This is a genomic window from Salmonella sp. A1325 (genome assembly GCF_056991255.1).
On sequence record NZ_JAMLWO010000001.1, the window covers coordinates 654,502 to 712,172 of the forward strand.

Here is a 57,671-nt window from a genome sequence, read left to right on the forward strand (position 1 = left end):
GCGGATGTAAACGGCAAAAGCCGGTTGTTGCGCGGGCTCGACGGTAACAAAGACCAGAGCTACTTCCTCTATACGCTTGGCCATGAGCAGATTGCGCAAAGTCTGTTCCCGGTTGGCGAGCTGGAAAAACCGCAGGTGCGTAAAATCGCCGAAGATCTGGGGCTGGTAACCGCAAAGAAAAAAGATTCTACCGGTATCTGCTTTATCGGCGAGCGCAAATTCCGCGACTTTTTAGGGCGCTATCTGCCTGCGCAGCCGGGGAAAATCATTACCGTTGACGGCGATGAAATCGGCGAGCATCAGGGTCTGATGTATCATACGCTCGGTCAGCGTAAAGGGCTGGGAATCGGCGGCACCAAAGACGGTAGCGAAGACCCCTGGTATGTGGTGGATAAAGACGTTGAAAACAATGTGTTAATTGTCGCCCAGGGGCATGAGCACCCACGTCTGATGTCGGTAGGCCTCATCGCCCAGCAGCTACATTGGGTCGATCGCGAACCGTTCACCGGCACCCTGCGCTGTACGGTAAAAACCCGCTACCGCCAGACCGATATTCCGTGCACGATTAACGCGCTGGATGACGATCGTATCGAGGTCATTTTTGACGAGCCGGTTGCCGCCGTTACGCCGGGCCAGTCCGCTGTCTTTTACAGCGGCGAAGTCTGCCTGGGCGGCGGCATTATCGAGCAGCGACTGCCGCTGACGGTCTGATTATTCAATACACAACACCATTCAAGTCGCCTCAAAGCGGCTTAAAAGATGAAGTGTATTTTATTTGATACAAGGAAGCAGTGATTGTGGCAAAGAATTATTATGACATCACCCTCGCGCTGTCTGGCATTTGCCAGTCGGCACGCCTGGTGCAACAACTGGCGCACCAGGGGCACTGTGATGCCGATGCGTTGCACGTTTCACTCAACAGTGTCATTGATATGAATCCCAGTTCTACTCTGGGTGTGTTCGGCGGCAGCGAAGCTAACCTGCGTCTTGGTCTGGAAACACTGCTCGGCGTGCTGAATGCCAGCAGCCGACAAGGACTTAACGCCGAACTGACGCGTTATACGCTTAGCCTGATGGTGCTGGAGCGCAAGCTGTCATCCGCCAAAGGCGCATTGAATACGTTAGGCGATCGCATTAACGGCCTGCAGCGCCAGCTTGACCATTTTGATTTACAGTCAGACACGTTAATGAGCGCCATGGCGGGCATCTACGTGGATGTGATTAGCCCATTGGGCCCACGCATTCAGGTGACGGGCTCCCCGGCCGTTCTGCAAAGTCCGCAGGTTCAGGCCAAAGTCCGCGCTTCGCTACTGGCAGGCATCCGTGCAGCCGTGCTCTGGCATCAGGTAGGCGGTGGTCGCCTACAGCTTATGTTTTCTCGTCATCGCCTGACGACTCAGGCAAAACAAATTCTTGCTCATTTAACCCCGGAGTTATGATCTATGGAATTATCCTCACTGACCGCCGTTTCCCCTGTCGATGGACGCTACGGCGATAAAGTCAGCGCGCTGCGCGGAATTTTTAGCGAATACGGTTTGCTGAAATTTCGTGTACAAGTCGAAGTACGTTGGCTGCAGAAATTAGCCGCGCACGCAGCGATCAAGGAAGTTCCTGCTTTTGCTGCCGACGCAAACGGTTACCTGGATACGCTTGTTGCAAACTTCAATGAAGAAGATGCCGCGCGCATTAAAACCATTGAGCGTACGACTAACCATGATGTGAAGGCAGTTGAGTATTTCCTGAAAGAAAAAGTGGCTGATATCCCGGAACTGCATGCCGTTTCCGAGTTTATCCACTTCGCGTGTACGTCAGAAGACATCAACAACCTGTCTCACGCGCTGATGTTGAAAACCGCTCGCGACGAAGTAGTCCTGCCATACTGGCGTAAGCTTATCGATGCAGTGAAAGATCTGTCCGTACAGTATCGCGATATCCCTCTGCTCTCCCGTACCCACGGTCAACCTGCCACCCCGTCTACGCTGGGCAAAGAAATGGCTAACGTGGCTTACCGTATGGAGCGTCAGTTCCGCCAGCTCAACCAGGTGGAGATCCTCGGTAAAATCAACGGCGCCGTAGGCAACTATAACGCGCATATCGCCGCCTATCCGGAAGTTGACTGGCATCAGTTCAGCGAAGAGTTCGTCACCTCGCTGGGCATCCAGTGGAACCCTTACACCACCCAGATTGAACCACATGATTATATTGCGGAACTGTTTGACTGTATCGCGCGCTTTAACACCATCCTGATCGATTTCGATCGCGATGTCTGGGGCTATATTGCGTTGAACCATTTCAAACAGAAAACCATCGCCGGGGAGATCGGTTCTTCTACTATGCCGCATAAAGTTAACCCCATTGACTTTGAAAACTCAGAAGGCAACCTCGGTCTGTCTAATGCAGTGTTGCACCATCTGGCAAACAAACTGCCGGTTTCCCGCTGGCAGCGCGATCTGACCGACTCAACCGTCCTGCGTAACCTGGGTGTCGGCATCGGCTATGCGCTTATCGCTTATCAGTCCACCCTGAAGGGCGTCAGCAAGCTGGAAGTAAACCGCGATCATCTGCTTGACGAACTGGATCACAACTGGGAAGTATTAGCCGAACCGATCCAGACCGTCATGCGCCGCTATGGTATTGAAAAACCATATGAAAAACTGAAAGAGTTGACCCGTGGCAAGCGTGTTGATGCCGAAGGAATGAAACAGTTTATTGATAGTCTGGCCCTGCCGGAAGCAGAAAAAACGCGCCTTAAAGCCATGACGCCGGCAAATTATATCGGTCGCGCTGTGACTCTGGTCGACGAACTTAAATAATGTCTGCCTCACCCTCTTTTCTTCAGAAAGAGGGTGACTATTTGTCTGGTTTATTAACTGTTTATCCCCAAAGCACCATAATCAACGCTAGACTGTTCTTATTGTTAACACAAGGGAGAAGAGATGATGCGCGTACTGGTTGTAGAGGATAATGCATTATTACGCCACCACCTGAAGGTCCAGCTCCAGGATTCAGGTCACCAGGTCGATGCCGCAGAAGATGCCAGGGAAGCTGATTACTACCTTAATGAACACCTTCCGGATATCGCTATTGTCGATTTAGGTCTGCCGGATGAAGACGGCCTTTCCTTGATACGCCGCTGGCGCAGCAGTGATGTTTCACTGCCGGTTCTGGTGTTAACCGCGCGCGAAGGCTGGCAGGATAAAGTCGAGGTTCTCAGCTCCGGGGCCGATGACTACGTAACGAAGCCATTCCACATCGAAGAGGTAATGGCTCGTATGCAGGCGTTAATGCGCCGTAATAGCGGTCTGGCCTCCCAGGTGATCAACATCCCGCCTTTCCAGGTGGATCTCTCACGTCGGGAATTATCCGTCAATGAAGAGGTCATCAAACTCACGGCGTTCGAATACACCATTATGGAAACGCTTATCCGTAACAACGGTAAAGTGGTCAGCAAAGATTCGCTGATGCTTCAACTGTATCCGGATGCGGAACTGCGGGAAAGTCATACCATTGATGTTCTCATGGGGCGTCTGCGGAAAAAAATACAGGCCCAGTATCCGCACGATGTCATTACCACCGTACGCGGACAAGGATATCTTTTTGAATTGCGCTAATGAATAAATTTGCTCGCCATTTTCTGCCGCTGTCGCTGCGGGTTCGTTTTTTGCTGGCGACAGCCGGCGTCGTGCTGGTGCTTTCTCTGGCATATGGCATAGTGGCGCTGGTCGGCTATAGCGTAAGTTTTGATAAAACCACCTTTCGTCTGCTGCGCGGCGAAAGCAACCTGTTTTATACCCTCGCCAAATGGGAAAATAATAAAATCAGCGTTGAGTTGCCTGAAAATCTGGACATGCAAAGTCCGACCATGACCCTGATTTACGATGAAACGGGCAAATTATTATGGACGCAGCGCAACATCCCCTGGTTGATTAAAAGCATTCAACCGGAATGGTTAAAAACGAACGGCTTCCATGAAATTGAAACCAACGTAGACGCCACCAGCACGCTGTTGAGCGAAGACCATTCCGCGCAGGAAAAACTCAAAGAAGTACGTGAAGATGACGATGATGCCGAGATGACCCACTCGGTAGCGGTAAATATTTATCCTGCCACGGCGCGGATGCCGCAGTTAACCATCGTGGTGGTCGATACCATTCCGATAGAACTAAAACGCTCCTATATGGTGTGGAGCTGGTTCGTATACGTGCTGGCCGCCAATTTACTGTTAGTCATTCCTTTACTGTGGATCGCCGCCTGGTGGAGCTTACGCCCTATCGAGGCGCTGGCGCGGGAAGTCCGCGAGCTTGAAGATCATCACCGCGAAATGCTCAATCCGGAGACGACGCGTGAGCTGACCAGCCTTGTGCGCAACCTTAATCAACTGCTCAAAAGCGAGCGTGAACGTTATAACAAATACCGCACGACCCTGACCGACCTGACGCACAGTTTAAAAACGCCGCTCGCGGTTTTGCAGAGTACGTTACGCTCTTTACGCAACGAAAAGATGAGCGTCAGCAAAGCTGAACCGGTGATGCTGGAACAGATCAGCCGGATTTCCCAGCAGATCGGCTATTATCTGCATCGCGCCAGTATGCGCGGTAGCGGCGTATTGTTAAGCCGCGAACTGCATCCCGTCGCGCCGTTGTTAGATAACCTGATCTCCGCGCTCAATAAAGTTTATCAGCGTAAAGGGGTGAATATCAGTATGGATATTTCACCAGAGATCAGTTTTGTTGGCGAGCAAAACGACTTTGTCGAAGTGATGGGCAACGTACTGGACAACGCTTGTAAATATTGCCTGGAGTTTGTCGAGATTTCGGCTCGCCAGACCGACGATCATTTGCATATTTTCGTCGAAGATGACGGCCCAGGCATTCCCCACAGCAAACGTTCCCTGGTGTTTGATCGCGGTCAGCGCGCCGATACCCTACGACCAGGACAAGGCGTGGGGCTGGCTGTCGCGCGCGAGATTACGGAACAATACGCCGGGCAGATCATTGCCAGCGACAGTCTGCTCGGCGGTGCCCGTATGGAGGTCGTTTTTGGCCGACAGCATCCCACTCAGAAAGAGGAATAAACATTTCTGTGCGTTCTTCCACGCATCTCGTTAAGCATCCGTTATAATCGGTGTCAGATACCAGCCTGCGGATACTTAACATGGAATACCAATTAACTCTTAACTGGCCCGACTTTCTTGAACGCCACTGGCAAAAACGCCCGGTGGTCTTAAAACGTGGGTTTACTAACTTTATCGATCCGCTCTCGCCGGATGAGCTGGCGGGGCTGGCGATGGAAAGCGAAATCGACAGTCGTCTCGTTAGCCATCAGGATGGCAAATGGCAGGTCAGCCATGGCCCTTTCGAAAGCTACGATCATCTGGGTGAGAGCAACTGGTCGCTGCTGGTACAGGCGGTAAACCACTGGCATGAACCCACCGCCGCCTTGATGCGCCCGTTCCGCGCTCTGCCGGACTGGCGTATCGACGATCTGATGATCTCCTTTTCCGTCCCCGGCGGCGGCGTTGGCCCGCATCTGGATCAGTATGATGTGTTTATTATCCAGGGAACCGGTCGCCGTCGCTGGCGCGTGGGCGAAAAGCTGCAAATGCGTCAGCACTGCCCGCATCCCGACCTGTTACAAGTCGATCCGTTCGAGGCCATTATTGATGAAGAGCTGGAGCCGGGCGACATTCTGTATATTCCGCCAGGATTCCCGCATGAAGGCTATGCGCTGGAAAACGCCATGAACTATTCGGTCGGTTTTCGCGCGCCCAATAGCCGTGAGCTGATCAGCGGTTTTGCCGATTACGTCCTGCAACGGGAGTTGGGCAATACATACTACAGCGATCCGGATATGCCGTCCCGCAAGCATCCGGCGGATATCCTGCCGCAGGAGATGGATAAACTGCGTAATATGATGCTCGATTTGATCAATCAACCCGCGCATTTCCAACAGTGGCTTGGCGAGTTTCTCTCTCAGTCACGCCACGAACTGGATATTGCGCCGCCGGAGCCGCCGTATCAGCCTGATGAGATTTACGATGCCTTAAAGCAAGGCGAGGTATTAGTACGTCTCGGCGGGCTTCGCGTATTGCGTATCGGCGATGAGGTCTATGCGAATGGCGAAAAAATAGACTCTCCGCATCGCCCCGCTCTGGAGGCGCTCGCCAGTCATATTGCACTGACCGCTGAAAACTTCGGCGATGCGCTGGAAGACCCGTCCTTCCTCGCGATGCTGGCGGCGCTGGTGAATAGCGGGTACTGGTTCTTCGAAGGATAAGAACATCGCAATGCCCGGCGACCGCCGGGCTGACGCAAACTATCCACAACGATCGCCGCCAGGTTTGGCGAAATCGTTATATTGCGGATCGCTTGGGTAAAGTGTGTCAGCAGAGCGATAGCGAAATGACATTTGCCGATAGCGCCGCGCCTGCGCGTTATCGCCACGGCCTTCGGCAATATCAGCCAGTTGCTGTAACTGTTCATACTGTATTCGTTCAGGGCCAATAGCGACATTAAGCTCATAGGCGCGTTCAGCAAATACTTTCGCCTGATCAAGCTGGTGAGTATCTTGATATAAAAGCGCCAGGTTATACGATACCATTGATAAATCAGACTGCAGGTCATTATATACTTCCAGAAATGGTATGTGTAAAGAAGCATTATCCACACCAGCAGCAACGATATTTTCAGGCAAATAAGCACGTAACCACGCTATTGTCGGCGATATTTGCCCTAAACGGCTCTGGTAATAAGTGAGCAGTTTAAGATAGAGGTTAGCTGCTTCCTGATAACAATGGTTGCGCGCATAATAGTTGCCGAGATTGTTGAGGTCACTTACTGACGCGTCGCTAATTTCTGCTCCATAAAGCGTTTGCCCAATTTTTAGCGACTGGTTCAGTGTATTTATAGCCTCGGCACTATGTCCTTCGTTATCATTAATACGGGCCTTTTGTCGCAAAAAAGAGGCGTAGCGCTCACGATTATCCCCGGTTTTATCTCGTAAAATAACGCCCAGCCACTGCCGCTCCGTTGCGTCTATCTTCGCCAAATAATAGGCTTTACGCGCACTATCACATTCGACATCCCACTCTTCCAGCGCCTCAGAATAAGCGTCGCGCATCCTGTTTAAGGTATAAACCAATGCCTCCGTCGATGCCTTTTTGTCTTTAAGACGCCACGTTAATGCCTGCTCTTGCCAGGCTATCCGCTGACGGTAATCAACCTTGATCTCGTATCGCCATTGCTCTGTAGATGAATACTCTATATGGCGATCGTCACTGTAAACATTAAAGGCCGCAAGGTGTTCAAACATATCGGCCCGATCGCCCGGATAAGTGCCCGCCGGAAATGTTTTCATGATTGCCCGCGCTCGCAGCAGCATTTGCGGCGTTAATTCAGGTTTACCCAGCCATTGATAAATATCGCTTTGTAATAGCAGGCTACGAACAAGCTGTATTGAGCGTTTGCCATATTGCCGCGAGGCCAGCCTCACCGCATCATCAATAAACGTCATGCAGGTTTCATCGCCGGTCATAAAACATGCTGCAGATTGTTGCTGGCGCTGGGACCAGGAAGGCGTATATTCGGCGCTCCAGGCAGAAAAATTGATGGCGGAAAATATCCCGCCATAAATAATAAAACGCTTCACCACAATGCGTAACATTCGCTACTGGCCGCGCTTCGCCGTCAGCTCCGCGATACGTACAATCACCTGTACCGCTTTTTCCATCCCCTCCAGCGTCACAAACTCATGTTTACCATGATAGTTATATCCGCCGGTAAAGAGATTAGGACACGGCAAGCCCATAAACGACAGTTGCGCCCCGTCTGTACCGCCGCGAATCGGTTTCATCTCCGGCGTAATATGACAGTCGCGCATGGCCTGCTGGGCGATATCGAGAATATGCGGATGCTCAACCACTTTTTCGCGCATATTGTAATAACTGTCTTCAATCACCAGTTCGATATAGCAGTCCGGATGCAGCCCCTTACCGACTTTTTTGGCAATCTCCATCATTTTGCGTTTACGCGCTTCAAACTGCTTACGGTCGAAATCGCGAATGATGTAGTGCATTTCGGCCCGGTCAACGGTGCCTTTCATGCTGGCCAGATGATAAAACCCTTCGTAACCTTCGGTGGTTTCAGGCGCTTCATCCGCCGGCACTTCCGCGTGAATCCTCGCCGCCAACGACAGCGCATTGACCATCACGCCTTTCGCCGTACCGGGATGCACGTTATTGCCGACGATTTTGATATTCACCGAGGCGGCATTGAAGTTTTCAAACTCCAGTTCGCCCACGCCGCCGCCGTCGACCGTATAGGCCCACTGCGCGCCAAACTCCTCAACATCGAAGTGCTTCGCGCCTTTCCCTACCTCTTCGTCAGGCGTAAACGCCACTTTAATGTCGCCGTGGGGAATAGGATTACCTTTCAGCACCGCCAGCGCGGTCATGATCTCCGCAACACCGGCTTTATCGTCCGCGCCCAGCAATGTCTTACCATCGGTAGTAATCAGCGTCTGTCCCAGTAATTGATGCAGTACCGGGAACATCACGGGTGACAACACCTCATCGCCAATCCCTAATGCTATATCGCCGCCGCGATAATTCTCGACAATCTGCGGGTTAACGTTTTTACCGCTGAAATCCGGAGAGGTATCCACATGGGAGATAAAACCAATGGCGGGAATATCCCCCTCAACATTGGCCGGGAGCGTCGCCATCAACGTCCCTTTTTCGCTTAATGTAATGTTAACCAGCCCCATCTCTTCGAGCTGCTGTTTGAGCAAACGTAGTAACTTCCACTGCCCCTCAGTGCTGGGAACCTGCCGAACACCCGACTTTGATTGGGTATCCAGCGATACGTAGTGTAAAAAACGCTCAAGTAGTTTATCCATGCAGTCACCCTCACTTTTCGTGACAACATTATTAATAAGCAAGAAAAGACAAATATTGCGTCAGGTCACTTTTATCCCTGCAAACAAGAATATTTCACTTTGACACGCTTTCTGACTATAAAGCTAAGTCAGTAATTCGCAACAAGGATTGGCGATCACAGTGGTTTGCCGTAGAATGACCGCCCTCATTAAGAGTGATTAAGGTGGTTAACCACAAACCCCGCAGCGGTCAGCCATCCGTTGCGTTTACATGGGACAGAGTAAGAAATTGAATAAACAACCGCGTTCGCTTTCACCGCTGGTGCTTTTGTCGGGAATTAGCAAAAGTTTCGATGGCAAAGAGGTCATTTCACAACTGGATTTGACCATTAACAATGGCGAATTCCTCACGCTGCTTGGCCCTTCCGGCTGCGGTAAAACAACCGTTCTTCGCCTGATTGCCGGCCTGGAAACCGTTGATGCCGGGCATATCATGTTGGATAACCAGGATATCACCCACGTTCCCGCCGAAAATCGTTATGTGAACACCGTATTTCAAAGCTACGCTTTATTTCCGCATATGACGGTGTTTGAAAATGTCGCGTTTGGCTTACGAATGCAAAAAACGCCAGCCGCCGAGATTGCGCCCCGCGTGACCGATGCGCTGCGTATGGTGCAGCTTGAAGAGTTTGCACAACGTAAACCGCACCAGCTTTCCGGCGGACAGCAGCAGCGTGTGGCTATCGCTCGCGCGGTGGTGAATAAACCTCGCCTGTTATTACTGGATGAATCGCTCTCTGCGCTGGACTATAAATTGCGCAAACAAATGCAGAACGAGCTTAAAGCATTACAGCGTAAACTCGGTATCACGTTTGTTTTTGTCACTCACGATCAGGAAGAAGCGCTCACCATGTCCGATCGTATCGTGGTAATGCGTAATGGCGTGATTGAGCAAGACGGCACGCCGCGTGAAATCTATGAAGAGCCAAAAAACCTGTTTGTCGCCGGTTTTATCGGCGAAATTAACCGCTTTGACGCGACAGTCATTGAACGGCTTGATGAACAGCGCGTCCGCGCCAGCGTAGAAGGTCGGGAGTGCAATATATACGTCAATTTCGCTGTCGAACCAGGCCAAAAACTGAACGTCCTGCTGCGACCGGAAGATCTACGCGTCGAAGAGATCAACGATGATAACCACATCGAAGGGCTTATCGGCTACGTGCGCGAGCGCAATTATAAAGGTATGACGCTGGAGTCGGTGGTTGAACTGGAAAATGGCAAAATGGTGATGGTCAGCGAATTCTTCAACGAAGACGATCCTGACTTCGACCATTCACTTGACCAAAAAATGGCCATTAGTTGGGTAGAAAGCTGGGAGGTCGTACTGGCTGATGAAGAACACAAGTAAATTCCAGAATGTAGTGATTGTCACTATCGTCGGTTGGCTTGTGTTGTTTGTTTTTCTGCCCAACCTGATGATCATTGGCACCAGCTTTCTGACCCGTGACGACGCCAGTTTCGTCAAGATGGTCTTTACGCTGGATAACTACGCACGCCTGCTCGATCCGCTCTATTTTGAAGTGCTCCTGCACTCTCTGAATATGGCGCTGATCGCCACCCTCTCCTGCCTGGTGCTGGGCTATCCTTTTGCCTGGTTTCTGGCGAAGTTACCGGAAAAGATACGTCCGTTATTGCTGTTTTTGCTGATTGTTCCTTTCTGGACCAACTCACTGATCCGCATCTATGGGTTGAAAATATTCCTGAGCACTAAAGGTTATCTCAATGAATTCCTGCTGTGGCTGGGCGTGATTGATACGCCGATTCGCATCATGTTCACCCCGAGCGCCGTTATTATCGGCCTGGTTTACATTTTGCTGCCGTTTATGGTCATGCCGCTCTACTCCAGCATTGAGAAGCTCGACAAACCGCTACTGGAGGCCGCACGCGATCTCGGCGCCAGTAAAATGCAAACGTTCATCCGCATCATTATTCCATTAACCATGCCGGGCATTGTCGCCGGTTGCCTGCTCGTGATGCTACCGGCAATGGGCCTGTTCTACGTCTCCGATTTAATGGGGGGCGCGAAAAACCTGCTGATTGGTAACGTCATTAAGGTACAGTTCCTGAATATTCGCGACTGGCCGTTTGGCGCGGCGACCAGCATTACGCTGACCATTGTGATGGGACTCATGCTGTTGATTTACTGGCGGGCTTCCCGCTTATTGAATAAGAAGGTGAGTGATATAAGCGATTAATTGCGCAACGCTAACAAATCCACACGCATCCAGGCATGAAGTTTATTCAAGGGTAAACTTCATGCCTCCGGCATAAAAAACGCATGAAAGAAGTTGCCGCCAGTATTGCAAATCTACAACATCATCCGCGCCAGGCCTTCTTTTACTTTTACCTGTACCGACGCTGGCACAGACAGTAATGCGTTTATACGCGAAGCTCTCAGGTTTTATACTGATTGCCAGTCTCTTTTAAAAATTATATTACATCCGATGCGCCCGCAGTTGAGATAAAAAGGGTCGATTTAATCAATTATGTAGTCATTTTTACTCCAGTATAAGTGAGATTAATATGCCGATTACTATAGGGAATGGTTTTTTAAAAAGTGAAATCCTTACCAACTCCCCAAGGAATACGAAAGAAGCATGGTGGAAAGTTTTATGGGAAAAAATTAAAGACTTCTTTTTTTCTACTGGCAAAGCAAAAGCGGACAGTTGTCTACATGAGATGTTGTTTGCCGATCGCACCCCCACACGAGAGCGGCTTACAGAGATTTTTTTTGAGTTAAAAGAGTTAGCCTGCGCATCACAAAGAGATAGATTTCAGGTTTATAATCCTAATGAAAATGATGACACTATTATTCTTCGCATCATGGATCAAAACGAAGAGAACGAATTGTTACGTATCACTCAAAATACCGATACCTTTAGCTGTAAAGTCATGGGGAATCTTTATTTTTTAATGAAAGATCGCCCGGATATTTTAAAATCGCATCCACAAATGACGGCCATGATTAATACAAGATATAGCGACATCGTAGATTACCCCCTCCCTTCGACATTATGTCTCAATCCTGCTGGCGCGCCGACATTATCGGTTCCATTAGACAACATAGAGGGGTATTTATATTCTGAATGGAGAAAAGGAAATTTAGATGAGTGGAAAACGCAAGAAAAGGTAACCTACCTGGCAGCGAAAATTCAGTCTGGGATTGAAAAGACAACGCGCATTTTACAGCATGCGAATATATCCGAAAGTACTCAGCAAAACGCATTTTTAGATACAATGACGATGTGTGGCTTAAAACAGCTTGAAATACCACCACCGCATACCCACATACCTATTGAAAAAATGGTAGAAGAGGTTTTACTGGCGGATAAGACGTTTCAGGCGTTCCTCGTAACGGATCCCAGTGCCAGCCTAAGCATGTTAGCTGAGATAATCGAAGCCATCTCTGATCAGTTTTTTCACGCCATTTTTAGAATAGACCCCCAGGCTATACAAAAAATGGCGGAAGAACAGTTAACCACGCTACACGTTCGCTCAGAACAACAAAGCGGCTGTTTATGTTGTTTTTTATAAAATCAGACGACGCTTTCTCAGACGTCACGTTCAGGGTTTACTCACGTACTTCATGTTTGCCTACAGAGTAACCTCTTGCCTGGCGCAATAATGCCGCATCTGACCGGATCGGATGAGAATAGTCATTTAAATGGCCTTTTTTTCCCGCTCGTCTGGCAATTTGTTGTAAAATTCGCGGCTTCAAGCGGCAGCTTGCTTCTTCCTGGCTGCTGATAACCGCGAGACGTTTTGGAGAGATTTTGGAGAAGAGAAAAAATTGATCATTTTCAATACTCTAAAAGCACCCCATCCTCTGAATAAGAAGGTGGAACTTGAATGATCGGTCGGCTGCTCCGTGGCGGTTTCATGACTGCCATCTATGCGTATCTGTATATTCCTATCATTATTCTGATTGTGAACTCCTTCAACAGTTCGCGGTTCGGCATTAACTGGCAGGGCTTTACCACTAAATGGTACGAACTACTGGTCAATAACGACAGTCTGTTGCAGGCCGCTCAACATTCACTGACGATGGCGATTTTCTCAGCGACCTTCGCTACGTTGATTGGCTCGTTAACCGCGGTGGCGCTTTATCGCTACCGCTTTCGCGGGAAGCCATTCGTCAGCGGGATGCTGTTTGTAGTAATGATGTCGCCGGATATTGTGATGGCGATCTCCCTGCTGGTGCTGTTTATGTTACTCGGCATTCAATTGGGCTTTTGGTCGTTGCTGTTCTCGCATATCACCTTTAGCCTGCCGTTTGTGGTCGTCACGGTCTATTCGCGCCTGAAAGGCTTTGATGTCAGAATGCTGGAAGCCGCAAAAGACCTGGGGGCCAGTGAGGTAACGATTTTACGCAAAATCATTCTGCCGCTGGCGATGCCGGCGGTGGCGGCGGGCTGGTTGCTGAGCTTTACGTTGTCAATGGACGATGTCGTGGTCTCGTCGTTTGTCACCGGGCCGGGCTATGAAATTTTACCCTTAAAGATTTATTCCATGGTAAAAGTCGGCGTTTCACCAGAAGTGAACGCGCTGGCGACCGTTTTATTGGTGCTGTCTCTGGTAATGGTCATTGCCAGCCAGCTTATTGCTCGTGATAAAACCAAGGGCCGATAAGGCCCATAATTCAGGGGACGTTAAATGAAAAAATGGTCACGCCACCTGCTCGCGGCGGGCGCCCTGGCGCTGGGTATGAGTGCCGCTCATGCCTCCGACAACGACACGCTCTATTTCTATAACTGGACTGAGTATGTGCCGCCGGGCCTGCTGGAACAGTTCACTAAAGAGACAGGCATTAAGGTGATTTATTCGACCTACGAGTCGAACGAAACCATGTATGCCAAACTCAAAACCTATAAAGATGGCGCGTATGACCTGGTTGTTCCTTCTACATACTATGTCGACAAAATGCGCAAAGAAGGCATGATCCAGAAGATCGATAAGTCGAAATTAACCAATTTCCACAACCTCGATCCGGAAATGCTCAACAAACCGTTTGACCCCAACAACGATTATTCTGTCCCGTATATCTGGGGCGCAACGGCGATTGGCGTGAACAGCGATGCTATCGATCCAAAAACCATTACCAGCTGGGCTGACTTGTGGAAACCGGAATATAAAAACAGCCTGCTTTTAACCGACGATGCGCGAGAAGTCTTCCAGATGGCGCTGCGCAAGCTAGGTTATTCCGGTAACACTACCGATCCGAAAGAGATCGAAGCGGCATATGAAGAGTTGAAAAAACTGATGCCGAACGTAGCGGCCTTCAACTCCGATAATCCGGCGAATCCGTATATGGAAGGAGAAGTCAATCTGGGGATGGTGTGGAACGGTTCGGCCTTCGTTGCTCGTCAGGCTGGCACGCCGCTGGAGGTCGTCTGGCCGAAGGAAGGCGGTATTTTCTGGATGGATAGCCTGGCTATTCCGGCGAACGCGAAAAATAAAGAGGGCGCGCTGAAGCTAATCAACTTCCTGCTGCGTCCTGACGTCGCGAAAGAGGTGGCAGAAACCATAGGCTACCCTACCCCCAACCTGGCGGCGCGTAAGCTGTTAAGCCCGGAGGTCGCCAATGATAAGTCGCTCTATCCGGATGCGCAAACCATCAGCAAAGGCGAGTGGCAAAACGATGTCGGCGACGCCAGCGCCATTTATGAAGAGTATTATCAGAAGCTAAAAGCAGGACGCTAATTCAGCCAAAGCACCTGTCGGGCCTACAGATGAACGTAACGTGAAATGTAGGCCGGATAAGGCGTTACCGGGCAAACAGCACTACAGCCCTTTCAGGAATTTATCAACAAATTCCGGCACAACCTGGCTTGCCGGGCCGTAGTGCTTCTCTTCAAACTCGCTGCCGACCTGGCTTGGCTCAAGATTCAGTTCCACCGTATGTGCGCCGTGCAGTTTTGCTTCATGCACAAAACCCGCAGCCGGATAGACATGACCGGATGTGCCAATGGCGATAAAAATATCCGCCATCGACAGCGCCATATAAATTTCATCCATGCCAAGCGGCATCTCGCCAAACCACACCACGTGCGGACGTAGCGGCGCCGGGAACTGACAGCAGTGACATTTATCTTCCGGCATCACATCGCCGTTCCATTCCAGAATCTGGCCACTTTGCGAACAGCGCACCTTCAACAGCTCGCCATGCATATGAATGATGTTGCGATTGCCCGCGCGTTCATGCAAATTGTCGATGTTTTGCGTCACCAGCAAAAAGCGATCGCCAAGCGCTTCTTCAAGCTTCGCTAACGCCAGATGCGCCGCATTAGGTTGTATTTCCGGCTGTTGAAGCTGCTGACGGCGGGCATTATAAAATGTCTGCACCAGCCCCGGATTACGGGCAAATCCTTCCGGCGTCGCCACATCTTCAACCCGATGCTCTTCCCAAAGGCCATCCGCCGCGCGAAACGTACGAATACCAGACTCTGCAGAAATTCCTGCACCTGTAAGGACTAATACTCTTGGGTTTTCCATCATTTCCGGCACCACTCTGTCTCTGAAAAAGATCCGCTGGCGCAGACGTTCACGCAACAGACGTTTATTTTTACGAAAGCGGCTTAATCGATGAAACCGACGCGACTGCATAACAACCTCTTTTTTTGATTAGTCGGTAAGATGTAAAAAAGCAGCACCGCGCATCCCACCTGCATCCCCATGCCGCGCACGCTCAATGCGCGGCGCGCGGGCAACAGGGAGTAGATGGCGCGGCAGTCTTTCCGCCAGTTGCGTTGTTATTGCCGTAAAGTTCGATAGTCCGCCGCCGATCACCAATAAATCGGGATCGACAATCGTCAGTATATTCCCCAGACAAACCGCCAGTAAATCCAGATAGCGCTCAACATGCGCGTGCGCGTGCTCATCGCCCTGCTCCCACAACCCGATAATCTCCGGCGCCTGCAGCGATTGATCATAATAATGCTGATATAGCCACGCAAACCCGCGCCCGGACAGATAATTCTCAATACAACCCATCTGACCGCATCCACAACGGCGGAGAGGAAAATCAAATCCCATCAACGTTAGCGCGTCAACCGGCAAACGCATATGACCAAACTCGCCGGTGATATAGCTCTGACCGGTAATCGGCTTCCCGTTTAGCACCAGGCCACCGCCGACGCCGGTGCCGAGGATAAGCCCCATAACCAAAGGATATTGCGTGAATTCATCATCCCAGGCTTCGGACAAGGCAAAACAGTTAGCGTCATTGTCCAGACGCACATCGCGATCCAGTCGGGCGCTGAGATCGGCGCGCAACGGCTTACCGCTGGCTGCCGGGACATTCGCGGCGTACAGCGTGCCGTCTTCGGTTTCCGGCATACCGGGTATGCCAATCCCTACCGACCCTTTTACGCCAAATCGCTGGTCGGCTTCCGCGACCAGTTCGCACACGGCGTCTAAAAAGGCGCTATAACTGGTATGGGGCGTGGGAACCCGTTTTTCCCACTGCAGCCGCCGCGTTGAGTCAAATACGCCTAACGCAATCTTTGTTCCGCCAATGTCAAACCCGTAATACATCACCGCTCCTTGTTTTTATATCCCGCGATTACTGGCCGCTCAATACTCGCGCAGGGTCAATGTTGCTCGCCCGCCGCGCCGGATACCAGCTCGCCAGTAAGCTTAATAACAACGCCGTGACCAGTACGTAAACAACGTCCAGCCAATGTAATTCGGATGGCAGGAAGTCGATAAAATAGATATCGCCGGACAAAAACTGATGCCCGATCTCCTTTTCAATCCCATTAATAATGGCGGTAAGCTGAAGCGAAACGACAACGCCGATCGCCACGCCAATTAAGCTGCCCAGCAAGCCCGCCAGTAGTCCGTACCAGACGAAAATGGCACGAATCAAACCATCTTTCGCCCCCAGCGTTCTTAATACCGCAATGTCGCCGCTTTTGTCTTTTACCGCCATCACTAAGGTGGAAACGATATTAAAACAGGCCACGCCGATCACCAGAATCATCGCCAGATACATAATGGCGCGAATCATCTGGATATCGCGATACATATAGCCGTAGGTGCCGATCCAGCTCTTAATGTAGACATAGCTGTTAGTCACCTCACCCGCGTCACGCACCAGTTTGTTCGCATTAAACACGTCATGGACTTTAAGCGCGATACCGGAAACGCTGGCCCCCATATCCAGATACTGCTGCGCATCCTCAAGCGGGATCATGGCGAAGCTGTGATCGAGCTGGCCGCTCAGTTGCAGAATCCCGATGACATGCAAACGCACGCGTTTGGGCTGGAGCAGCTTATGGTCGGCATTCGCATTGGGGATCATGATGGACACCCAGTCGCCCTGTTTCACGTTCAGCGCATCGGCGACGCCTTTACCGATAATGATCTGCTGCTCGCCCGCTTTGAAATGATCCCAGGCGTGATTTTGCACAAATGACGGTAACGCGCTAAGCTGCTGCTCTTGCTTAGGGTCGACGCCTTTAACCTGAATGGCGCGCAAATTCGCCCCGCTCTCTACCAGGCCGGTAAAATTGATATACGGCGCGGCGGCGGCAATGCCCGGCACCTTCTGCACTTTTGCCAGCGCTTCACGCCAGTTGGTCCACGGCTGATTGACCGCTTCAATCTCCCCGTGCGGAACCACCGCCAGAATACGGTTATTCAACTCGCGTTCGAAACCGTTCATCGCGCTTAAACCGACAATCAATACCGCCACGCCCAGCGCGATACCGATGGTAGAAATGACGGAAATGAGCGAAACCATACCGCCGCGCCGCCGTCCACGGCTGAAACGCAAGCCAATTAACAATGATAAAGGCGACGCCATTACTCCGCCCCCATCAGGCTCAGTTCCGCCGTCAGGCGGCCATCGCGCATCTCAAGCTGGCGGCTCATACGTTTCGCCAGTTGCAAATCGTGAGTCACCACCAGAAACGCGGTTCCCTGCAGACGATTTAACTCGCCCAGAAGCTCAAAAATACTGTCGGCATTACGCGCATCCAGATTACCGGTCGGCTCATCCGCCAGTACCAGACGCGGATTATTCACCAACGCGCGCGCTATCGCGACACGCTGGCGCTCACCGCCGGAAAGTTCCGAAGGTCGATGGGTTGCGCGATGCTCCAGCCCTACAGCATGCAACATTTCTCGCGCCCGAGCGTCAATCTCCGCCGGTTTCTTTTTGCCAATCAATAATGGCATCGCCACGTTTTCCAGCGCCGTAAAATCCGGCAGGAGATGATGAAACTGATAGATAAACCCCAGTTTCTGGTTACGTAATTCCGCTTTTGCCGCAGAAGAGAGTTTGCTCATCGGCTGGCCGCTAAAAATCACATCGCCAGAGGTAGGCGTATCCAGCCCGCCTAACAGATGCAGCAACGTACTTTTACCCGAACCGGAACTGCCGACGATCGCCATCATTTCGCCTTCGCCGATACTGAAGCTGACATCGTGCAACACGTCGGTTTGTACGGTGCCTTCCTGATAGCGTTTGCACAGGTTGTCGCATTGCAACAGGATCTTATTCATAACGTAAAGCCTCAGCGGGTTGAGTGGCGGCAGCGCGCCAGGAAGGATAAAGCGTAGAAAGCAGCGCGATGGCCATTGCCACCAGAGCGATAACGATCACCTGTAACGGCTCTATCGCCACGGGCAACGCAGCGCCATCCAGAAACGCGCCGATGATCGGCATCAGGTTATTCAGTTGGCTGGCAAGCAATGCGCCCAGCGCGGCGCCCAACAGCGCGCCGATAATCCCGGCGCTGGCGCCCTGCACCATAAAGACCATCATAATTTGTCGCGGCGTCAGCCCTTGAGTTTGTAAAATCGCCACTTCGCCCTGCTTCTCCATGACCATCAGACCCAACGAAGTAATAATGTTAAAAGCCGCGACCGCCACGATGAGGCTCAGCAACAATCCCATCATGTTCTTTTCCATGCGCACAGCCTGGAACAACTCGCCTTTACGTTCGCGCCAGTCCTGCCACTTAGTGCCTTGCGGCAGCGGCTGTTGGCTGAGGGTATCGACTTGCAGCGGTTCATCCAGCCACAAACGCCAGCCGGTAATATTGCCTGCCGGATAGCGCATTAAACGCGATGCGTCCTGAATATTGACCAGCATTTCATAGCCATCGACCTCGCTATTGGCGGCAAATGTGCCAATCACCGTAAACAGACGCTGGCTGGGCAGGCGTCCCATTGGCGTAAACTGGCTGGCAGATGGCACCATTAGCCGAATCTGATCGCCGCGGTTGACCCCTAACTGTCCGGCTAGCTGCTCGCCGAGGATGACATTATACTTACCCGGCTGTAATTCGCTTTGCTTCACATTGACCAGATACGGCGTTAACGGATCTTTTTGCGCCGGATCGATACCCAACATCACGCCAACCGCAACGCTACGCGCGCTTTGCAGTACGACATCGCCCGTCGTCAGCGGCGCAATACGGTTAACGCCTTGCAGATTCACCGCTTTTTCCGGCATCTGATTCGGGTTAAGAGAACCATGTTCAGCAGAGAGGATGGCCTGAGGCATCAAACCAAGAATGTTATTTTGCAGTTCGCGCTCAAAACCGTTCATCACCGACAATACCGTGACCAGCGCCATCACCCCCAGGGTAATGCCGATAGTGGAAAGCCAGGAAACGAAGCGACCGAAGCGATCTGCTGCACGCCCGCGCATGTAACGCAGGCCGATGAATAGAGCGACAGGTTGATACATGTAATCCGTCTGGTTGCTGTTAGCAAAGTCCCGAGTATATAAGCGAAAGCGGAATGCGTAAATGTCTGAACCGTAAGAGTTCGTCAGCGTTATTCTGAAAAAGGCCGACAAATCAAGTCACTTACATGTTCATACTTTACCTGTTCGGCGTGTTATCCGGCGGATTCAATTTGCTAATAAACAACGATCGCGGATAATAAAGAACATTGCTTATCAGTCATATGCCCCTGAATACCTGAGTCCTTCATGCTGTCCTGGCGTGCAGCCAACCATGAAGCAGCCTGAAGGGTGACGCGTAGAGTGCGGCGTAAAACAAAAAGAGATACTGACAACCGTTATGCCTGAAAAACAACGTTACACGCTGCCGACAAAAGCGGGCGATCAGCGCCAGTTGGGCGAACTTACCGGTGCCGCCTGCGCTACGCTGGTGGCGGAGATAGCTGAACGCCATGCCGGTCCGGTGGTACTCATAGCGCCTGACATGCAAAATGCTCTGCGATTGCATGATGAAATCCGCCAGTTTACCGATCAGATGGTGATGAACCTGGCGGACTGGGAAACGCTACCGTATGACAGCTTCTCCCCGCATCAGGAAATTATCTCTTCGCGCCTGTCCACGCTCTACCAGTTGCCGTCAATGCAGCGCGGCGTCTTGATTGTACCGGTAAACACCCTGATGCAGCGCGTTTGTCCGCATAGCTATCTGCATGGTCATGCGCTGGTGATGAAAAAAGGCCAGCGGCTGTCCCGCGACGCTCTGCGCGCGCAGCTTGACAGCGCCGGTTATCGGCATGTCGATCAGGTGATGGAGCATGGCGAATACGCGACGCGCGGCGCGCTGTTGGATCTCTTTCCGATGGGCAGCGAACAGCCTTATCGCCTCGACTTTTTTGATGATGAAATTGACAGCCTGCGTCTGTTTGACGCGGATACCCAGCGTACGCTGGAGGAGGTTGAGGCCATCAATTTGTTGCCCGCGCACGAATTTCCTACCGACAAAGCCGCTATTGAGCTTTTCCGTAGCCAGTGGCGCGATACCTTTGAGGTAAAACGCGACGCCGAGCACATCTATCAGCAGGTTAGCAAAGGCACTCTGCCCGCCGGGATCGAATACTGGCAGCCGCTCTTTTTCAGCGAGCCGTTACCGCCATTATTTAGCTACTTCCCCGCCAATACTCTGGTGGTGAATACCGGCTCGCTGGAAACCAGCGCCGAACGTTTTCAGGCCGATACGCTGGCGCGTTTTGAAAATCGCGGCGTCGATCCTATGCGCCCGCTTTTGCCGCCGGAAGCCCTCTGGCTACGGGTAGATGAGCTCTTTTCCGAGCTTAAACGCTGGCCTCGCCTCCAGCTTAAAACCGACCATCTGCCGGAAAAAGCCGCCAATACCAATCTCGGTTTCCAGAAATTACCGGATTTGGCTATCCAGGCACAGCAGAAAGCGCCGCTGGACGCGCTGCGTAAGTTCCTCGAATCTTTCAGCGGTCCGGTGATTTTTTCGGTGGAAAGCGAAGGACGCCGCGAAGCGCTGGGAGAACTCCTGGCCCGCATAAAAATCGCGCCGAAGCGGATATTACGCCTGGACGAGGCGCAGGATGCGGGACGCTATCTGATGATTGGCGCCGCAGAACATGGCTTTATCGACACCCAACGCAATCTGGCGCTGATTTGTGAAAGCGATCTCCTGGGTGAACGGGTCGCGCGTCGCCGCCTGGATTCCCGTCGTACGATCAACCCGGATACGTTGATTCGTAACCTGGCGGAGCTCCACGTCGGTCAACCGGTAGTGCATCTGGAGCACGGCGTCGGGCGTTATGCCGGCATGACCACTCTGGAGGCTGGCGGCATCAAGGGTGAGTATCTGATGCTCACCTACGCCAATGACGCCAAACTGTATGTGCCGGTTTCCTCATTGCATCTGATTAGCCGCTATGCCGGCGGCGCGGAAGAAAGTGCGCCGCTGCATAAACTGGGCGGCGACGCCTGGTCGCGCGCCCGGCAGAAAGCGGCGGAAAAAGTGCGCGATGTCGCAGCGGAACTGTTGGATATTTATGCGCAACGGGCGGCAAAAGAGGGTTTTGCCTTTAAGCATGATCGTGAGCAGTATCAGTTATTCTGCGACAGCTTCCCGTTTGAAACGACGCCCGATCAGGCACAGGCGATTAACGCCGTATTGAGCGATATGTGCCAACCGCTGGCGATGGACAGGCTGGTGTGCGGCGACGTCGGCTTCGGCAAAACCGAAGTGGCGATGCGCGCCGCGTTCCTGGCGGTGGAAAACCATAAACAGGTGGCGGTACTGGTGCCGACTACGCTGCTGGCGCAGCAACACTATGACAACTTCCGCGACCGTTTCGCCAACTGGCCGGTACGCATTGAGATGCTGTCTCGCTTTCGCAGTGCCAAAGAGCAGACGCAAATCCTGGCGGAAGCCGCCGAGGGTAAGATCGATATTCTGATCGGTACGCATAAACTGCTACAAAGCGATGTGAAGCTGCGCGACCTCGGCCTGCTGATTGTCGATGAAGAGCACCGTTTCGGCGTGCGCCACAAAGAGCGAATTAAGGCGATGCGCGCCGATGTCGATATTCTGACGCTCACGGCGACGCCGATCCCGCGGACGCTGAATATGGCGATGAGCGGTATGCGCGATCTCTCCATTATCGCCACCCCCCCTGCCCGTCGTCTGGCGGTAAAAACCTTTGTCCGCGAGTATGATAGCCTGGTGGTAAGGGAAGCGATTCTGCGTGAAATCCTGCGCGGCGGTCAGGTTTACTATTTGTACAATGACGTCGAAAATATTCAGAAAGCCGCAGAGCGGCTGGCGGAACTGGTGCCGGAAGCGCGAATCGCTATAGGCCACGGGCAGATGCGCGAACGTGAGCTGGAACGGGTCATGAACGATTTCCACCATCAACGTTTTAACGTGCTGGTGTGTACTACCATTATCGAAACGGGGATCGACATTCCCACCGCTAATACGATCATCATTGAACGCGCGGATCATTTCGGCCTCGCGCAGTTGCACCAGCTGCGTGGCCGCGTAGGGCGCTCGCACCACCAGGCCTACGCCTGGCTATTGACGCCACATCCTAAGGCCATGACCACCGATGCGCAAAAACGGCTGGAGGCGATTGCGTCGCTGGAGGATTTAGGCGCCGGGTTTGCGCTGGCGACCCACGATCTGGAGATCCGCGGCGCGGGCGAACTGCTTGGCGAAGAGCAAAGCGGCTCAATGGAAACCATTGGCTTCTCACTCTACATGGAACTGTTGGAAAACGCCGTTGATGCGCTGAAAGCAGGCCGCGAACCCTCGCTGGAAGATCTCACCAGTCAGCAAACGGAAGTCGAGCTGCGAATGCCGTCGTTACTGCCGGATGATTTTATTCCGGATGTTAATACCCGGCTGTCATTCTATAAACGCATTGCCAGCGCGAAGAACGAAAACGAGCTGGAGGAGATCAAAGTGGAATTGATCGACCGCTTCGGCCTGCTGCCCGATCCGGCGCGTAATCTGCTGGATATCGCCCGCCTGCGCCAACAGGCGCAAAAGCTCGGCATCCGAAAACTGGAGGGTAACGAGAAAGGCGGAACGATTGAGTTCGCCGAGAAAAACCACGTTGACCCCGCCTGGCTTATCGGGTTGCTGCAAAAACAGCCGCAGCATTTCCGTCTGGATGGTCCGACGCGCCTCAAGTTTATTCAGGATTTAAGCGAACGTAAAACGCGTATAGACTGGGTACGCCAGTTCATGCAGCAACTGGAAGAAAACGCTATTGCATAAGCGTCAGGCCGGGCGTCATTACTCTGCGTCCGGCCTAATCTTTACAAATTCTTTGCACTTCCCTGCAGTTCCAGACACAGCCAGCCGCCATAATCTTATTTCCTCTTTTATAAAAATAACCACATAATAATCATGGGTTTATTATAATGTTCAACAATACGCGACTCTCTCGCTGGTGGGCGTTGCTTGCGCTTACCGCGACCATCATGCTTGCCCTTCCCGCGCAGGCGAATACGTGGCCTCTTCCGCCCCCCGGCAGTCGACTGGTGGGAGAGAATAAATTCCATGTCGTTGAAGACGACGGCGGCTCGCTGGAGGCGATCGCCAAAAAATATAACGTGGGCTTTTTAGCCCTGTTACAGGCCAACCCCGGCATTGATCCTTACGTGCCACGCGCAGGCAGCGTGCTAACGATTCCGCTGCAAACGCTGCTACCGGACGCGCCACGTGAAGGTATCGTCATTAACCTCGCGGAATTACGGCTTTACTATTATCAACCGGGGAAAAATACGGTCACGGTCTACCCTATCGGGATTGGCCAACTGGGCGGCGATACCCTGACGCCAACGATGGTGACGACCATTTCGGATAAACGCGCCAATCCAACCTGGACGCCGACCGCCAATATTCGCGCCCGTTATAAAGCGCAAGGCATCGATCTCCCCGCCGTGGTGCCTGCTGGTCCCGATAACCCAATGGGGCATCACGCGATTCGTTTAGCGGCCTACGGCGGCGTCTATCTGTTACATGGCACGAATGCCGATTTTGGCATTGGTATGCGCGTCAGTTCCGGCTGTATCCGTCTGCGCGACGGTGATATAGAGACATTGTTCCGTCAGGTCACGCCGGGAACCAAAGTGAATATTATCAATACGCCGATTAAAGCCTCGGTGGAGCCAGGCGGCGTGCGACTGGTGGAAGTTCATCAGCCGCTGTCTAAAAATATAGGCGACGATCCGCAGGTGCTGCCGATTGTGCTGAATGGCCCGATGCAGACCTTTAAGGACGCGCCGCAGACCGACGCCGCGGTGATGGAACATGTTATGGAAGTGCGCTCCGGAATGCCGGTGGATGTAACCCGTCAATCAGAGGCGAAACCGCAGTCGCTGTAAGCGTGAATAGCTGACCGATAAAAAAGCCTCGCGATGCATCGCGAGGCTTTCTCTTTTTATTGTGGCAATCGCAGCGGCATTAATGAGGGTTAATGCTTACTTATAGATTACCGCCGTACCGTGAAGGGTATTCGGGCCGGTAACAGAGGTAATACGGAAAGACTTCGCCCCCATCTCCTGCGCTTTTTGCGCCAGCTGATCTTCCAGCGAGCCCAGATTCGTGCCGCCATTCGCGGAAATGGTGCCGAACTTCTGTTGACCTTCTGGCGTTGCCTGAACTTCAACGGCGGCGAAGCTGGCGAATGAGAGCGAACTCAGTACCACAGCAGCGATGAGGTTTTTTACGTTTTTCATAGTGATGACCTTTAGCAGATGAATGGGTGTCGTAAGCATTAACTTAACGATCGATAAGTTAATCATAGATGTGATCTACATCACACGTCAACTTCTTTTTATAATGATCGTTATATAATTTATAAAGATGTTATTTTTCATGTGAATAGAATTGATTTATTTTTCTAATGAATACTCTGGAGCCAGAAGTGGTTTGTTTTTATAATAGAGAGACCGCTCTTTAAACAGGTACAACGGCATCATGACAACGGATACCACGAGTTGCGCGAAGAAAAGCCGTGGCCGACCAAAAGTGTTCGACAGGGAAGCTGCGCTTGATAAGGCCATGACTCTCTTCTGGCAGCACGGCTATGAAGCAACTTCGCTTGCCGATCTCGTAGAGGCTACCGGGGCGAAAGCGCCTACTCTCTATGCGGAATTCACTAACAAAGAAGGATTATTTCGCGCTGTCCTGGATCGCTACATCACTCGCTTTGCCTCAAAGCACGAAGCCCAGCTCTTTTGTGAAGAGAAAAGCGTGGAATCGGCGCTGGAAGATTACTTCACAGAAATTGCCGCCTGCTTTACCAGTACGGACACGCCGGCTGGCTGCTTTATGATTAATACGTCCGCCACCCTCGCCGCCTCCTCGCGCGATATCGCTCGCACGGTAAAATCACGCCACGCCATGCAGGAACAGACGCTCATCCAGTTTTTGCGCCAACGTCAGGAGCGCGGTGAAATTCCGGCGCACTGTAACCCGCAGGCGCTCGCGGAATATATCAACTGTATTTTACAGGGAATGTCGATCAGCGCCCGCGAGGGAGCCACCTTCGAACAACTGATGCAAATTACGCGTACGACCCTGCGCATCTGGCCTGAACTGCTCAAGTCCTGAACGACGCGGCTTCGGATAAAAAAAGCCCCTCAGCCTGAGCGAATGAGGGGCTAACTTGCAGAGTACAGCTTTTTTATGCTTTGTTATTCAGAACCAGTTGACCATTGCCGTCGAGGGGAATTTGCGTTCCGGGGTCTTTATCCATGCGGATTTTGCCCTGCTGATCGCCAATTTTGTAGGTCACGTCGTAGCCAAGCATCTTTTCAGATTTGTCATACACCGTCTTACAGCGTTGCTGCGTGGTAGTGTAAGTATCACTTTCCTGCATTGACCCCTGGATTTGATTGCCAGCATAACCGCCGCCCAGCGCCCCGACGACCGTCGCCACATCTTTACCACGACCACCGCCAAATTGATGTCCAATCACGCCGCCTGCTACTGCGCCAAGCACCGAGCCGGCAATACGGTTTTCGTCCTGAACCGGTCTGCGATGCGTGACCGTGACATTACGGCACTCCTGACGCGGCGTTTTTACCGTCTCTTTAATCGGTTTAGCCGATATCACCTGCGCATATTGCGGACCACGATCAAATACGTTGAGACTGGCCACTGCCGCCACACCCAGCGCAGCCGCTACGCCAATCCCTATACCCGCCAACATTGATTTATTCACGGGAGTTCCTCCTTCGTTGCTATTGGTAACAATTTTGCAACCAGTATGCGAACAAAGCCAATCGGAATGAGGATGAAAAATGCGGGATGAGGCGGTAAAGCTGAAGGATTCGGACAACTCCGAAGCGAGTGATGGAGAAGCGCTCACCGGCGCGAGCAGCCGGTGAGGCGCAGAGAAATTAATGCAGTTTCAGGCGCGGACGAATGACGCGGTTAATACTGCCCACCAGCATCATCAGGCCGGTTTTAAAATATCCATGCAGCGCTATCTGGTGCATACGGTATAGCGAGATATACACGAAGCGGGCGATACGTCCTTCAATCATCATTGAACCGCGGGTCAGGTTCCCCATCAGACTACCCACGGTAGAGAAGTTGGACAGAGAGACCAGCGATCCATGATCTTTATACTGGTAAGCTTTCAGCGGTTTGCCATTCATCTGCGCCAGAATGTTATTCATCGCGCAGGTAGCCATCTGATGCGCCGCCTGAGCGCGAGGCGGCACAAAACCTCCCTCCGGACGTGCGCAGGAAGCGCAGTCGCCAATCGCATAAATATCAGGATCGCGCGTGGTTTGCAGCGTCGGTTCCACCACCAGTTGGTTAATGCGGTTCGTTTCCAGACCACCAATTTCTTTCATAAAATCCGGCGCTTTGATACCCGCCGCCCACACCATCAGATCGGCCTGAATATATTCACCTTCTTTCGTATGCAGACCGCCTTCGTCGGCGCTGGTGACCATAGTTTGCGTCAGCACGCGAACGCCCAGTTTGGTCAGTTCATTATGCGCGGCGCTGGAGATACGCGGCGGCAACGCAGGCAGAATACGCTCGCCAGCCTCAACCAACGTCACGTTCAGCGCGTCGTTGGTCAGCCCCTTATAACCATAGCTATGCAGCTGTTTTACCGCATTATGCAGTTCAGCCGACAGCTCAACCCCCGTCGCACCGCCGCCAACGATGGCGATATTGACCTTACCGTTCGCGCCCAGATTAGCCGAATACTTGAGGAACAGGTTCAGCATCTCCTGGTGAAAACGGCGCGCCTGATGCGGGTTATCGAGGAAGATACAGTGCTCTTTCACGCCCGGCGTGTTGAAATCATTAGAGGTGCTGCCCAGCGCCATCACCAGCGTGTCATACGCGATTTTGCGCTCCGGCACCAGCAGTTCGCCCTTTTCATCACGCAACTCGGCAATGGTGATGGTTTTCGCTTCGCGATCGATATCCATCACCGACCCCAGTTGGAACTGGAAACCATGATTACGCGCATGAGCCAGATAGCTCAACGCATCCACGCCTTCGTCCAGAGATCCAGTCGCCACTTCGTGCAGCAATGGTTTCCACAGATGGCTGTGATTTCTGTCTACCAGCGTGATTTTCGCTTTTTTCTTGCGCCCCAGTTTATGGCCTAACTGCGTCGCCATTTCCAGCCCGCCAGCGCCGCCGCCGACAATCACGATCTTTTTTAATGGTGTAGTCAACGTGACCCCCTTAAATTTATTAACCAATTGTTAATTAAAAGTTATTGGTATAGCCTTTAATTAACAACAAGTTACGTTAATGAGAATAAGCTTCTGATATGAGAATAGCATGAACGGTGCATTGGTCATACCAAAATTGATGTGCATCAAGTTTTCATGCTGAAAAGATAGACAGTTTGCGAGAATTGAGCATAAAAAAACCAGCCGCAAGGCTGGTTATCCGGTCACTGATAACGCCATATTGCCGGGGGCGTTACCCCAGCGTTTTAAACGCTTTGATACGTTGCAAGTGCGGCGAAATATTTTTGAATTTGTGAGTCTGTTCCTCATCCCACACAATTTCATAATACGGGTGAAGCGCTTGCGCTGAGCGTTGGCTGTCCAGCGCTTCGTCATGACGCGAGAGGATCACCAGACAACGATCGCGATTTTTTTCGCGAAAGTTGGTCACGCACTTTGTAGCGATGTCCGCATATTCTTCCGGGCGATCGATTTTCCCCTCCATGTTTTCATAGGGGAACAGGTTCGGGTTAAAAACCACCTGACGGATATCGCACAAAAAGCCAATCCGCTCCGCCCAGTAACCGCCCAGCCCCACGCCACAGATTAAAGGGCGCTCGTCCACATTCAACTGCAACATTTTGTCCACTTCTTTCAGCAGATGCTGCATATCGTGCTTAGGATGCCGCGTACTGTAGCTTACCAGCCGAACATCCGGGTCGATAAACTGTAATTGCAACACTTTTTCATGGTTGCCCGGACTATTTGAATCAAAACCGTGTAAATAAATAATCATCTGGCACCCTCACGAAAACTCGAGTTAATGACCTGCTTTTTCTTCCTGCCAGCGTTCATGTAACTGGTTGAGCTGGGCGCTGGCTGTTTTCCAGCGTGCTGAGTCCATGAGCTCCCGGCGTGAAAATGAACCTTTATGATACAAACGTGTAACACGTTCTGCTTTGATCGGCGACAGATTATCCAACACGCTGACTGCGCCTTTACGATTATTGCAGACCAGAATCATATCGCAACCCGCATCCAGCGACGCCTGAGCGCGCTCAGCATAGCTGCCCATAATCGCCGCGCCCTCCATAGACAGATCGTCGGAGAAAATGACGCCGTCAAAGCCTAACTCCTGACGCAGCACCGTTTTCAGCCAGTACGGCGAACCGCTTGCCGGACGCGGATCGATAGCGCGGTAGATCACGTGGGCAGGCATAATCGCATCCAGTTTATTCTCGCTAATCAGCGTGCGAAACACCGACATATCTTTGCCACGGATGTCCGTTTCAGGACGTGGATCGCACGGCGTCTCTTTGTGGGAGTCCGCCGTGACCGCGCCGTGGCCGGGGAAATGCTTACCGGTCGTTTTCATTCCGGCGTCATGCATGCCGTCAATAAAGCGCGTTGCCATTGCCAACGCTTTTGCGGGATCGGCATGATAGGAGCGCTCGCCAATTGCCGCGCTGATATGCCCGACGTCCAGCACTGGCGCAAAACTGATATCAATATCCATCGCGATCATTTCGCTGGCCATCAGCCACCCTGCCTCCTGCGCCAGTCGCCCCCCCTCTTCCAGCCCATGCAGCGCAAAAAAAGATTGCGCCGCGGGCAGGCGGGTAAACCCGTCACGGAAACGCTGTACGCGCCCGCCTTCCTGATCGACGGCCACCACCAGATGGTTACGCGATGCCGCCCGAATCTGGCGCACTAATTCGCGCAGCTGTTCCGGGTCATGGTAATTACGCGTGAACAGAATAAGCCCGCCAACCAGCGGATGCGCCAGTATCTCGCGCTCCTCCGCATCCAGCTCACATCCTTCGACATTCAACATTACTGGGCCCACACTGCTCTCCTTATCCTTTCATACGTAGCTGGCGCCAGGTTTCATCGGCCAGCCTGATAAATTGTTGCTCGCCGGTTTGTCGCCAGCGATATTCGAACCACCCTGCTTTTAGCATAATGACCCACGGGTGCCATAAGCGTATCTGTCGCCATAGCTGCCGGGCGTCGATTCGCGCGCGCGCGGCATAAGCGTTTGCCAGTTGTCGGTGCTGCCGTTCATCCTCAACCCATACTGCCGCCAGCTCCAACGCAATATCGCCGTCGCCGGCATACTCCCAGTCAATCAGTTTCAACCCGGCGGACGTTAATACTATATTGTCGCCATGGACATCCATATGCAAAGGCGCGAGCCGCAGCGGGCGAGGTTCACCGTTTTTTTGCAACTGTTTGAGCCGCCGCAACCAAAACGGCGTACGCCTTGCCGGATCGCAACACGACCAGTACTGCGCCAATAGTGACGATAGCGCAATACGCCAGCCAAAACGCGGCTGTTGATGCAAATGATACAGTAAGGCCGCCAGTTCGTCGGCATCTGGCAGAGCGGAATTTACCACACCATGCAGATATTCTACCGCCATCCAGCCTGGCGTATAAAAAAGCGCTCGCGGCGCAAGACTGGCCGGCAATTGGGATAAGGCGCGGTAATGACGTAAAAAATGGGCTGGTGGAGCGTCGGGGTCGTGATGACGACGCAGCACGACACGGTGAGTATCGTGGGCAATAATACAGCTCCCGCCGCTTAGCCCCTGCGATGCGGCGACGGCGGGACGATACTGGGGAAAATAGCGCGACAGGATCTCGTCGCGCGTTAAGGGATTATTGTTGTTGGACCGCACCTTTACCTGACCAGATTATCTCGCCAGTTTGCACCAGCATTAACTGCATCTGTAATGCAGGCGCGTTAACGTTACCGGATGCGCTGGAGTAAAGTACATATTGCGCCCCGACATTACGCGCAATGCCAATAGCTTTACTGCGCGTTCCCAGACTATCCTGCGGAGACAACCCTAACTGCTGTTTTGCCATCGAGAGTTGCTGTACGGAGACCAGCGTAAATTTACCGTTGTTCGCCAGCGCATTACGTAACGTTTCCGTTGCCTCGTTCGCATTTAATGACCCATTCGTCCGGTTATTCACGCTGTCGACAAGCAATACGCTTCCGGCCGTCACGCCATCAGCCTGCAACATTTTGCTGACCAGCGGTTGCATCGCGCCGTTCCAGTCATAGTGGCGCACCTTAGGCGCTGGCTGGCCCGTTTGATCTTCATGTTCGATCGGCCCCGGTTGCTGTGGAATGGTTGGCACAGACGGCACAACAGGAGGCTGCGGCGGCTGCGCGGGTTGTTCTGGCGCTGGTTTTACCTCTTCAACTGGCGCAGGTTGACGTTGCGCCATACACCCGGAGAGAAATATCGCCAGCGCAGCAATGGCAGCGTAGCGATGCATTTTTGTCATCAAAATTCACTCCTCACAAATAAAGATAAAGCCTGACCTTATGCGCCCCCAGATAATTGGCGCTGCCAAATAGCGTTACCGACGAACGCGCGGGTATGGTTACGCTACGCGGCGCCTCCAGCGGATGCATCTCCAGCCCCCGCGCGTCATACCAGTAAAACCGATAATGAACGGTTATGGGCTCTTGCCTTTCGTTATAGACGCGGGAAGAGGCTGATGGCTGGATATCAGACGCCGTCAGCTCAGGCGGCTCTGCGGTCACGCCCGCCGCCAGAACCGTGGACTCCATCACCAGCGACTGCGCGTCGCTTACCGGAATTTCAGGGTGTGACCGGCAGCCGGTAAGCAGCAGCAAGCCCAGAAAAACCGCGATGCATCCTTTGATCATACTTACAAGCCTTTATGCGCCAGCATCGGGCCTAGCGGGCGGCCGCCCAGTAGGTGCATATGGATATGATAAACCTCCTGGCCCCCATGACGGTTGGTATTCATGATTAAACGATACCCATCTTCGGCAATGCCTTCCTGTTCGGCGATTTTCGCCGCCACGGTGATCATCCGACCTAACGCCTGTTCATGTTCCGCCGTCACGTCATTGACGGTTGGGATCAGGATATTGGGAATAATCAAGATATGCGTCGGCGCCTGCGGTGAAATATCACGAAAGGCGGTGACCAGCTCATCCTGATAAACGATATCCGAAGGGATTTCACGACGAATAATTTTGCTGAATATAGTTTCTTCTGCCACGACGTTTTCCTTTTTCATAATAGCCCTTGCAGCGCACATGCTACGCCGAGCCATACTGCGAGTATAGAGTATGAGCGAGTTACCGACGCTCTTTCAACTTTAACCCACGATTTATTAAGCGAAAAATGACTACATGCTGGACTTACCGCCATATCCCCCTGCCATGACGCCTTTGTACGCTTAAAAAATATTTCTAGTTTCCCTGGTTATACCGTTTTACACATTTAATACAAATGCGTATATTTCTCATTTGCATTTTTATGCGCATTAGCCAGCAAAGAATGAAAAGGTTCAACGTCATACGTCCTGAACTTACCCCAATAACAAGCAAGGATTTTCAGATGTCTTTCATTCAATACCGCCGGGATAAACACCTTCAGTCCACCGCCGCACCGTCGCTGTTAGCTATGGGTATGGCGATGGCATTTATGCCTGCCGCCTTCGCGGCTGAGGATACCGTTATTGTCGAAGGCGCGACGACCGCTGACGCCGTAAACCGCGAAGAACAGGATTACAGCGTGAAAACGACCGCAGCGGGCACCAAAATGCCGATGACTCAGCGCGATATCCCGCAGTCAGTCAGTATTGTCAGCCAGCAGCGTATGGAAGACCAGCAGTTGCAAACCCTGGGCGAGGTGATGACCAATACACTGGGGATCAGCGGAAGCCAGGCTGACTCCGATCGCATCAGCTATTACTCGCGCGGGTTTGAAATTGACAACTATATGGTTGACGGTATTCCAACGTATTTTGAGTCCCGCTGGAATCTGGGCGATGCGCTAACGGATACCGCGCTGTATGAGCGCGTGGAGGTGGTTCGCGGCGCGAATGGGCTGATGACCGGAACCGGTAATCCTTCTGCCTCAATAAATATGATTCGTAAACACGCCACCAGTCGGGAGTTCAAAGGTAACGTCTCCACAGAATACGGTAGCTGGAATAAGCAGCGTTACGTCATGGATCTGCAAAGTCCGCTCACCGCAGACGGCAATGTCCGTGGGCGCATCGTGGCGGGTTATCAGAATAATGATTCCTGGCTGGACCGCTATAACAGTGAGAAAGCGTTCTTTTCCGGAATTATCGATGCCGATCTGGGTGCAACTACCAGCCTTTCAGCCGGTTATGAATATCAAAAAATTGATGTCAACAGCCCGACCTGGGGCGGTCTGCCGCGCTGGAGCACCGATGGCAGTAAAAATAGCTATGACCGCGCGCGTAGTACCGCCCCGGACTGGGCTTATAACAACAAAGAGATAAATAAATTCTTCGTCACGTTTAAACAGCGTTTTGCCGAAAGCTGGCAGGCGACCCTGAATGCGACCCATACTGAGGTCAAATTCGACAGTAAAATGATGTATATCGATGCGTTAGTCGATAAAGAGACAGGTACGCTGGTGAGTCCTTATGGCGCAAGCTACCCCGTGGTCGGCGGTACGGGCTGGAACAGCGGCAAGCGCAAAGTAGATGCCATAGATCTCTTTGCCGATGGCGCTTATGAGCTGTTTGGCCGTCAGCACAATATGATGTTTGGCGGCAGTTATAGTAAACAGAATAACCGCTATTTTAGCGCCTGGGCGAACGTCTTTCCGGACGACATTGGCAACTTCAGCGCCTTTAACGGTAATTTCCCCCAAACCCACTGGGCGCCACAAAATCTGGCGCAGGACGATACCACGCATATGAAATCGCTGTATGCCGCTACGCGCATTTCGCTGGCCGACCCGCTGCATCTGATTCTTGGCGCTCGTTATACCAACTGGCGTGTTGATACACTGACCTACAGCATGGAGAAAAACCATACCACACCGTATGCCGGGCTGATTTATGATATCAACGACAACTGGTCCGCTTATGCCAGTTATACCTCTATCTTTCAGCCGCAGAATAAACGCGACAAAGCGGGTCAATATCTGGCTCCGATTACCGGTAATAACTATGAAGCGGGTCTGAAGTCCGACTGGATGAACAGTCGCCTCACCACCACGTTGTCCGTGTTCCGCATTGAGCAGGATAACGTCGCTCAGGCAACCACTATTCCCATCCCTGGCAGTAATGGGGAGTTTGCCTGGAAGTCTACTGACGGAACGGTGAGCAAAGGCGTCGAATTCGAAGTGAACGGCGCAATTACCGATAACTGGCAGATGACTTTCGGGGCTACCCGGTATGTTGCCGAGGACAATGAAGGTAACGCCGTGAACCCTAATCTCCCGCGCACCAGCGTGAAGTTATTCACCCGCTATCGTCTGCCAGCGATACCGGAGCTGACGGTCGGAGGCGGCGTGAACTGGCAGAATCGGGTTTACAAAGATACCACGACGCCGTACGGCACTTTCCGCGCCGAACAGGGCAGCTATGCGCTGGTCGATCTGTTTACCCGCTATCAGGTGACGAAAAATTTCTCCGTACAGGGAAACATCAACAACCTGTTTGATAAAACCTACGACACCAATATTGATGGTTCCATTGTTTACGGCGCGCCGCGTAACGTCAGCCTCACCGCCAATTATCAGTTCTGACAGACTGTCGGAGAGCGGCATATAAAGCACCATTAAAAAAAGGCAGCCGAATGGCTGCCTTAATTCTCCCCAACATCATTACTGCTTAGCTGTTACGGATGTACTCATCCATTTCCGTTTTCAGGTTATCGGATTTCGTACCGAAAATAGCCTGAACGCCGGAACCCGCGACGACAACGCCTGCCGCGCCCAGTTTCTTCAGGCCAGCCTGATCCACTTTCGCTACATCGGCTACGCTCACACGCAGACGCGTGATACAGGCATCCAGGTTAGTGATGTTCTCTTTACCGCCAAACGCCGCAACCAAAGCCGGCGCCATTTCGCTGGTCGCACCCGCTTTTGCGTCATCAGTAGTGTCTTCACGACCCGGCGTTTTCAGATCCAGCGCTTTGATCAGCACGCGGAACACGGTGTAGTACACAATCGCATAACCGGCGCCAACAATCGGGAACAGCCACAATTTGCTGCTGTTACCGGACAGCACGATAAAGTCGATCAGACCGTGGGAGAACGACGTACCGTCACGCATCCCCAGCAGGATACAGATCGGGAATGCCAGACCTGCCAGAATCGCGTGAATGATGTACAGGATCGGCGCCACGAACATGAAGGAGAACTCGATAGGCTCGGTAATACCCGTCAAAAACGAGGTCAGCGCGGCGGAAATCATGATACCGCCCACTTTTGCGCGGTTTTCCGGTTTAGCAGAGTGCCAGATAGCAATGGCCGCAGCCGGCAGACCGTACATTTTGAACAGGAAGCCGCCAGACAACATACCTGCCGTCGGGTCGCCCGCCATATAACGCGGAATGTCGCCGTGGAATACCTGGCCCGCTGCGTTGGTGTATTCGCCGATCTGCATCTGGAAAGGAACGTTCCAGATATGATGCAGGCCAAACGGCACCAGGCAACGCTCGATAAAACCGTAAATGCCAAACGCGACAACCGGGTTCTGATAAGCCGCCCACTGCGAGAACGCCTGGATAGCCGTACCGATTGGCGGCCATACGAAAGACAGCACCACACCGGTAAAAATAGCGGCCAGACCCGAAATGATCGGCACGAAGCGTTTGCCCGCAAAGAAGCCCAGATACTCAGGCAGTTTGATACGGTAGAAGCGGTTAAACATATACGCTGCGATCGCACCGGAGATAATCCCCCCGAGAACACCCGTATCAGCAAGGTGTTTAGCGGCGATCTCTTCAGCAGGTAAATGCAGAACCAGCGGCGCAACCACAGCCATGGTTTTCACCATGATGCCATACGCTACTACCGCCGCCAGAGCCGAAACGCCGTCGTTGTTGGTAAAGCCCAACGCCACGCCGATAGCGAAAATCAGCGGCATATTGGCAAAAACAGATCCGCCCGCTTCTGCCATAACGTGCGATACAACGGCTGGCAGCCAGCTGAAGTTAGCGGAACCGACACCCAGCAGGATACCTGCGATAGGGAGTACGGATACCGGCAGCATCAGCGATTTACCGACCTTTTGCAGGTTAGCAAATGCATTCTTAAACATAATTGAGAGTGCTCCTGAGTATTTGTGCTTTTCTACGTTCTCACGCATTGGCGAGGGGGGAGAACCCCGCCGTGGACAGGACATCTAAGTGCCCTTTTATTTATTACACAGAGTAAAATAAATACGTCTGATTTTGTTTGACGGCTATCACGTTTCAGCGCCAGATAGCCTAAAAAGTATCACATTCTGCCAAAATGAGTTTCCGAATGTTTCTATAATCTCGCTCACCGCCCCTTTTGTGGCGGTGAACTTTACGCGCTTTGCTTATTAATTACGAGCTTTAAAAAAACTCGTTTAACGGATTGATGACAGGCGAGACGCGTCAATATGGAACAGGCGAGCAAAGTTATCGGTGGTGATCTGCGCCAGTTCTTCAACGGCAACCCCTTTCAATACCGCCATATATTCTGCGACGTCGCGTACCATCGCAGGCTGGTTCTCTTTACCGCGATGCGGCACCGGTGCCAGATAAGGAGAATCGGTCTCGACTAATAACCGATCCAGCGGCACATAGCGCGCCGCATCACGCAACTGCTCAGCGTTACGGAACGTTACGATGCCGGAAAAAGAGATATAAAACCCCAGATCCAACAATTTGCCGGCCGTTTCTCTGTCTTCTGTAAAACAGTGTAGTACGCCGCCGCAATCCGTCACTTTTTCTTCGCGCAGGATAGCCAGCGTATCGGCACGCGCGTCGCGAGTATGGACAATCACCGGTTTATGCAATTCGCGGCCAATCTGGATATGATGAATAAAAGACGCCTGCTGGCGGATTTTGGTCTCAGGCGTGTAAAAGTAATCAAGCCCGGTCTCGCCCATCGCCACCACATCGTCTTCTGCAGCAAGGAGGCGCAGTTCTTCTACGTCATATGCTTCATCCTGATTTAACGGATGCACGCCACAGGAAAAGACCACATTATCGCGCTTGCCCACCAGCTCGCGCATATGGCGATACCCCGGCAGCGTCGTCGCCACCGCTAAACAGAACTTCACATCGCGCGCGGCGGCTTTTGCCAGCACATCGTCCACGTCCTTATGCAAAGATTGATAATCCAGACCATCAAGATGGCAGTGTGAGTCGACTAAAAACATAATGTCTCTCTCAAAGATGAGGAACAGGCAACAAGGTGCCTGGTTGCAGGTAATGCTCGATGCGGAGAATGAGATCGGTTAATACCAGTTCGCGGTTTAATCCGGTCACATGAAGTAATTGATCACGACAATGACAAACATCGTTCAGGATTGCCTGAATACGCGCCGGGGATAGCGGCCCCGCCAGCGCGGCAACAACCGCGTCCGCATCAACGTTTGTCAGGTACGACGCGCCGTGCTGACGTTTCAGCGCGTCTACCAGCAGCGTCGCCAGCCAGTGCAAGCGCGCCGGGGCTTGCTCATGATTGAGCGCCGTTAATAACGCATACCAGTCGCCCGTATGCAAACTGTCCATTAACGCCTGACACAGCGCCTCACGCTGCGCCCAGCGTTCAGACTGCAACAGCGCCAGCGCGGCGCCGGGCGACCCCGCATTCAGGCGTAGCGCCGTGAGCAATGCTTCTTGTGACGCTGTCACTTCTCGTGACAGCCATGACATCGCATACGATTCGGACGGCGGCGCCAGATGATGCAGCCGGCAGCGGCTGCGTAATGTCGCCAACAGACGAGCAGGCTCCGGGCTGGCAAGGAAAAACCAGGTTTGCTCCGGCGGCTCTTCCAGCGTTTTGAGCAACGCATTGGCAGCGGCGTCGGTTAATAGCGCCGCATCCGCAATCCACACCACCTTCGCACCGCCCAGACGGGAGTGCTCGTACAATTTCTCGCTGACCTCGCGTACCGCATCTACGCCGAGGCTGCTTTTGCCTTTATCCGGCGTCAGCGTGTAATAGTCCGGATGCGTGCCAGCCTGCATAAGCTGACAGCCACGGCAATGCCCACAGCTTTTGTGGCCCTCAGGCTGCTGGCATAACAGATAACGGCTCAGCGCATAGCACAGCGCCTCGTCGCCCATGCCAGGTAAGGCCTGAATCAGTAGCGCATGGTGCCCACGTCCCGCCTGGTAACTTTCTACCAGTTTTTCATAGGCGGGCCGTAACCATGGATACCATTTCATGCCGCTTGCTCCTGCACCCACTTCGTCACCGTAGCGCGAATGTCGCGCATGACGGCATCCAGCGGCTGGGTCGCGTCAATGGTGCGGATACGCGAGTCTTGCGCCGCCAGTTCCAGATAACGCGAGCGAGTCCGGTTAAAGAAATCAAAAGATTCCTGCTCAATGCGATCCAAATCGCCGCGCGCTCTGGCGCGTTTTAGTCCGACTTCCGGCGTGACATCCAGATACAGCGTCAGGTCAGGGCGAAAATCGCCCAGCACGGCATCGCGTAGTGTCGCCAGCATGGTTTGATCAATGCCGCGCCCTCCCCCCTGATACGCCTGGGTCGAGAGGTCGTGGCGATCGCCGATCACCCATATGCCTTGCGCCAGCGCGGGTTTGATTACCGTTTCGACGAGCTGTACGCGAGCGGCATAAAACATCAGCACTTCCGCTTTATCGGTAATCACTTCGTCGCCTACCGATCGGATATCCAGCACCAGACTTCTCAGTTTTTCGGCAAGCTGCGTACCGCCCGGCTCACGGGTAAAAATCATGTTACGAATACCCAGTTGCTCAAGGGTCTCCACCACCACGTCGCGCGCAGTGGTTTTTCCGGCGCCTTCCAGGCCCTCGATGACGATATAATTACTGCCCATTTTTTTCCTTAAGCACTTTCAGGTACTCCTGCACTGACCGATTATGGCTGGCAAGATTGGTGTTAAATGTGTGACCGCCTTTACCGTCGGCCACAAAATAGAGATACGGCGTTTTCGCCGGATGCGCCGCCGCCTGCAATGACGCTTCGCTGGGCGATGCAATCGGTCCTGGCGGCAGCCCGGTTATGGTATACGTGTTATAAGCCGTCGGCTTTTCCAGATCCGCACGCGACAAGTTACCATTATAACTCGTCCCCATCCCGTAAATCACGGTGGGATCGGTCTGAAGGCGCATACCGATTCTCAGGCGATTAATAAAGACTGAGGCCACCTGATCGCGTTCGCTGGCGACAGCCGTCTCTTTTTCAATAATCGAGGCCATTGTCACCAGTTGGTTCTGATCTTTATAAGGCAGCCCCTCGGCCCGGCCTTTCCAGACAGTATCGACAGCTTTCACCATCTTTTGGTGCGCTCGCTTGAGAATAGCGACATCGCTGGTGTTGGCGGTATACATCCAGGTATCGGGCCAGAACCACCCTTCTACCCATTCCGGGTGCGCAAGCTTTAATGCCTGAGCGACAGTGGCGTAGTCATCATCCGGCAATGTATGGCGAATATACGGCGCCTCTCGTAGCTGTTTCAGGTAATCGCTAAGGCGCATCCCTTCCACAAACCGCAACGGGAATTGCGCTTCTTTGCCGCTCTCCAGCAACTCAAGCATCTCCCGTACGGTCATCCCCGGCGTAAAACGGTAAGTTCCCGCTTTAAAGTGCGATAACTCAGGCTCCACGCGCAGCAGCCACTGAAATACCCGGGGGCGATTAATGATTTTTTCATCATAAAGCTGGTCGCCAAGCGCCAGCCGCCCCGTTCCCGCCTTGAGCGTAAAGATAGTCTCGTCTTTAATAAGTAACGTGCTGTTCGCCAGATGGCGAACTTTCCACATCCCCACGCCCGCGGCAATACCCAGCACAACCAACAGCAGAAGGAAAACGCCTGACAATTTTTTCATAACTAATTCGGATGCTCACAAAATGGGGCTAAAAATTGAAACAGTGTTCGCGAAGAATACGACGTCCCGTGATAGGCGCGTATGGGAATAATCGGCATTAGCGCGTTGCAGATGATAATCTCATCCGCCTGCCTGACTGCCTCCTCTCTCGCCTGTACTTCAAGAACCTGGAAAGGAGATTGCGCCAGTTGGCGTAAACAAAATTGTCGCATAATGCCGTTCACCCCGGCCTGATCCAGACGCGGCGTAAAAACAATGTCGCCTGTACGCCAGAACAAATTAGCCGCACAGCATTCCGTAACCCATCCCTCGCTGTCAAGAACCAGCGTCTCATCGGCGTCCGTCTGCTCAAGATGAGAGCGAATCAACACCTGTTCGAGGCGGTTCAGATGTTTTAATCCGGCAAGATAAGGATTGCGCCCAAGCGGTATGGGACTAAGGGTAAGAGTGATCCCCTCGTTTTTCCAGCGGGCATAGTGGGCAGGATAAGGCGACACGCTAAGAATCCGTGTGGGTAATTGACAACTGGCGGCGCTGTAACCGCGTCCGCCTGCGCCGCGAGTAATCATCACTTTCAGCACGCCTTCCCGATGCGGTTGTGCCAGGCGGCGCATCTCTTTTGCTAATACATCCCAATCGTTAAAGGGGATCGCCAAACGAGAGCACGTTTCTTCCAGGCGAGCCAGATGACGGGAAAACAGGGCAATCTCCCCCGCCGCGATCCGAGCAGTGGTAAAGCAACCGTCTCCGAACTGCACCCCCCGGTCATTCACCGCGAGTCGTTCAGTGGATTGGCCGTTAATCAGATACATTCATCCTCCAGATAACAGCCCATCAGAGTGTCAGGGGAATGGCCTGCGCGCAAGGGCTTTGCCAGCAAGATAACACGTTATTTTTCGGATTTTCCTTATTTTAATAAGAAAAGGCATATTTATGTCAACCATGACAAATAAATTATAGCAATAATATTAATCACAACATCTTAAATTACGAAATTGATTTATTGAGCGAATATATTTAGCAAAACAAAAAGCACTAATTAGATATTATTTATAGCCATAACTTTCACATATGGTCAAAATGCAATTGGGTATCGTCTGACGTTACCCTATCATATTTAATACTGCAATTAGAAAGTCATAATTAATATATTTATTACTCAAAGCCTATTTATCGTGCGCTGAGTAATATCTACGTATCGAGTCGACCATGAAAGGACATTTTTAATGAAAGGAAAATTTGCCGCTGCTGTATTATTCACCGCAATGGGGCTTGCTTCGACTGCAATGGCTCAGGATGGCCAGGTTAATTTTACCGGCAAAATCATCGAAGCAGGTTGCAAAATTAACGGCAGTGTCACCAGTTCTCAGGATGTCAAGCTGGGCGAGGTCTCTAAAACAGCGTTTACCAACGCTGGCTCAACGGCAGCAACCACCAAGTTTTCACTGGTATTAACCGCCTGCCCTGCAGAGCTGCTGGGAAAACCGGTTTCCGTAAAATATGACGGTACGCCGGACCCCCTTAATAACGACTATCTGCAAATCACCGGTTACGGCACTACCGGCGTCGCTAAAGGTGTCGCTATCCAGTTATTGAATAGCGATACCAGCGAACTGCCGCTGGGTACTGAGTCTAAATCCGTTACTATTGCCTCCGATGCGGCAGAAGAAACAAACCTCGACTTTTTCGCCCGTTATATCGCGACAGAAGACAGCGTATCAGGCGGCGATGCCAACGGCGTCGTTAACTTTACTCTGACCTACAACTAATCGCGCGGAATTTATTCTCTCGTTTTAGTAAACCAATAAAGCCGGATGGACCCGGCTTTGCTTTGGAGATACTCCATGAATAAATATAGTTTACTCACTGCCGCCACGCTTATATTCACTACGACAACCGTACAGGCTGGTGTTATTATCGGCGGAACCCGTATTATTTATAACGGCGATAAAAAAGAAACGTCGATTAGCGTTAAAAATCCGGACCAATCTTCTTATCTCATTCAATCATGGAGTGACGCTGGGGAAAAAAGCAGCGATAAATCGCCGTTTATGGTCACGCCGCCGCTTTTTCGTTTAGGCGCAGGGCAGGAAAATAATCTGCGAATTCTCCGTACTGGCGGCAATCTGCCGGAAGATCGTGAGTCCCTCTACTGGATGAATATTAAGTCGATCCCATCGACGACGGAAAAGCAGGATAACGTTAACACTCTGCAAATTGCGGTGAAAACCCGCATTAAATTAATTTACCGTCCGCAGGCGTTGACGGAGCAACCGGAAAACGTCACCTCGAAGCTAACCTGGCAGCACAGCGGTAACCGTCTTACCGTGACCAATCCCACAGCCTACTATATGAACTTCAGCACGGTGAAGATAGGAACCAGCACCGTGAAAGACGCTACCTATGTCGCGCCGATGAGTTCCGCCAGCTTTACCGCGCCCGCCGAGGCCAGCGGCGACGTAACCTGGACACTTATTAACGATTTCGGCTCTATCGGGTCTGAACACCACAAACGCCTGTGAGACCACACCGAAAGGATATCGGGATGAATGCAGACGCATACAAAAAAATAATGACGCTCAGTCGAATCGCCTGCTTTATCGCCCTGCAGTGCGCACTGCCAGCCGGTAACACTGCGTTTGCCCGCGAATATTTTAACCCAGCGCTGCTGGGGATCGACGGGCCGGGAAAAGAGCTTACCGATCTTTCCGCTTTTGAAGAAGGCATAGGCCAAATGCCTGGCACCTATCGCGTTGACGTCATTGTGAATAAATCGTCCGCTGGCGTGCATGACGTTAATTTTGTTATGCAAAAGGATACTACAGGCAACACCACTTTGCAGCCCTGCTTCAGCGTTGACTCGCTGCGCGAGTTCGGTATTCGTACCGACGCGTTTCCAAATCTTGCTGGTCACGGCGACTGCGCTAACCTGGCGGCGATCCCGCAGGCCAGCGCCGAGTTCGCCTTTGAACGCCAGCAGCTACGGCTGTCTATTCCGCAGGCCGCCGTAGACAGCCATGCCCGCGGCTACATTGCCCCGGAACGGCTCGATGAGGGCATTAACGCCCTGCTGCTCAACTATAGCTTTTCCGGCGCCAACACCAAAGCGCGCCGCGGCGATATGATCGACTCCGACAGCTATTATCTGAGCCTGCGTCCGGGCCTGAATATTGGCCCCTGGCGCATTCGCAACTACAGCACCTGGAATCGCAACGTCAACGGCGATAGCGCCGATGAAAGCTGGGATTCGCTCTACACCTACGCCCAGCGCAATATTATCGCGCTGAAAAGTCAGCTGACGCTCGGCGACAGCACCGCGCCCTCCGAGCTGTTTGATAGTGTGCCGTTCCGCGGCGCACAGCTGGCCTCCGACGATGATATGTTGCCCGATAGCCTGCGTGGCTACGCGCCGGTGGTGCGCGGCATCGCCCGTACTAACGCGCAGGTAATTATCAAACAGAATGGTTACACCATTTATCAAAGCTATGTTTCGCCGGGCGCATTTGAGATTACCGATATGTACCCGACCGGCAGCAGCGGCGATCTTGACGTCACAATTAAAGAGGCCGACGGTAGCGAACAGCATCAGACGGTGGCCTTCGCCTCTCTGCCTATTCTGCAGCGCGAAGGGCGGCTAAAGTACAGCGTGACCAGCGGCCAGTATCGCCCCTATGAGAGCGATATCGACAAAAAAATGTTTACCCAGGCCACCCTGATTTATGGCCTGCCAGCCGGGCTTACGGTATACGGCGGGGGCCAGTTCTCACAGCACTACAAGTCCCTGCTCACCGGGCTTGGAAAAAACTTCGGCGAGTTGGGTGCCGTCTCGGTGGATGGCACTCAGGCATGGTCAACACAAAAAGATCAGGATAAAGAGAGCGGCCAGTCCTGGCGCATCCGTTACAGTAAAAATATTCTCGAAACCGGCACCAATGTCTCTATTTCGGGTTATCGCTACTCTACATCGGGCTACTACACCCTCCAGGAGGTGCTGGACACCTGGCGGGACGACGACTGGCAGAACACCACGGATCGTAAAAAGAACCGCGCCGAAATCCAGCTCAGCCAGAATTTGTGGGAGAACGGCGGCTCCGTCTCACTTAACGCCATCAGCCAGGATTACTGGAACAGTGACCGAAAAATGCGCTCCATCGGTGTGGGTTACAGCAACAGTTGGAACGGCATCACCTACAGCCTGAACTACAGCTATAACCGTAATACCAACGCCAGTGACGATAGCAATAACAATGGTCACGACAGCACCAAAACCTACGAAGAGGATCAGATTTTCTCTCTGAACATCAATATTCCGCTCGATTACTGGCTGAAGAACAGCTGGGCCAGCTACAACCTGAATACCAGTAAACAGGGCGATACCAGTCATACGGTGGGACTAAACGGGGCTGCGCTGGAAGATCAGAATCTCAACTGGAGCGTGCAGGAGAGCGAAACCAACCACGGCGAGGGCAACGGCGGTTATGGCAGTCTCGATTACCAGGGTTCCTATGCTCGGGTCAATGCGGCATACGGTTATGACCACGATCAGCAGCGCGTGAACTACGGCATTGAAGGCGGCGTTGTGGCCCATGCCCACGGCATTACCTTGAGTCAGCCGCTGGGCGAAACGATCGCGCTGGTAGAAGCCCCGGGCGCCAGCGGCGTCAGCATCAATAACCAGACCGGAGTCAGCACCGACTTCCGCGGTTATACCATCGTGCCGTACATCAGCCCCTATCGGGAAGGTGCGATTTCACTGAACACGGAAGAGTTACCTGACGATGCCGACCTGACGCTCTCCAGCCAGACCGTCACCCCAACGCGCGGCGCGGTGGTTCGCGCCCGATTCGATACTCACGTGGGCAAGCGCGTCCTGATGACGTTAACCCGCAGCAACGGCGATGTCGTACCGTTTGGCGCGATGGTGTCCGATAGCCAGTCCACCACCGCCTCGGCGGCGATAGTTGGTGATGGTGGTCAGGTTTACCTGTCAGGGATGACAGATCAAGGGACACTAACCGCAAAATGGGGCCAGACAGGCAATGAACAGTGCCGCATCACCTATCAGCTACCTGAAGCCACGCCCGCCAGTGGCGTTGTGGAAATGAATGCGCGTTGTCAGTAATAAAGGAGAACCTGATGCAAAAGTCTTTTTTAACCATATTGCTCATCGTCGGTAATTTTTTATTATCGAATACGGCTAGTGCTGATTATTTTTACGATGCGACTATCACGCCTAAACAGTATAAATTTATCGATTTGACTATCCCGGCCAACGCCGGTCAGGACAATGGCTGGTGGGCCGAAAATGGCTCAACGCCTATTAAGATATATGTTAACGATGACACGCATAACTCTTATGCCGATCTATCCATCAGCGGCACTCAGCTTGGGGATAATCTTTATGCGACCAATAACGCCGGCATTGGCATTAAATATAGGCTGAAGATCACATCATCTTCCACCGATCCGGTTGATGGCTCAACTACCTCGCCAGATTATCGTGTAAATCTTTCTGGAAATATCTCAACCGATACACTGAACACATATATTCATGTGTATTACCAACTTGTTAGATTGACTGATAACGTTCCTGCAGGGAATATCACATCGGCCCCCATTGTGACACTAAACATTCATAACCCAGATGGCGTTGGTACCCCTTTATTTTCTGGTGTTGTTTATAACGGTATTTCTGGTAGCCAACCGAAGATGACGGCATGCACAATTAATGCACCTACAGAAATCAAACTACCTCCATTGTATGGCAGTAATCTGGTTAACGGGGCGCAGAATGTCATTGATATCACGCCACCGCTCAAGCTCACTAACTGCCCCGGCGCGATTAACGGCATCAGTTATGAACTGAAAGCCGTTTATGGTGCCCATGATGCTTCGAATGGCGTGATGAAAACGGAAACCGGCACAGGTTATGCCAATGGGGTATATGTGCAATTACAAAATGCCGACGGATCTGGCTATGGAAAATTTAATACAGATATCCCCCTCGATTATACCGGTTCGGGAGATTATGACATCCCGAATTATAAAATTGGCTATTACATTGATAACAGCAGCACCGTCACTGCGGGCAGAGTGAAGTCAGCACTGGAGTTTGATGTTAGCTATAACTAAACGTTAAGGAATAACAATGAAAATGATCGTAAATAAAAAACTGGCGCTGGCAACACTGATCTGTAGTGGTTTGTTTTCTGCGACCAGTCAGGCCGTGAATATTGATATTACTGGTACTGTTGTCGCTTCCCCCTGCGTGGTCAATGGGGGCAACGACTCACTGGAAGTAAACCTGGGGGATAATATTCAGGCGGACAGTTTATCCGCTGGTGGCAGTTCTACCGGCTGGAAAGAATTTACCCTGAGGCTGACCGCCTGCCCGGCCTCAACTTCCAGCTTTAGCGTCGCCTTCAGCGGTACCACAGATACCGACGCTACCAAATATCTGAATACCGGTTCCGCCACAAACCTGGCGTTGGAGTTAACCACCCAGGATGGTGCGACAACATTAAGCAATGGCACTTCTCTGGAAAACGTTACCATTCCATCAGGTACTCATGCTTACGATCTGCAACTACGTACCCGTGCAGTTTCGAAGGGCGGCGTGGGGCCAGGTACGATTGTAGGCCAGGTACAGGCTACATTTACCTATCAATAAGACGAGGTAGCATGATCATGCAACAGGCAACCAGAACACGCGCCGCCATTGTTGTCAGCCTGTGGATTATCCTGGCCTGCACGCATGCCCGGGCAGCCGATATTAACCTGAGCGGCACGGTGGTCGCTTCCGCTTGTACCGTCGATGCCGAAACGAAAGACCAGACAGTGACGTTTGAGCAGGCACGCGCTGTCGATTACCCCAATGTTAGCGATACCAGCGAATGGCAAGATTTTGCACTAACACTCTCCGCCTGTCCGGCCTCCACCACGCAGGTCACTGTCACGTTTACCGGCGACGCCGATAACGACGATCCGACTAAGTTTGCCAATACGCAGGGGGATGCCACCGGAATGGCGCTACAGATCATGAGCCGTGACCACATCACGGAGATCTCACCGCAGGGGGCGTTGGCCGTCAATGTGGATAGTATCAGCCGTAGTGCCACGTTCCCGCTTTCCGCTCGCTTATATACGCCAACCGGCTACGTCACCGCCGGGGAGTTCAAAGCGGTAGTGCAATTCTCCTTCACTTATCAGTAAACACTGCCTATAAGATCGAGTAGGAGGCGCGGGATTGCTCCCGCCGTCCTCTCACACCACCGTACGTACGGGTTCGCATACGGCGCTTCCAGTTCGTCAGGCCAGCATTTTGCTTCCGGCCTCCTTCAGATTCTCCTCGCGGTAGACACCCTTGCCTTCGGCCAACACTTCCTCTCACCGGGTGTGTGGAGGTCTTTCACCTCTTAGTCGTTCTTTAGCCACCACAGCTGAAGAACAGCGTCTGTCACGGCGCACGTAAAAAAAAACAGAGCGCATCGCGCTCCGTTTTTATAGGCTTTGAAACCAACTACACGCGTTTGAAAATCAACGAACCGTTAGTACCGCCAAAACCAAAGGAGTTACACAGAGCGTACTCCAGATCGCTGACCTGGCGCGCTTCATGCGGCACGAAGTCCAGATCGCAACCTTCATCCGGGTTATCCAGATTAATGGTTGGCGGAATGGCCTGATCGCGTAGCGCCAGAATAGAGAAAATAGACTCTACTGCGCCTGCGGCGCCCAACAGATGGCCGGTCATCGATTTGGTCGAGCTCACCATCACTCGGCTTGCAGCATCGCCAAAGACTGACTTAACCGCCTGCGTCTCAGCTTTGTCGCCGGCAGGCGTCGACGTGCCGTGCGCGTTGACGTAGCCAATCTGAGCAGGCTCAATCGCGGCATCACGCAACGCGTTAACCATAGCCAGCGCAGCGCCTGCGCCATTTTCCGGCGGCGACGTCATATGGTAAGCATCGCTGCTCATACCAAAGCCGACGATTTCAGCATAGATTTTCGCACCACGCGCTTTTGCATGTTCGTACTCTTCAAGCACCAACATACCGGCACCGTCGCCCAGTACAAAACCATCGCGTTCTTTATCCCACGGACGGCTCGCCGCCTGTGGGTTATCGTTGCGGGTCGACAGCGCGCGCGCTGCGCCAAAACCACCTACGCCCAGCGGCGTACTGGCTTTTTCTGCGCCACCTGCCACCATCGCGTCCGCATCGCCATAGGCGATGATACGCGCGGCATGGCCGATGTTATGCACGCCTGAAGTACAGGCAGTCGCAATAGAGATGCTTGGCCCACGCAGGCCATACATGATAGTCAGATGGCCTGCTACCATGTTAACAATCGTCGACGGGACAAAGAACGGGCTAATCTTACGCGGTCCGCCTTTTACCAGCGAACTGTGGTTTTCTTCGATCAGACCGAGACCACCGATACCGGAGCCGATAGCGGCGCCAATACGGCTTGCGTTCTCTTCCGTCACTTCAAGGCCAGAATCCTGCATGGCCTGTACGCCAGCGACAATTCCATATTGAATGAAGGCATCCATCTTGCGCTGTTCTTTGCGCGAGATAATGTCATCACAGTTAAAATCCTTTACTAAGCCAGCAAATTTCGTTGCATAGGCGCTAGTATCGAAATGGTCGATCAGGCTGATGCCACTCTGACCGGCAAGGAGAGCTTTCCAGGTAGACTCTACGGTATTGCCGACAGGAGACAACATGCCCAGTCCGGTCACAACTACACGACGCTTAGACACGGTTGTCCTCCAGGGAGGGAAAATGATTCTAGTGGGACAAAAAGATAAAACTCAGGCGGTCGAACGACCGCCTGGAGATGTTCACTTACGCCTGGTGGCCGTTGATGTAATCAATGGCAGCCTGAACGGTGGTGATTTTCTCAGCTTCTTCGTCCGGAATCTCAGTATCAAACTCTTCTTCCAGAGCCATTACCAGCTCAACGGTGTCAAGAGAATCTGCGCCCAGGTCTTCAACGAAAGAAGCATTGTTGGTTACTTCTTCCTGCTTAACGCCCAGCTGTTCGCCGATAATTTTCTTAACGCGTTCTTCGATAGTGCTCATACTCTTAAATTTCCTATCAAAACTCGCTTTCGCGATGGTTTTCGTAGTGTATAAAATGTTGAAAAATTTGCAACTAAATCCCGGCAGGTCTTACCACGATTTTACGTTATTTTGCGGCCTTTCGCCCTAATAACGCAAATATTTTTCAATCGTGATTAAACCATGTACATTCCGCCGTTGACGTGCAAAGTCTCACCAGTGATGTAACTCGCTTCGTCAGAGGCTAAAAATGCAACCGCACTGGCGATTTCCTGAGCGCCGCCGAGGCGACCCGCAGGCACCTGCGCCAGGATACCCGCACGCTGATCGTCAGACAGCGCACGCGTCATGTCCGTTTCAATAAAACCCGGAGCCACAACATTGACAGTAATACCACGGGACGCAACTTCACGCGCCAGTGATTTACTGAAACCGATCAGGCCCGCTTTCGCCGCAGCGTAGTTTGCCTGACCTGCATTTCCCATGGTACCAACCACAGAACCAATAGTGATAATGCGACCACAACGCTTTTTCATCATAGCGCGCATTACCGCTTTTGACAGGCGGAAAACGGATGATAAATTGGTTTCGATAATATCGTTCCACTCATCATCTTTCATTCGCATCAACAGATTATCACGAGTGATACCGGCATTATTAACCAGGATATCCACTTCACCAAATTCTGCGCGAATATTTTCCAGAACAGATTCAATAGATGCAGGATCGGTCACATTCAACATCAAACCTTTCCCGTTAGCACCTAAATAGTCGCTAATGTTCTTCGCACCATTTTCACTGGTCGCAGTCCCGATAACTTTCGCGCCGCGGGCAACGAGAGTCTCTGCAATTGCGCGGCCTATGCCACGGCTTGCACCAGTCACCAGCGCAATCTTTCCTTCAAAGCTCATGGTTTTCCTCTTTTATTGCGTAAGTGCCGCAGACAGCGCCGCCGGCTCGTTCAGCGCCGACGCTGTCAGGGTGTCGACAATACGTTTCGTCAGACCAGTGAGGACTTTACCTGGACCCACTTCATAAAGATGTTCAACGCCCTGCGCCGCGATAAATTCCACGCTCTTCGTCCACTGTACCGGATTGTACAACTGGCGAACCAGCGCATCGCGGATAGCGGCGGCATCGGTTTCACATTTCACGTCAACGTTGTTTACTACCGGCACCGTTGGCGCGCTAAAGGTAATTTTGGCTAATTCAACCGCCAGCTTATCTGCCGCTGGTTTCATCAGCGCGCAGTGCGACGGTACGCTCACCGGCAGCGGCAGCGCGCGTTTCGCGCCAGCGGCTTTACAAGCTGCGCCCGCGCGTTCTACTGCCTCTTTATGCCCGGCGATAACCACCTGTCCCGGCGAGTTAAAGTTAACCGGCGAAACAACCTGCCCTTCGGCAGATTCTTCACAGGCTTTAGCAATAGAGGCATCATCCAGACCGATGATCGCAGACATGCCGCCAGTACCTTCCGGAACCGCTTCCTGCATGAATTTACCGCGCATTTCCACCAGACGAACGGCATCAGCAAAGTTGATGACGCCAGCGCAAACCAGCGAGGAATATTCGCCCAGGCTGTGACCTGCCATTAACGCAGGCATTTTACCGCCCTGCTGCTGCCAAACGCGCCAAAGCGCGACGGAAGCGGTTAATAACGCCGGCTGCGTCTGCCAGGTTTTATTCAGTTCTTCCGCTGGACCTTGCTGGGTGAGCGCCCACAGATCATATCCCAGAGCCGCAGAAGCTTCAGCAAACGTTTCTTCTACGATAGGGTAATTTGCCGCCATCTCGGCCAACATCCCAACGCTCTGAGAACCCTGACCGGGGAACACAAATGCAAATTGCGTCATGTTTAAATCCTTATACTAGAAACGAATCAGCGCGGAGCCCCAGGTGAATCCACCCCCGAAGGCTTCAAGCAATACCAGCTGACCGGCTTTAATTCGCCCGTCACGCACGGCTTCATCCAGCGCGCACGGCACAGAAGCCGCGGAGGTATTGCCGTGCCTGTCCAGCGTGACGACGACATTGTCCATCGACATGCCGAGTTTTTTCGCTGTCGCGCTAATGATACGCAGGTTAGCCTGATGCGGCACCAGCCAATCGAGTTCTGAGCGATCCAGGTTATTAGCCGCCAGCGTCTCATCGACAATATGCGCCAGTTCAGTGACCGCCACTTTAAAGACTTCATTGCCCGCCATCGTCAGGTAAATCGGGTTATCCGGATTTACGCGATCGGCATTCGGCAGGGTCAGTAATTCACCGTAACGGCCATCGGCATGAAGATGAGTGGAGATAATACCCGGTTCTTCAGAAGCGCTCAGTACGGCCGCGCCTGCGCCATCGCCGAAAATAATGATCGTACCGCGATCGCCAGGATCGCAAGTGCGGGCTAATACATCGGAGCCGACCACCAGCGCGTGTTTAACCGCGCCGGATTTAACGTACTGGTCGGCGATGCTTAACGCGTAGGTGAAACCTGCGCACGCTGCCGCGACATCAAACGCCGGGCAACCTTTAATACCGAGCATACTTTGAATCTGACATGCCGCGCTTGGAAATGCATGCGTTGCTGATGTGGTAGCCACCACAATCAAGCCAATTTGGTCTTTATCGATCCCCGCCATCTCAATCGCGCGATTCGCAGCGGTAAAGCCCATCGTCGCGACAGTTTCATTCGGCGCGGCGATATGGCGTTCACGAATACCTGTACGAGTGACAATCCACTCGTCAGAGGTCTCAACCATTTTTTCCAGATCGGCGTTAGTCCGCACTTGTTCGGGCAGATAGCTGCCAGTACCAATAATCTTCGTATACATGTACGCTCAGTCACTTTTCGGTTATATACCGTTACCTGTAAACGTCTGGCACGCTGGCGGCGCCGGGGAGACAGCGATATTATCTGTGCGCCCGCAGGTTTACGCCTTTGCCATCGTCCAGCGGTTCAAATCCGGCTGGGTATACAGATTCCAGGCGAGCGGCAATTCGCTGAGGAACTTGTCGCTGCACCGCCTGCACTGCCTGTTCAATCGCGACTGCAAATGCTCGCTGATTGGCCGCACCATGACTTTTTATCACCGTGCCGCGCAATCCTAACAGACAGGCGCCATTATACTGGTCGGGGTTGAGGTGACTGAATCGCCTCGTCAGGCTTTTTTGTAACCAACGTTTTAATAACAGCAGCCACCACGACCGTTTTTTCCCTTCGCCCTGTGATTTCAGCAGTGAAAGGAACATTCTGACAACCCCCTCCATCGTTTTAAGTGTGACATTGCCTGTAAAGCCGTCACACACCAGTACATCGGTTTTTCCCGTCAGTAACTCATTCGCCTCAAGGTAGCCGATGTAATTGATGGTTGGAACTGTTTTTAACATTAAAGAGGCTTCGCGAATACTGTCGAGGCCTTTGGTTTCTTCTTCCCCGATATTGAGTAGCGCCACGCGGGGATTTTTGATCCCGACGACCTCTTCCGCCAAAACGGCGCCCATCACGGCAAACTGCACCAGCATGGTACTGTCGCAGTCGACGTTGGCCCCCAAATCAAGCACTACCGTTTTGCCCTTTTGCTGGTGCGGTAATACCGTCACCAACGCCGGACGCTCAATCCCCTCAAGAGGCTTGAGCAATAATTTCGCCAGCCCCATCAGCGCCCCGGTATTACCGGCGCTAACGCAAGCTTCGGCTCGGCCTTCTTTCACAAGCTCCAGGGCCACACGCATGGATGTCCCGCGACTGGCGCGGATCGCCTGCGAAGGCCGGGCATCACTGGCAATAACTGACTGTGCAGGGATAATCTGCAGACGCGAACGTTGTTCAAAGTCAGCTTTGGCAAGTAATGGCGTGATAATATCGGGATTCCCGACTAAAAGAAGAGTGAGCTGCGAATTAGCGTTCAGTGCCTGCAATGCTGCAGGCACCGTCACGGAAGGACCAAAATCGCCCCCCATGACATCTAACGCCAGGGTTAGACGTGTCAAGGTATCGTCGCTGCCTGGTTCGGTGTTCTCCGCTTACGCGGAGAAATCCTCACTAAGCTTTATCACGCTTGTACTCTTCGGCTTTTACACCACAGGCACACCTGTGATGCAAAAGGCATCGAGTATCGCGCGATTACTTAGCGATGACCTTACGGCCGCGGTAGTAACCGTCGGCAGTGATGTGGTGACGCAGGTGTTTTTCACCAGAAGTTTTGTCTACAGACAGGCTGGTGACTGCGGTCAGAGCGTCATGGGAACGACGCATGCCACGTTTGGAACGGGTTGGTTTATTCTGTTGTACGGCCATGGACCTTACTCCTCAATTACGGTTTATCCCTGCGTCCGCGGGGAAGACCTATTACTTACGCTTTAAGCTGGCTAATACGGCAAATGGGTTTGGCTTTTGCGCTTCATCAGGCAGTTCGCCAAAGACCATGTCCGCCTCGGACACTTCACAGTGTTCAGAATCATGCACCGGAACTACCGGCAAGGCGAGGATGATTTCATCTTCAACCGTCGCCAGCAGATCGATTTCGCCGAATTCGTTTACCTCAATCGGCTCATACGCTTCCGGCAGTGCTTCAGCCTGCTCGTCGGAACGGACAGGGCTAAAACAATACGTTGTGTGAACCTGATGGGTAAACGGTTTCCCGCAACGCTGGCATTCGAGCGACACCGTAACGACCGCATCGCCTGTTAAAACGGCGAGACGCTGGTTATCGATAGCGAACGACATGGAGCATTCCACATCACTGTCCACACTGACTACAGATTCGGCAACGCGCTCAACCTGATCGGGGGTATAGATACCCTGGTAATCAAGGCGTTTTTGAGCGGTACGAACCGGATCAAGAGTCAGGGGTAATTTTACCTTTTGCATAGGGCGCGCATATTAACTTCGTAACGTCATATAGTCAAAGAAAAAGGCAGCCTGCGGTTGCCTTTTGCCAATAATTCGCACACATTGCGGGTTACAGACTTATTTTCGCTCAAGACGAGTCAGTATGACAGGCTTGAAGACCGAAGAGCATAGTTTAAGATGGCTCTCATCATTACGCTATATCTGAGGGAAAAAATATGCCCCGTCTCATCCTTGCGTCTACCTCTCCCTGGCGTCGCGCGCTGCTGGAAAAGCTGACGATTCCTTTCGAATGCGCCGCGCCGGATGTTGATGAAACCCCCATGCCGGGCGAAGCGCCGCGTCAGTTGGTGCTGCGGCTGGCGCAGGCGAAGGCGCAATCGCTCGCCGCGCGTTTCCCGAATCATTTGATTATTGGCTCCGACCAAATTTGTGTTCTGGACGGCGAAATCACCGGCAAACCGCTGACGGAAGAAAAAGCGCGTCAGCAATTAGCCAAAGCCAGCGGAAATATTGTGACGTTTTATACCGGACTGGCACTGTATAACTCCGCCTCCGGGCACTTACAAACCGAAGTGGAGCCTTTTGACGTTCATTTTCGCCATTTAAGCGAAGCGGAAATAGACGACTATGTCCGTAAAGAGCATCCGCTGCACTGCGCGGGAAGTTTTAAAAGCGAAGGTTTAGGCATTGCATTATTTGAACGCCTGGAAGGTCGTGACCCAAATACCTTGATCGGTTTGCCGCTGATCGCGTTGTGTCAAATGCTGCGGCGGGAAGAGATGAACCCGCTGAATGCCTGATTAATCTGCCTGATGGCGACGCGATGCGTCTTATCAGGCCTACGGTGCATCACACGATTGTAGGCCTGATAAGCAACGTGCATCAGGCTTTACTACGTAATACCTCAAGGCAGCGCTTCAATTGCTTATCCATTGGCGCTTCAATGCGCATGACTTCGCCCGTTCCCGGATGCGTGAACTTCAGCGCCGCGGCGTGCAGAAAGAGACGTTTAAGACCAGTTCCCGCTTCGGTAAGCTGTTGATCAAACTCACGGTCGCCGTAGCGATCGTCGAACGCAATAGGGTGACCGGCATATTGGGTATGTACGCGAATCTGATGCGTACGGCCCGTGACCGGGCTACAGCGCACCAGCGTGGCGAAGGCATAGCGCTCTTCCACCTTGAAGCGCGTTTCTGACGGTTTGCCTTCCTGGCTCACGCGAACAATGCGTTCGCCGCTTTGCAGAATGTTCTTTAATAATGGCGCCTGTACGGTTTTAACGTGCGATTGCCACTGGCCGCGCACCAGCGCCAGATAATCTTTCTGCATTCCCTTTTCGCGCAGTTGCTCATGCAGCGAACGCAGCGCGGAGCGTTTTTTCGCCACCAACAGCACGCCGGAGGTATCGCGGTCAAGACGATGCACCAGCTCCAGGAATCGCGCTTCCGGACGCAACGCCCGCAGCCCTTCGATGACGCCAAAACTTAACCCGCTCCCGCCGTGTACGGCGGTGCCGGAAGGCTTATTCAGCACCAGAATATGGTCGTCTTCATACAAAATGACGTCCGCCAACGCCGCCACTTTTTGCAAATGCGGCGACACGGCCTCTTCTTCGCGTTCAGCAACGCGAACCGGCGGAATGCGGACTTCATCGCCCGCTTCCAGTTTGTATTCCGGTTTAATGCGTTTTTTGTTCACCCGCACCTCGCCTTTACGCAAGATGCGATAAATCATACTTTTTGGTACCCCTTTCAGTTGGGTGCGCAAAAAGTTATCAATGCGTTGCCCCGCTTCGTCAGCGGCGATAGCAACAATTTTTACGGATGGCGTTTCTGTTTTCATGGGGGGCGATTCTAAATAGCCTGTGAGATTCGCGCCACACATTTTTCTATGCTTATAGAGACGTCTACGCCAGTGGTTGAACATTTTTCACTGCGGTTTTGCTGGTTATTAAAGCGATTGGCTCGCGCTGGTGAAAAAACTGTGAGTAAGCGGGTGATAAATGGTAAAAGTCATCTTGCTATAACAAGGTTAGCAGTGGAATAATGATGCGGTTTCCGCACCGAAACTTGTTAAAACAAAAAGTTTAGCGGAATAACCCATTTTGTCTGACCGATCATCAACGCAGCAATGGCGTAAGACGTATTGATTTTTCAGACAGTTAGCGGGCTGCGGGTTGCAGTCCTTACCGGTAGATAGGATCTTCTCTGGAGAGTAATGCCCAGGCTGCTTCCCTGATAATTGCGCTGTGTTTCCGTATGAAATACAGGCAACCGACACTCTGCGCCTCTTTGAGCTGACGATAACCGTGAGGTTGGCGACGCGAAATAGTCACGAGGCCATCGGTTCATGCCCGGTAAGGCGTCACCATGCCCGCAGCTTAGTCGTCAACGTAAGAATAATGAGTAAGTTACGATGAAAAGAATGTTAATCAACGCGACTCAGCAGGAAGAGTTGCGCGTCGCCCTTGTAGATGGGCAGCGTCTGTACGATCTGGATATAGAAAGCCCCGGACACGAGCAGAAAAAAGCGAACATCTATAAAGGCAAAATTACCCGTATTGAACCGAGCCTGGAAGCGGCTTTTGTTGATTACGGTGCAGAACGCCACGGTTTCCTCCCGTTAAAAGAAATTGCCCGCGAATATTTCCCCGCTAACTACAGCGCTCATGGTCGCCCTAACATTAAAGACGTGTTACGCGAAGGCCAGGAAGTCATTGTTCAAATCGATAAAGAAGAGCGCGGCAACAAAGGCGCGGCGTTAACCACCTTTATCAGTCTGGCGGGCAGCTACCTGGTGCTGATGCCGAATAACCCGCGCGCGGGTGGTATTTCCCGTCGCATTGAAGGCGACGATCGTACCGAGTTAAAAGAAGCGCTGGCCAGCCTGGAACTTCCTGAAGGGATGGGGCTTATCGTGCGTACCGCGGGCGTGGGTAAATCCGCCGAAGCGTTGCAGTGGGATTTAAGCTTCCGCCTGAAACACTGGGAAGCCATTCAGAAAGCCGCTGAAAGCCGTCCCGCGCCGTTCCTGATCCATCAGGAAAGCAACGTCATCGTACGCGCGTTTCGCGACTATCTGCGTCAGGATATCGGTGAAATCCTGATCGACAATCCAAAAGTGATGGAAATGGCGCGTCAGCATATCGCCGCGTTGGGCCGCCCGGATTTTAGCAGCAAAATTAAGCTGTACACCGGTGAAATCCCGTTGTTCAGCCATTACCAGATCGAATCGCAGATCGAGTCAGCGTTCCAGCGTGAAGTGCGCCTGCCCTCCGGCGGCTCCATTGTCATTGACAGTACCGAAGCGTTAACCGCCATCGATATCAACTCCGCCCGCGCGACTCGCGGCGGCGATATCGAAGAAACCGCGTTCAACACTAATCTCGAAGCGGCCGACGAGATTGCCCGCCAGCTGCGTCTGCGCGACCTGGGCGGCCTGATCGTTATCGACTTTATCGATATGACGCCGGTACGTCACCAGCGCGCGGTAGAAAACCGCCTGCGTGAAGCGGTGCGTCAGGACCGGGCGCGTATTCAGATTAGCCATATTTCCCGCTTCGGCCTGCTCGAAATGTCGCGTCAGCGCCTGAGCCCGTCGCTGGGCGAATCCAGTCATCACGTGTGTCCGCGCTGTAGCGGTACCGGCACCGTGCGCGATAACGAATCTCTGTCGCTGTCCATTCTGCGCCTGATTGAAGAAGAAGCGCTGAAAGAGAATACGCAGGAAGTCCATGCCATTGTTCCGGTGCCGATCGCCTCTTATCTGCTTAACGAAAAACGGACGGCAGTTAACGCTATTGAGACGCGTCAGGATGGCGTCCGCTGTGTCATCGTCCCGAACGATCAGATGGAAACGCCGCACTATTCCGTGCTGCGCGTACGCAAAGGGGAAGAAACGCCGACCCTGAGCTACATGCTGCCGAAGCTGCACGAAGAAGCGATGGCGCTGCCTTCTGAAGAAGAGTACGCCGAGCGTAAACGCCCGGAACAGCCTGCGCTGGCGACATTCGCTATGCCAGATGTGCCTCCGGCGCCGACGCCTGTCGAACCGGCGGTTAGCGTCGCC

General features: G+C 52.5%; 54 protein-coding genes (2 of these 54 only partly in view). 23 read left to right on the forward strand and 31 right to left on the reverse strand.

Translation table 11 applies throughout. The features are described from left to right. The 6 genes from mnmA to roxA form a co-directional block, all read left to right on the forward strand. Positions 1-711, forward strand: the 3' portion of a protein-coding gene (gene mnmA, locus NAZ64_RS03450; protein WP_000004540.1) for a tRNA 2-thiouridine(34) synthase MnmA. It extends 396 nt beyond the left edge of the window; the window shows 711 of its 1,107 coding nt (coding positions 397-1,107); its start codon lies off the left edge, out of view; the stop codon is at positions 709-711. 86 nt (positions 712-797) lie between these two features. After that, complete coding sequence (hflD, locus tag NAZ64_RS03455; RefSeq protein WP_001519653.1) at positions 798-1,439, forward strand: high frequency lysogenization protein HflD; 642 nt, start codon at positions 798-800, stop codon at positions 1,437-1,439. 3 nt (positions 1,440-1,442) lie between these two features. Beyond that, the gene (purB, locus tag NAZ64_RS03460) at positions 1,443-2,813 is read left to right on the forward strand and encodes an adenylosuccinate lyase (RefSeq protein WP_000423766.1); all 1,371 of its coding nucleotides are present in this window, start codon (positions 1,443-1,445) and stop codon (positions 2,811-2,813) included. 126 nt (positions 2,814-2,939) lie between these two features. Continuing rightward, complete coding sequence (gene phoP, locus NAZ64_RS03465; RefSeq protein ID WP_001537766.1) at positions 2,940-3,611, forward strand: two-component system response regulator PhoP; 672 nt, start codon at positions 2,940-2,942, stop codon at positions 3,609-3,611. Next, positions 3,611-5,074 (forward strand): two-component system sensor histidine kinase PhoQ, encoded by a 1,464-nt coding sequence (gene phoQ / locus NAZ64_RS03470; protein WP_001031687.1) that lies wholly within the window; start codon positions 3,611-3,613, stop codon positions 5,072-5,074. The genes phoP and phoQ overlap by 1 nt, the downstream gene beginning before the upstream one ends. Before the next feature lie 80 nt (positions 5,075-5,154). Next, positions 5,155-6,276, forward strand: a complete 1,122-nt coding sequence (gene roxA / locus NAZ64_RS03475) for a [50S ribosomal protein L16]-arginine 3-hydroxylase (RefSeq protein ID WP_000456527.1) — start codon at positions 5,155-5,157, stop codon at positions 6,274-6,276. 39 nt (positions 6,277-6,315) lie between these two features. Here roxA and NAZ64_RS03480 read toward each other — a convergent pair whose 3' ends face one another. Further along, positions 6,316-7,662 (reverse strand): tetratricopeptide repeat protein, encoded by a 1,347-nt coding sequence (locus NAZ64_RS03480; protein ID WP_483640873.1) that lies wholly within the window; start codon positions 7,660-7,662, stop codon positions 6,316-6,318. A gap of 3 nt (positions 7,663-7,665) precedes the next feature. Next, positions 7,666-8,895, reverse strand: a complete 1,230-nt coding sequence (gene pepT, locus NAZ64_RS03485; RefSeq protein ID WP_000359412.1) for a peptidase T — start codon at positions 8,893-8,895, stop codon at positions 7,666-7,668. Positions 8,896-9,145: 250 nt separating this feature from the next. Here pepT and potA point away from each other — a divergent pair, with 250 nt between their 5' ends. The 5 genes from potA to potD all read left to right on the forward strand — a co-directional run bounded on the left by potA (position 9,146) and on the right by potD (position 14,634). Continuing rightward, positions 9,146-10,282, forward strand: coding sequence for a spermidine/putrescine ABC transporter ATP-binding protein PotA (potA, locus tag NAZ64_RS03490; protein WP_000531582.1), 1,137 nt, complete (start codon positions 9,146-9,148; stop codon positions 10,280-10,282). After that, entirely contained in the window at positions 10,266-11,129 is an 864-nt protein-coding gene (gene potB / locus NAZ64_RS03495) for a spermidine/putrescine ABC transporter permease PotB (protein WP_000799391.1), read from the forward strand. Before potA ends, potB begins: the two co-directional genes overlap by 17 nt. A 328-nt stretch (positions 11,130-11,457) precedes the next feature. Next, on the forward strand, positions 11,458-12,468 hold the full coding sequence (gene sifA / locus NAZ64_RS03500; RefSeq protein WP_134944875.1) for an SPI-2 type III secretion system effector SifA: 1,011 nt from the start codon (positions 11,458-11,460) through the stop codon (positions 12,466-12,468). 315 nt (positions 12,469-12,783) lie between these two features. Beyond that, the gene (gene potC / locus NAZ64_RS03505; protein WP_000580299.1) at positions 12,784-13,563 is read left to right on the forward strand and encodes a spermidine/putrescine ABC transporter permease PotC; all 780 of its coding nucleotides are present in this window, start codon (positions 12,784-12,786) and stop codon (positions 13,561-13,563) included. Between the two features lie 24 nt (positions 13,564-13,587). Then, positions 13,588-14,634: a spermidine/putrescine ABC transporter substrate-binding protein PotD gene (gene potD, locus NAZ64_RS03510; RefSeq protein ID WP_000759329.1), complete on the forward strand. Its 1,047-nt coding sequence runs from the start codon at positions 13,588-13,590 to the stop codon at positions 14,632-14,634. An 81-nt stretch (positions 14,635-14,715) separates the two neighbouring features. Here potD and cobB read toward each other — a convergent pair whose 3' ends face one another. From cobB to lolC, 5 genes are read right to left on the reverse strand one after another with little or no spacing between them, the layout of a single operon-like run. Beyond that, on the reverse strand, positions 14,716-15,537 hold the full coding sequence (gene cobB / locus NAZ64_RS03515) for a Sir2 family NAD+-dependent deacetylase (protein ID WP_001191856.1): 822 nt from the start codon (positions 15,535-15,537) through the stop codon (positions 14,716-14,718). An 18-nt stretch (positions 15,538-15,555) separates the two neighbouring features. Beyond that, positions 15,556-16,467 carry an N-acetylglucosamine kinase gene (gene nagK, locus NAZ64_RS03520; protein WP_220569260.1) on the reverse strand — a complete coding sequence of 304 codons (912 nt, stop codon included), beginning with the start codon at positions 16,465-16,467 and terminating at the stop codon, positions 15,556-15,558. 28 nt (positions 16,468-16,495) lie between these two features. Then, complete coding sequence (gene lolE / locus NAZ64_RS03525) at positions 16,496-17,740, reverse strand: lipoprotein-releasing ABC transporter permease subunit LolE (protein ID WP_134944876.1); 1,245 nt, start codon at positions 17,738-17,740, stop codon at positions 16,496-16,498. Next, positions 17,740-18,441: a lipoprotein-releasing ABC transporter ATP-binding protein LolD gene (lolD, locus tag NAZ64_RS03530; protein WP_001033714.1), complete on the reverse strand. Its 702-nt coding sequence runs from the start codon at positions 18,439-18,441 to the stop codon at positions 17,740-17,742. The genes lolE and lolD overlap by 1 nt, the downstream gene beginning before the upstream one ends. Beyond that, positions 18,434-19,633 carry a lipoprotein-releasing ABC transporter permease subunit LolC gene (gene lolC / locus NAZ64_RS03535; protein ID WP_001534775.1) on the reverse strand — a complete coding sequence of 400 codons (1,200 nt, stop codon included), beginning with the start codon at positions 19,631-19,633 and terminating at the stop codon, positions 18,434-18,436. The genes lolD and lolC overlap by 8 nt, the downstream gene beginning before the upstream one ends. 337 nt (positions 19,634-19,970) lie before the next feature. On the opposite strand from lolC, the gene mfd reads away from it, so the two are divergent. Further along, a complete protein-coding gene (gene mfd / locus NAZ64_RS03540; RefSeq protein WP_001114323.1) occupies positions 19,971-23,417 on the forward strand; it encodes a transcription-repair coupling factor in 3,447 nt (1,148 codons plus the stop codon). 146 nt (positions 23,418-23,563) lie between these two features. After that, on the forward strand, positions 23,564-24,529 hold the full coding sequence (ldtC, locus tag NAZ64_RS03545; RefSeq protein ID WP_000482971.1) for a L,D-transpeptidase LdtC: 966 nt from the start codon (positions 23,564-23,566) through the stop codon (positions 24,527-24,529). A gap of 96 nt (positions 24,530-24,625) precedes the next feature. Here the strand turns inward: ldtC and bhsA are convergent, their stop codons facing one another. Next, positions 24,626-24,883: a multiple stress resistance protein BhsA gene (bhsA, locus tag NAZ64_RS03550; RefSeq protein WP_079981457.1), complete on the reverse strand. Its 258-nt coding sequence runs from the start codon at positions 24,881-24,883 to the stop codon at positions 24,626-24,628. Positions 24,884-25,124: 241 nt separating this feature from the next. Here bhsA and comR point away from each other — a divergent pair, with 241 nt between their 5' ends. Next, positions 25,125-25,760: a TetR family copper-responsive transcriptional repressor ComR gene (gene comR, locus NAZ64_RS03555; RefSeq protein WP_000205986.1), complete on the forward strand. Its 636-nt coding sequence runs from the start codon at positions 25,125-25,127 to the stop codon at positions 25,758-25,760. 73 nt (positions 25,761-25,833) lie between these two features. Here the strand turns inward: comR and NAZ64_RS03560 are convergent, their stop codons facing one another. The 8 genes from NAZ64_RS03560 to hinT all read right to left on the reverse strand — a co-directional run bounded on the left by NAZ64_RS03560 (position 25,834) and on the right by hinT (position 31,906). Further along, positions 25,834-26,373 (reverse strand): glycine zipper 2TM domain-containing protein, encoded by a 540-nt coding sequence (locus NAZ64_RS03560; RefSeq protein ID WP_001043449.1) that lies wholly within the window; start codon positions 26,371-26,373, stop codon positions 25,834-25,836. A 178-nt stretch (positions 26,374-26,551) separates the two neighbouring features. Beyond that, entirely contained in the window at positions 26,552-27,856 is a 1,305-nt protein-coding gene (gene ndh, locus NAZ64_RS03565; protein WP_000211053.1) for an NADH-quinone dehydrogenase, read from the reverse strand. 253 nt (positions 27,857-28,109) lie between these two features. After that, positions 28,110-28,652 carry an alpha/beta hydrolase YcfP gene (ycfP, locus tag NAZ64_RS03570; protein WP_000587945.1) on the reverse strand — a complete coding sequence of 181 codons (543 nt, stop codon included), beginning with the start codon at positions 28,650-28,652 and terminating at the stop codon, positions 28,110-28,112. Positions 28,653-28,676: 24 nt separating this feature from the next. Then, positions 28,677-29,702 (reverse strand): beta-N-acetylhexosaminidase, encoded by a 1,026-nt coding sequence (gene nagZ / locus NAZ64_RS03575; protein WP_079900476.1) that lies wholly within the window; start codon positions 29,700-29,702, stop codon positions 28,677-28,679. 10 nt (positions 29,703-29,712) lie between these two features. Continuing rightward, positions 29,713-30,537, reverse strand: coding sequence for a thiamine kinase (gene thiK, locus NAZ64_RS03580; RefSeq protein WP_220569261.1), 825 nt, complete (start codon positions 30,535-30,537; stop codon positions 29,713-29,715). After that, positions 30,518-31,156, reverse strand: coding sequence for a penicillin-binding protein activator LpoB (gene lpoB / locus NAZ64_RS03585; protein WP_000164359.1), 639 nt, complete (start codon positions 31,154-31,156; stop codon positions 30,518-30,520). Before lpoB ends, thiK begins: the two co-directional genes overlap by 20 nt. A gap of 13 nt (positions 31,157-31,169) precedes the next feature. Then, a complete protein-coding gene (locus NAZ64_RS03590) occupies positions 31,170-31,544 on the reverse strand; it encodes a YcfL family putative periplasmic lipoprotein (protein WP_079842028.1) in 375 nt (124 codons plus the stop codon). Between the two features lie 2 nt (positions 31,545-31,546). Continuing rightward, a complete protein-coding gene (hinT, locus tag NAZ64_RS03595; RefSeq protein WP_001532068.1) occupies positions 31,547-31,906 on the reverse strand; it encodes a purine nucleoside phosphoramidase in 360 nt (119 codons plus the stop codon). A gap of 341 nt (positions 31,907-32,247) precedes the next feature. Between hinT and fhuE the strand changes: the two genes are divergently transcribed. Further along, the gene (gene fhuE, locus NAZ64_RS03600) at positions 32,248-34,422 is read left to right on the forward strand and encodes a ferric-rhodotorulic acid/ferric-coprogen receptor FhuE (protein WP_220569262.1); all 2,175 of its coding nucleotides are present in this window, start codon (positions 32,248-32,250) and stop codon (positions 34,420-34,422) included. An 85-nt stretch (positions 34,423-34,507) separates the two neighbouring features. Here fhuE and ptsG read toward each other — a convergent pair whose 3' ends face one another. The 6 genes from ptsG to pabC all read right to left on the reverse strand — a co-directional run bounded on the left by ptsG (position 34,508) and on the right by pabC (position 40,510). Continuing rightward, the gene (gene ptsG, locus NAZ64_RS03605; protein ID WP_000475705.1) at positions 34,508-35,941 is read right to left on the reverse strand and encodes a PTS glucose transporter subunit IIBC; all 1,434 of its coding nucleotides are present in this window, start codon (positions 35,939-35,941) and stop codon (positions 34,508-34,510) included. Between the two features lie 294 nt (positions 35,942-36,235). After that, positions 36,236-37,033: a metal-dependent hydrolase gene (locus NAZ64_RS03610; protein WP_000480268.1), complete on the reverse strand. Its 798-nt coding sequence runs from the start codon at positions 37,031-37,033 to the stop codon at positions 36,236-36,238. 10 nt (positions 37,034-37,043) lie between these two features. Next, entirely contained in the window at positions 37,044-38,048 is a 1,005-nt protein-coding gene (gene holB, locus NAZ64_RS03615; protein WP_000872450.1) for a DNA polymerase III subunit delta', read from the reverse strand. Then, positions 38,045-38,686: a dTMP kinase gene (gene tmk / locus NAZ64_RS03620; RefSeq protein WP_076935121.1), complete on the reverse strand. Its 642-nt coding sequence runs from the start codon at positions 38,684-38,686 to the stop codon at positions 38,045-38,047. Before tmk ends, holB begins: the two co-directional genes overlap by 4 nt. After that, entirely contained in the window at positions 38,676-39,698 is a 1,023-nt protein-coding gene (gene yceG / locus NAZ64_RS03625; protein ID WP_000736454.1) for a cell division protein YceG, read from the reverse strand. Before yceG ends, tmk begins: the two co-directional genes overlap by 11 nt. Before the next feature lie 2 nt (positions 39,699-39,700). Then, entirely contained in the window at positions 39,701-40,510 is an 810-nt protein-coding gene (gene pabC / locus NAZ64_RS03630; protein WP_220569263.1) for an aminodeoxychorismate lyase, read from the reverse strand. Between the two features lie 414 nt (positions 40,511-40,924). Between pabC and NAZ64_RS03635 the strand changes: the two genes are divergently transcribed. The 6 genes from NAZ64_RS03635 (at position 40,925) to NAZ64_RS03660 (ending at position 46,910) form a co-directional block, all read left to right on the forward strand. After that, positions 40,925-41,467 (forward strand): fimbrial protein, encoded by a 543-nt coding sequence (locus NAZ64_RS03635; protein WP_220569264.1) that lies wholly within the window; start codon positions 40,925-40,927, stop codon positions 41,465-41,467. 75 nt (positions 41,468-41,542) lie between these two features. Continuing rightward, positions 41,543-42,220, forward strand: coding sequence for a fimbrial biogenesis chaperone (locus tag NAZ64_RS03640; protein ID WP_220569265.1), 678 nt, complete (start codon positions 41,543-41,545; stop codon positions 42,218-42,220). A gap of 23 nt (positions 42,221-42,243) precedes the next feature. Beyond that, positions 42,244-44,820 carry a fimbria/pilus outer membrane usher protein gene (locus tag NAZ64_RS03645; RefSeq protein ID WP_220569266.1) on the forward strand — a complete coding sequence of 859 codons (2,577 nt, stop codon included), beginning with the start codon at positions 42,244-42,246 and terminating at the stop codon, positions 44,818-44,820. A gap of 14 nt (positions 44,821-44,834) precedes the next feature. After that, positions 44,835-45,830 carry a fimbrial protein gene (locus NAZ64_RS03650; protein WP_076935115.1) on the forward strand — a complete coding sequence of 332 codons (996 nt, stop codon included), beginning with the start codon at positions 44,835-44,837 and terminating at the stop codon, positions 45,828-45,830. Between the two features lie 16 nt (positions 45,831-45,846). After that, the gene (locus NAZ64_RS03655) at positions 45,847-46,368 is read left to right on the forward strand and encodes a fimbrial protein (RefSeq protein WP_076935114.1); all 522 of its coding nucleotides are present in this window, start codon (positions 45,847-45,849) and stop codon (positions 46,366-46,368) included. A gap of 17 nt (positions 46,369-46,385) precedes the next feature. Then, the gene (locus NAZ64_RS03660; protein WP_076936394.1) at positions 46,386-46,910 is read left to right on the forward strand and encodes a fimbrial protein; all 525 of its coding nucleotides are present in this window, start codon (positions 46,386-46,388) and stop codon (positions 46,908-46,910) included. Between the two features lie 307 nt (positions 46,911-47,217). Here NAZ64_RS03660 and fabF read toward each other — a convergent pair whose 3' ends face one another. From fabF to yceD, 8 genes are all read right to left on the reverse strand, one after another. Then, the gene (fabF, locus tag NAZ64_RS03665; protein ID WP_076935113.1) at positions 47,218-48,459 is read right to left on the reverse strand and encodes a beta-ketoacyl-ACP synthase II; all 1,242 of its coding nucleotides are present in this window, start codon (positions 48,457-48,459) and stop codon (positions 47,218-47,220) included. Between the two features lie 85 nt (positions 48,460-48,544). Further along, a complete protein-coding gene (acpP, locus tag NAZ64_RS03670) occupies positions 48,545-48,781 on the reverse strand; it encodes an acyl carrier protein (protein WP_000103754.1) in 237 nt (78 codons plus the stop codon). A 155-nt stretch (positions 48,782-48,936) separates the two neighbouring features. After that, positions 48,937-49,671 (reverse strand): 3-oxoacyl-ACP reductase FabG, encoded by a 735-nt coding sequence (gene fabG, locus NAZ64_RS03675; RefSeq protein ID WP_000007236.1) that lies wholly within the window; start codon positions 49,669-49,671, stop codon positions 48,937-48,939. A gap of 12 nt (positions 49,672-49,683) precedes the next feature. Further along, a complete protein-coding gene (gene fabD / locus NAZ64_RS03680; protein WP_001623483.1) occupies positions 49,684-50,613 on the reverse strand; it encodes an ACP S-malonyltransferase in 930 nt (309 codons plus the stop codon). A 15-nt stretch (positions 50,614-50,628) separates the two neighbouring features. Beyond that, on the reverse strand, positions 50,629-51,582 hold the full coding sequence (gene fabH, locus NAZ64_RS03685) for a beta-ketoacyl-ACP synthase III (protein ID WP_000288148.1): 954 nt from the start codon (positions 51,580-51,582) through the stop codon (positions 50,629-50,631). A gap of 79 nt (positions 51,583-51,661) precedes the next feature. Beyond that, positions 51,662-52,741 carry a phosphate acyltransferase PlsX gene (plsX, locus tag NAZ64_RS03690; RefSeq protein ID WP_001518286.1) on the reverse strand — a complete coding sequence of 360 codons (1,080 nt, stop codon included), beginning with the start codon at positions 52,739-52,741 and terminating at the stop codon, positions 51,662-51,664. Positions 52,742-52,874: 133 nt separating this feature from the next. Beyond that, positions 52,875-53,048, reverse strand: coding sequence for a 50S ribosomal protein L32 (gene rpmF, locus NAZ64_RS03695; RefSeq protein ID WP_000290727.1), 174 nt, complete (start codon positions 53,046-53,048; stop codon positions 52,875-52,877). A 51-nt stretch (positions 53,049-53,099) separates the two neighbouring features. Next, positions 53,100-53,621: a 23S rRNA accumulation protein YceD gene (gene yceD / locus NAZ64_RS03700; protein WP_001174492.1), complete on the reverse strand. Its 522-nt coding sequence runs from the start codon at positions 53,619-53,621 to the stop codon at positions 53,100-53,102. Between the two features lie 197 nt (positions 53,622-53,818). Here yceD and NAZ64_RS03705 point away from each other — a divergent pair, with 197 nt between their 5' ends. Beyond that, on the forward strand, positions 53,819-54,403 hold the full coding sequence (locus NAZ64_RS03705) for a Maf family protein (RefSeq protein WP_001137603.1): 585 nt from the start codon (positions 53,819-53,821) through the stop codon (positions 54,401-54,403). A gap of 82 nt (positions 54,404-54,485) precedes the next feature. Here NAZ64_RS03705 and rluC read toward each other — a convergent pair whose 3' ends face one another. After that, a complete protein-coding gene (gene rluC / locus NAZ64_RS03710; protein ID WP_000846318.1) occupies positions 54,486-55,445 on the reverse strand; it encodes a 23S rRNA pseudouridine(955/2504/2580) synthase RluC in 960 nt (319 codons plus the stop codon). Between the two features lie 573 nt (positions 55,446-56,018). On the opposite strand from rluC, the gene rne reads away from it, so the two are divergent. Then, a protein-coding gene (gene rne, locus NAZ64_RS03715) for a ribonuclease E (RefSeq protein WP_220569268.1) crosses the window boundary here: on the forward strand, positions 56,019-57,671 show its 5' portion. Its footprint extends 1,551 nt past the window's final position; 1,653 of the gene's 3,204 nt are visible here — the first part of the coding sequence; the start codon lies at positions 56,019-56,021; its stop codon lies off the right edge, out of view.

Coding starts and splice junctions, on each gene's coding strand:
- NAZ64_RS03705 (WP_001137603.1), top strand. CDS start 53,819: ATGCCCCGTCTCATCCTTGCGTCTACCTCTCCCTGGCGTCGCGCGCTG.
- nagK (WP_220569260.1), bottom strand. CDS start 16,467: ATGTATTACGGGTTTGACATTGGCGGAACAAAGATTGCGTTAGGCGTA.
- NAZ64_RS03635 (WP_220569264.1), top strand. CDS start 40,925: ATGAAAGGAAAATTTGCCGCTGCTGTATTATTCACCGCAATGGGGCTT.
- NAZ64_RS03480 (WP_483640873.1), bottom strand. CDS start 7,662: ATGTTACGCATTGTGGTGAAGCGTTTTATTATTTATGGCGGGATATTT.
- NAZ64_RS03590 (WP_079842028.1), bottom strand. CDS start 31,544: ATGATCAAAGGATGCATCGCGGTTTTTCTGGGCTTGCTGCTGCTTACC.
- acpP (WP_000103754.1), bottom strand. CDS start 48,781: ATGAGCACTATCGAAGAACGCGTTAAGAAAATTATCGGCGAACAGCTG.
- phoP (WP_001537766.1), top strand. CDS start 2,940: ATGCGCGTACTGGTTGTAGAGGATAATGCATTATTACGCCACCACCTG.
- bhsA (WP_079981457.1), bottom strand. CDS start 24,883: ATGAAAAACGTAAAAAACCTCATCGCTGCTGTGGTACTGAGTTCGCTC.
- sifA (WP_134944875.1), top strand. CDS start 11,458: ATGCCGATTACTATAGGGAATGGTTTTTTAAAAAGTGAAATCCTTACC.
- fabG (WP_000007236.1), bottom strand. CDS start 49,671: ATGAGCTTTGAAGGAAAGATTGCGCTGGTGACTGGTGCAAGCCGTGGC.
- cobB (WP_001191856.1), bottom strand. CDS start 15,537: ATGCAGTCGCGTCGGTTTCATCGATTAAGCCGCTTTCGTAAAAATAAA.
- NAZ64_RS03640 (WP_220569265.1), top strand. CDS start 41,543: ATGAATAAATATAGTTTACTCACTGCCGCCACGCTTATATTCACTACG.
- pabC (WP_220569263.1), bottom strand. CDS start 40,510: ATGTATCTGATTAACGGCCAATCCACTGAACGACTCGCGGTGAATGAC.
- potD (WP_000759329.1), top strand. CDS start 13,588: ATGAAAAAATGGTCACGCCACCTGCTCGCGGCGGGCGCCCTGGCGCTG.
- NAZ64_RS03645 (WP_220569266.1), top strand. CDS start 42,244: ATGAATGCAGACGCATACAAAAAAATAATGACGCTCAGTCGAATCGCC.
- roxA (WP_000456527.1), top strand. CDS start 5,155: ATGGAATACCAATTAACTCTTAACTGGCCCGACTTTCTTGAACGCCAC.
- ptsG (WP_000475705.1), bottom strand. CDS start 35,941: ATGTTTAAGAATGCATTTGCTAACCTGCAAAAGGTCGGTAAATCGCTG.
- fhuE (WP_220569262.1), top strand. CDS start 32,248: ATGTCTTTCATTCAATACCGCCGGGATAAACACCTTCAGTCCACCGCC.
- lolD (WP_001033714.1), bottom strand. CDS start 18,441: ATGAATAAGATCCTGTTGCAATGCGACAACCTGTGCAAACGCTATCAG.
- pepT (WP_000359412.1), bottom strand. CDS start 8,895: ATGGATAAACTACTTGAGCGTTTTTTACACTACGTATCGCTGGATACC.
- purB (WP_000423766.1), top strand. CDS start 1,443: ATGGAATTATCCTCACTGACCGCCGTTTCCCCTGTCGATGGACGCTAC.
- potC (WP_000580299.1), top strand. CDS start 12,784: ATGATCGGTCGGCTGCTCCGTGGCGGTTTCATGACTGCCATCTATGCG.
- rpmF (WP_000290727.1), bottom strand. CDS start 53,048: ATGGCCGTACAACAGAATAAACCAACCCGTTCCAAACGTGGCATGCGT.
- ldtC (WP_000482971.1), top strand. CDS start 23,564: ATGTTCAACAATACGCGACTCTCTCGCTGGTGGGCGTTGCTTGCGCTT.
- NAZ64_RS03660 (WP_076936394.1), top strand. CDS start 46,386: ATGCAACAGGCAACCAGAACACGCGCCGCCATTGTTGTCAGCCTGTGG.
- NAZ64_RS03610 (WP_000480268.1), bottom strand. CDS start 37,033: ATGTTTTTAGTCGACTCACACTGCCATCTTGATGGTCTGGATTATCAA.
- potA (WP_000531582.1), top strand. CDS start 9,146: ATGGGACAGAGTAAGAAATTGAATAAACAACCGCGTTCGCTTTCACCG.
- holB (WP_000872450.1), bottom strand. CDS start 38,048: ATGAAATGGTATCCATGGTTACGGCCCGCCTATGAAAAACTGGTAGAA.
- fabD (WP_001623483.1), bottom strand. CDS start 50,613: ATGACGCAATTTGCATTTGTGTTCCCCGGTCAGGGTTCTCAGAGCGTT.
- NAZ64_RS03650 (WP_076935115.1), top strand. CDS start 44,835: ATGCAAAAGTCTTTTTTAACCATATTGCTCATCGTCGGTAATTTTTTA.
- lolC (WP_001534775.1), bottom strand. CDS start 19,633: ATGTATCAACCTGTCGCTCTATTCATCGGCCTGCGTTACATGCGCGGG.
- tmk (WP_076935121.1), bottom strand. CDS start 38,686: ATGGGCAGTAATTATATCGTCATCGAGGGCCTGGAAGGCGCCGGAAAA.
- fabH (WP_000288148.1), bottom strand. CDS start 51,582: ATGTATACGAAGATTATTGGTACTGGCAGCTATCTGCCCGAACAAGTG.
- lolE (WP_134944876.1), bottom strand. CDS start 17,740: ATGGCGTCGCCTTTATCATTGTTAATTGGCTTGCGTTTCAGCCGTGGA.
- yceG (WP_000736454.1), bottom strand. CDS start 39,698: ATGAAAAAATTGTCAGGCGTTTTCCTTCTGCTGTTGGTTGTGCTGGGT.
- NAZ64_RS03655 (WP_076935114.1), top strand. CDS start 45,847: ATGAAAATGATCGTAAATAAAAAACTGGCGCTGGCAACACTGATCTGT.
- yceD (WP_001174492.1), bottom strand. CDS start 53,621: ATGCAAAAGGTAAAATTACCCCTGACTCTTGATCCGGTTCGTACCGCT.
- comR (WP_000205986.1), top strand. CDS start 25,125: ATGACAACGGATACCACGAGTTGCGCGAAGAAAAGCCGTGGCCGACCA.
- phoQ (WP_001031687.1), top strand. CDS start 3,611: ATGAATAAATTTGCTCGCCATTTTCTGCCGCTGTCGCTGCGGGTTCGT.
- rluC (WP_000846318.1), bottom strand. CDS start 55,445: ATGAAAACAGAAACGCCATCCGTAAAAATTGTTGCTATCGCCGCTGAC.
- lpoB (WP_000164359.1), bottom strand. CDS start 31,156: ATGACAAAAATGCATCGCTACGCTGCCATTGCTGCGCTGGCGATATTT.
- potB (WP_000799391.1), top strand. CDS start 10,266: ATGAAGAACACAAGTAAATTCCAGAATGTAGTGATTGTCACTATCGTC.
- ycfP (WP_000587945.1), bottom strand. CDS start 28,652: ATGATTATTTATTTACACGGTTTTGATTCAAATAGTCCGGGCAACCAT.
- mfd (WP_001114323.1), top strand. CDS start 19,971: ATGCCTGAAAAACAACGTTACACGCTGCCGACAAAAGCGGGCGATCAG.